The sequence below is a fragment of the Pseudomonas sp. K8 genome (genome assembly GCF_014889455.1).
Classification (GTDB): Bacteria; Pseudomonadota; Gammaproteobacteria; order Pseudomonadales; family Pseudomonadaceae; genus Aquipseudomonas; species Aquipseudomonas veronii.
Map to the genome: position 1 here is coordinate 1 of NZ_VJWO01000015.1, position 57,671 is coordinate 57,671.

At 61.2% G+C, this 57,671-nt stretch carries 47 protein-coding genes and 3 pseudogenes (1 of these 50 running past the window's edge); 35 read left to right on the forward strand and 15 right to left on the reverse strand.

Annotated elements, in window-relative coordinates; all coding sequences use genetic code 11:
- Positions 1–139: 139 nt before the first annotated feature.
- The gene (locus INT12_RS13195) at positions 140–634 is read left to right on the forward strand and encodes a RimK/LysX family protein (RefSeq protein ID WP_026139856.1); all 495 of its coding nucleotides are present in this window, start codon (positions 140–142) and stop codon (positions 632–634) included.
- A gap of 51 nt (positions 635–685) precedes the next feature.
- On the opposite strand, the gene INT12_RS13200 is transcribed toward INT12_RS13195, so the two are convergent.
- The 7 genes from INT12_RS13200 to INT12_RS13230 form a co-directional block, all read right to left on the reverse strand.
- The gene (locus INT12_RS13200) at positions 686–1,447 is read right to left on the reverse strand and encodes an aspartyl/asparaginyl beta-hydroxylase domain-containing protein (RefSeq protein ID WP_017845636.1); all 762 of its coding nucleotides are present in this window, start codon (positions 1,445–1,447) and stop codon (positions 686–688) included.
- A gap of 19 nt (positions 1,448–1,466) precedes the next feature.
- Positions 1,467–2,432 carry a hypothetical protein gene (locus INT12_RS13205; protein WP_079443726.1) on the reverse strand — a complete coding sequence of 322 codons (966 nt, stop codon included), beginning with the start codon at positions 2,430–2,432 and terminating at the stop codon, positions 1,467–1,469.
- A 9-nt stretch (positions 2,433–2,441) separates the two neighbouring features.
- The gene (locus INT12_RS13210; RefSeq protein WP_193058868.1) at positions 2,442–3,371 is read right to left on the reverse strand and encodes a diacylglycerol/lipid kinase family protein; all 930 of its coding nucleotides are present in this window, start codon (positions 3,369–3,371) and stop codon (positions 2,442–2,444) included.
- Positions 3,372–3,427: 56 nt separating this feature from the next.
- Positions 3,428–4,507, reverse strand: coding sequence for an LPS export ABC transporter permease LptG (gene lptG, locus INT12_RS13215; protein WP_046484133.1), 1,080 nt, complete (start codon positions 4,505–4,507; stop codon positions 3,428–3,430).
- Positions 4,504–5,577 carry an LPS export ABC transporter permease LptF gene (gene lptF, locus INT12_RS13220; protein ID WP_017845640.1) on the reverse strand — a complete coding sequence of 358 codons (1,074 nt, stop codon included), beginning with the start codon at positions 5,575–5,577 and terminating at the stop codon, positions 4,504–4,506. Before lptF ends, lptG begins: the two co-directional genes overlap by 4 nt.
- Positions 5,578–5,644: 67 nt before the next feature.
- Positions 5,645–6,475 carry a nucleotidyltransferase family protein gene (locus tag INT12_RS13225; protein ID WP_046383321.1) on the reverse strand — a complete coding sequence of 277 codons (831 nt, stop codon included), beginning with the start codon at positions 6,473–6,475 and terminating at the stop codon, positions 5,645–5,647.
- On the reverse strand, positions 6,459–7,583 hold the full coding sequence (locus INT12_RS13230; protein ID WP_169883513.1) for an N-acetyltransferase: 1,125 nt from the start codon (positions 7,581–7,583) through the stop codon (positions 6,459–6,461). Before INT12_RS13230 ends, INT12_RS13225 begins: the two co-directional genes overlap by 17 nt.
- Before the next feature lie 378 nt (positions 7,584–7,961).
- Here INT12_RS13230 and INT12_RS13235 point away from each other — a divergent pair, with 378 nt between their 5' ends.
- The 8 genes from INT12_RS13235 to cptA are packed head-to-tail and all read left to right on the forward strand — an operon-like array spanning position 7,962 to position 17,029.
- Positions 7,962–9,686: a fatty acyl-AMP ligase gene (locus tag INT12_RS13235; RefSeq protein ID WP_226926182.1), complete on the forward strand. Its 1,725-nt coding sequence runs from the start codon at positions 7,962–7,964 to the stop codon at positions 9,684–9,686.
- Positions 9,686–10,594, forward strand: a complete 909-nt coding sequence (locus INT12_RS13240) for an NAD-dependent epimerase/dehydratase family protein (protein ID WP_017845644.1) — start codon at positions 9,686–9,688, stop codon at positions 10,592–10,594. Before INT12_RS13235 ends, INT12_RS13240 begins: the two co-directional genes overlap by 1 nt.
- A gap of 32 nt (positions 10,595–10,626) precedes the next feature.
- Positions 10,627–10,890 (forward strand): acyl carrier protein, encoded by a 264-nt coding sequence (locus INT12_RS13245; protein ID WP_017845645.1) that lies wholly within the window; start codon positions 10,627–10,629, stop codon positions 10,888–10,890.
- A complete protein-coding gene (gene spt / locus INT12_RS13250) occupies positions 10,877–12,076 on the forward strand; it encodes a serine palmitoyltransferase (RefSeq protein ID WP_046383325.1) in 1,200 nt (399 codons plus the stop codon). Before INT12_RS13245 ends, spt begins: the two co-directional genes overlap by 14 nt.
- Positions 12,073–13,812 carry an ABC transporter ATP-binding protein gene (locus INT12_RS13255; protein WP_017845647.1) on the forward strand — a complete coding sequence of 580 codons (1,740 nt, stop codon included), beginning with the start codon at positions 12,073–12,075 and terminating at the stop codon, positions 13,810–13,812. Before spt ends, INT12_RS13255 begins: the two co-directional genes overlap by 4 nt.
- Before the next feature lies 1 nt (position 13,813).
- Positions 13,814–14,548 (forward strand): hypothetical protein, encoded by a 735-nt coding sequence (locus INT12_RS31260; protein ID WP_026139859.1) that lies wholly within the window; start codon positions 13,814–13,816, stop codon positions 14,546–14,548.
- A complete protein-coding gene (locus INT12_RS13265; RefSeq protein WP_017845649.1) occupies positions 14,548–15,291 on the forward strand; it encodes a hypothetical protein in 744 nt (247 codons plus the stop codon). The genes INT12_RS31260 and INT12_RS13265 overlap by 1 nt, the downstream gene beginning before the upstream one ends.
- Positions 15,292–15,295: 4 nt before the next feature.
- On the forward strand, positions 15,296–17,029 hold the full coding sequence (cptA, locus tag INT12_RS13270; RefSeq protein WP_017845650.1) for a phosphoethanolamine transferase CptA: 1,734 nt from the start codon (positions 15,296–15,298) through the stop codon (positions 17,027–17,029).
- Between the two features lie 8 nt (positions 17,030–17,037).
- Here the strand turns inward: cptA and INT12_RS13275 are convergent, their stop codons facing one another.
- Positions 17,038–17,958: a LysR substrate-binding domain-containing protein gene (locus tag INT12_RS13275; protein ID WP_017845651.1), complete on the reverse strand. Its 921-nt coding sequence runs from the start codon at positions 17,956–17,958 to the stop codon at positions 17,038–17,040.
- A gap of 511 nt (positions 17,959–18,469) precedes the next feature.
- Positions 18,470–19,051: a helix-turn-helix domain-containing protein gene (locus INT12_RS13280; RefSeq protein WP_102617481.1), complete on the reverse strand. Its 582-nt coding sequence runs from the start codon at positions 19,049–19,051 to the stop codon at positions 18,470–18,472.
- Positions 19,052–19,206: 155 nt separating this feature from the next.
- Here INT12_RS13280 and INT12_RS13285 point away from each other — a divergent pair, with 155 nt between their 5' ends.
- The 6 genes and pseudogenes from INT12_RS13285 to INT12_RS13300 all read left to right on the forward strand — a co-directional run bounded on the left by INT12_RS13285 (position 19,207) and on the right by INT12_RS13300 (position 25,871).
- Positions 19,207–20,100 carry a DMT family transporter gene (locus INT12_RS13285; RefSeq protein WP_193041128.1) on the forward strand — a complete coding sequence of 298 codons (894 nt, stop codon included), beginning with the start codon at positions 19,207–19,209 and terminating at the stop codon, positions 20,098–20,100.
- A gap of 705 nt (positions 20,101–20,805) precedes the next feature.
- Entirely contained in the window at positions 20,806–21,906 is a 1,101-nt protein-coding gene (locus INT12_RS13290; protein WP_193058869.1) for an ABC transporter substrate-binding protein, read from the forward strand.
- A gap of 1,287 nt (positions 21,907–23,193) precedes the next feature.
- Positions 23,194–24,237: pseudogene (locus INT12_RS31955) on the forward strand (sensor histidine kinase); the annotation flags it as partial.
- A gap of 207 nt (positions 24,238–24,444) precedes the next feature.
- Positions 24,445–24,780: pseudogene (locus INT12_RS31960) on the forward strand (response regulator transcription factor); the annotation flags it as partial.
- A gap of 519 nt (positions 24,781–25,299) precedes the next feature.
- Positions 25,300–25,641: pseudogene (locus tag INT12_RS31965) on the forward strand (ATP-binding protein); the annotation flags it as partial.
- A complete protein-coding gene (locus INT12_RS13300; protein ID WP_226926183.1) occupies positions 25,638–25,871 on the forward strand; it encodes a hypothetical protein in 234 nt (77 codons plus the stop codon). The pseudogene INT12_RS31965 and the gene INT12_RS13300, both read left to right, overlap by 4 nt.
- Before the next feature lie 15 nt (positions 25,872–25,886).
- On the opposite strand, the gene INT12_RS13305 is transcribed toward INT12_RS13300, so the two are convergent.
- Positions 25,887–26,195, reverse strand: coding sequence for a hypothetical protein (locus INT12_RS13305; RefSeq protein WP_193040650.1), 309 nt, complete (start codon positions 26,193–26,195; stop codon positions 25,887–25,889).
- A 33-nt stretch (positions 26,196–26,228) separates the two neighbouring features.
- Positions 26,229–27,143: a LysR substrate-binding domain-containing protein gene (locus tag INT12_RS13310; RefSeq protein WP_017845696.1), complete on the reverse strand. Its 915-nt coding sequence runs from the start codon at positions 27,141–27,143 to the stop codon at positions 26,229–26,231.
- Positions 27,144–27,412: 269 nt separating this feature from the next.
- Here INT12_RS13310 and INT12_RS13315 point away from each other — a divergent pair, with 269 nt between their 5' ends.
- The 4 genes from INT12_RS13315 to pgm all read left to right on the forward strand — a co-directional run bounded on the left by INT12_RS13315 (position 27,413) and on the right by pgm (position 33,771).
- Positions 27,413–28,435 carry a zinc-dependent alcohol dehydrogenase family protein gene (locus INT12_RS13315; RefSeq protein ID WP_193040651.1) on the forward strand — a complete coding sequence of 341 codons (1,023 nt, stop codon included), beginning with the start codon at positions 27,413–27,415 and terminating at the stop codon, positions 28,433–28,435.
- A gap of 705 nt (positions 28,436–29,140) precedes the next feature.
- Positions 29,141–30,577 carry a hypothetical protein gene (locus INT12_RS13320; RefSeq protein WP_193040652.1) on the forward strand — a complete coding sequence of 479 codons (1,437 nt, stop codon included), beginning with the start codon at positions 29,141–29,143 and terminating at the stop codon, positions 30,575–30,577.
- 36 nt (positions 30,578–30,613) lie between these two features.
- A complete protein-coding gene (locus INT12_RS13325; RefSeq protein WP_193040653.1) occupies positions 30,614–32,020 on the forward strand; it encodes a PLP-dependent aminotransferase family protein in 1,407 nt (468 codons plus the stop codon).
- Positions 32,021–32,124: 104 nt separating this feature from the next.
- Entirely contained in the window at positions 32,125–33,771 is a 1,647-nt protein-coding gene (pgm, locus tag INT12_RS13330) for a phosphoglucomutase (alpha-D-glucose-1,6-bisphosphate-dependent) (protein WP_104903134.1), read from the forward strand.
- Between the two features lie 55 nt (positions 33,772–33,826).
- Here pgm and INT12_RS13335 read toward each other — a convergent pair whose 3' ends face one another.
- Positions 33,827–34,522, reverse strand: coding sequence for a pirin family protein (locus INT12_RS13335; protein ID WP_193040654.1), 696 nt, complete (start codon positions 34,520–34,522; stop codon positions 33,827–33,829).
- A 218-nt stretch (positions 34,523–34,740) separates the two neighbouring features.
- On the opposite strand from INT12_RS13335, the gene INT12_RS13340 reads away from it, so the two are divergent.
- Positions 34,741–37,185: a UvrD-helicase domain-containing protein gene (locus INT12_RS13340; protein WP_193040655.1), complete on the forward strand. Its 2,445-nt coding sequence runs from the start codon at positions 34,741–34,743 to the stop codon at positions 37,183–37,185.
- A gap of 92 nt (positions 37,186–37,277) precedes the next feature.
- Here INT12_RS13340 and INT12_RS13345 read toward each other — a convergent pair whose 3' ends face one another.
- Positions 37,278–37,550 (reverse strand): DUF1652 domain-containing protein, encoded by a 273-nt coding sequence (locus INT12_RS13345; protein WP_017845703.1) that lies wholly within the window; start codon positions 37,548–37,550, stop codon positions 37,278–37,280.
- A 257-nt stretch (positions 37,551–37,807) separates the two neighbouring features.
- Between INT12_RS13345 and INT12_RS13350 the strand changes: the two genes are divergently transcribed.
- The 5 genes from INT12_RS13350 (at position 37,808) to INT12_RS13370 (ending at position 42,229) form a co-directional block, all read left to right on the forward strand.
- Entirely contained in the window at positions 37,808–38,635 is an 828-nt protein-coding gene (locus INT12_RS13350; protein WP_102617472.1) for a helix-turn-helix transcriptional regulator, read from the forward strand.
- 82 nt (positions 38,636–38,717) lie between these two features.
- Positions 38,718–39,146: a hypothetical protein gene (locus INT12_RS13355; protein WP_046484159.1), complete on the forward strand. Its 429-nt coding sequence runs from the start codon at positions 38,718–38,720 to the stop codon at positions 39,144–39,146.
- Between the two features lie 168 nt (positions 39,147–39,314).
- The gene (locus INT12_RS13360; RefSeq protein ID WP_193058870.1) at positions 39,315–40,721 is read left to right on the forward strand and encodes an NAD(P)/FAD-dependent oxidoreductase; all 1,407 of its coding nucleotides are present in this window, start codon (positions 39,315–39,317) and stop codon (positions 40,719–40,721) included.
- Positions 40,722–40,747: 26 nt separating this feature from the next.
- Positions 40,748–41,089, forward strand: coding sequence for a cupin domain-containing protein (locus tag INT12_RS13365; protein ID WP_017845707.1), 342 nt, complete (start codon positions 40,748–40,750; stop codon positions 41,087–41,089).
- A gap of 60 nt (positions 41,090–41,149) precedes the next feature.
- On the forward strand, positions 41,150–42,229 hold the full coding sequence (locus tag INT12_RS13370) for a polyamine ABC transporter substrate-binding protein (RefSeq protein WP_057004055.1): 1,080 nt from the start codon (positions 41,150–41,152) through the stop codon (positions 42,227–42,229).
- 44 nt (positions 42,230–42,273) lie between these two features.
- Here the strand turns inward: INT12_RS13370 and INT12_RS13375 are convergent, their stop codons facing one another.
- Complete coding sequence (locus tag INT12_RS13375; protein WP_017845709.1) at positions 42,274–43,068, reverse strand: helix-turn-helix transcriptional regulator; 795 nt, start codon at positions 43,066–43,068, stop codon at positions 42,274–42,276.
- Between the two features lie 199 nt (positions 43,069–43,267).
- Here INT12_RS13375 and INT12_RS13380 point away from each other — a divergent pair, with 199 nt between their 5' ends.
- The 8 genes from INT12_RS13380 (at position 43,268) to INT12_RS13415 (ending at position 53,931) form a co-directional block, all read left to right on the forward strand.
- Positions 43,268–44,632, forward strand: coding sequence for an APC family permease (locus INT12_RS13380; protein ID WP_193058871.1), 1,365 nt, complete (start codon positions 43,268–43,270; stop codon positions 44,630–44,632).
- 9 nt (positions 44,633–44,641) lie between these two features.
- The gene (locus INT12_RS13385; RefSeq protein WP_017845711.1) at positions 44,642–45,745 is read left to right on the forward strand and encodes a P1 family peptidase; all 1,104 of its coding nucleotides are present in this window, start codon (positions 44,642–44,644) and stop codon (positions 45,743–45,745) included.
- Positions 45,746–46,103: 358 nt separating this feature from the next.
- The gene (locus INT12_RS13390) at positions 46,104–47,537 is read left to right on the forward strand and encodes a serralysin family metalloprotease (RefSeq protein ID WP_193040485.1); all 1,434 of its coding nucleotides are present in this window, start codon (positions 46,104–46,106) and stop codon (positions 47,535–47,537) included.
- A 48-nt stretch (positions 47,538–47,585) separates the two neighbouring features.
- On the forward strand, positions 47,586–47,954 hold the full coding sequence (locus INT12_RS13395) for an AprI/Inh family metalloprotease inhibitor (RefSeq protein WP_017845713.1): 369 nt from the start codon (positions 47,586–47,588) through the stop codon (positions 47,952–47,954).
- A gap of 97 nt (positions 47,955–48,051) precedes the next feature.
- The gene (locus INT12_RS13400; RefSeq protein WP_193058872.1) at positions 48,052–49,803 is read left to right on the forward strand and encodes a type I secretion system permease/ATPase; all 1,752 of its coding nucleotides are present in this window, start codon (positions 48,052–48,054) and stop codon (positions 49,801–49,803) included.
- A complete protein-coding gene (locus INT12_RS13405) occupies positions 49,800–51,101 on the forward strand; it encodes an HlyD family type I secretion periplasmic adaptor subunit (RefSeq protein WP_017845715.1) in 1,302 nt (433 codons plus the stop codon). The genes INT12_RS13400 and INT12_RS13405 overlap by 4 nt, the downstream gene beginning before the upstream one ends.
- Positions 51,102–51,103: 2 nt before the next feature.
- Positions 51,104–52,447: a TolC family outer membrane protein gene (locus tag INT12_RS13410; RefSeq protein WP_193040487.1), complete on the forward strand. Its 1,344-nt coding sequence runs from the start codon at positions 51,104–51,106 to the stop codon at positions 52,445–52,447.
- A gap of 59 nt (positions 52,448–52,506) precedes the next feature.
- Positions 52,507–53,931 carry a lipase gene (locus INT12_RS13415; protein ID WP_193040488.1) on the forward strand — a complete coding sequence of 475 codons (1,425 nt, stop codon included), beginning with the start codon at positions 52,507–52,509 and terminating at the stop codon, positions 53,929–53,931.
- A 75-nt stretch (positions 53,932–54,006) separates the two neighbouring features.
- Here the strand turns inward: INT12_RS13415 and INT12_RS13420 are convergent, their stop codons facing one another.
- Positions 54,007–54,231 carry a YgdI/YgdR family lipoprotein gene (locus INT12_RS13420; protein ID WP_017845718.1) on the reverse strand — a complete coding sequence of 75 codons (225 nt, stop codon included), beginning with the start codon at positions 54,229–54,231 and terminating at the stop codon, positions 54,007–54,009.
- Positions 54,232–54,418: 187 nt separating this feature from the next.
- On the opposite strand from INT12_RS13420, the gene INT12_RS13425 reads away from it, so the two are divergent.
- Positions 54,419–56,065 (forward strand): VRR-NUC domain-containing protein, encoded by a 1,647-nt coding sequence (locus INT12_RS13425; protein ID WP_193040489.1) that lies wholly within the window; start codon positions 54,419–54,421, stop codon positions 56,063–56,065.
- On the forward strand, positions 56,062–57,671 hold the 5' portion of the coding sequence (locus tag INT12_RS13430; protein WP_193040490.1) for an ATP-dependent DNA helicase. The gene runs 676 nt beyond the window's last position; 1,610 of the gene's 2,286 nt are visible here — the first part of the coding sequence; the start codon lies at positions 56,062–56,064; the stop codon falls past the right edge of the window. Before INT12_RS13425 ends, INT12_RS13430 begins: the two co-directional genes overlap by 4 nt.

The window sequence follows — 57,671 nt, forward strand, 5'->3', positions numbered from 1 at the left end:
GTGCGTGTATATTTTAGCGCTAGGTATAATTTAATTTTGTAAAATAAGAGCGGATGATAAAGTGCGCTGAACACAGGGCGCCTGTTATTGGGCTTTATTGTTGCATTATCTGAAATTACTATTTGCGTCGGGTGAAATAATGCGTCGCTATACCACAGTTTTAAGCAGCTTTATGTTGGCATTGATTATTCCGCAATTGACCCAGGCCGCCGTTTTCGGTTGGCAGGAAAAGGCACTGATTCAACCTGAGCAAGGGAGTGTGGAGGTCGAACTTAGTCCCACTTCGCCGAAGTCTTCCATTGAAGTTCATGACCTCGTTCTATTCCAGAAAAATGGTGAGAATTGGGCGCGTTTCAGTGTACCGGTGATGCACGCATTGACGGGCACGACCGATTTGACGCTGGAGAGGAAAGTACTGCGCACCGAAAAAACCAAAAGCGCCTTTGGCAGCACTCAGCATCAGTTGGTGCGGATGTCGCTGTGCCTGGGTGACAAGGTATACGCCGAGGACCTTATGCTGAAAACCCACAGCAAAGGTGGTTCGCCGGTCAAGCTGGGGCGTGATGTGCTTGCGCACCTGGGCTTGGTTGATGCGTCGCGATTCGACACCCTCAAGCCTGATTGCAAGCCGTGATACCGCGCCAATCAGGCGTCGGGGGAGCCCCGGAGCCTGATTGGCGATGATTTACTGGTTGAGGATCCCGCGATCCCAGTTCTGCTGATTCCTGCGCGCGTCCTGTATGAACGGCGACCACTGGATCAGCTTGAGCACCACCCGGTTCAGTAAGCGGCCTGGTAATGTCAGGGGCCGCTGCACATCCAGGAACAGCACCACGCGCCGCTCGTCAGTGTCGTTCCAGACCTGATGCTTGTAAGTGTCGTCGAATACCAGGCAACTGTCCTGCTGCCAATGGTGGACCTCATCACCCACCTCTATACGACACTGTTCGGCCTGTTGCGGGATGATTAACCCCAGATGCACCCGCAGCAATCCGTTGTAAGGCCCGCGGTGGGGGGGAATGTGCTTGCCGGGGCTGAGAATCGAGAAAAACGCGGTGTACATGCCCGGGATGGCCTCGATGGCCTGGGTCGTTTGTGGGCACTGGGCGCAATTGCCGTCGATCTTGTAGCCATAGCCGTAGAGGAAGAATGTCTTCCAGCGGTCGTCCTGGGTCAGTCTGGCCTGGTCTTTGGATATCTGCTGAAAACTGGGAATGGCATCGCTGTTGCGCAGCACGGCATCGAGCTCGGCGCGAATCACCGCCGACCGGGATTCCAGCTCCCGGGTCCAGGCGAAGATGGCCGGGTCAAAGAACGGCGTGTTACCCACCGTAGAGCTGCGCCGTATCAGATTTTCAAGGCGTTTGATGATCCACAGGCCGATGGCGACGCTGGGACGATGTTTGCGTTTTTTCTTGGGGGTCAAAGCCGTCTTCCTGGTGCTCATGGGAAATATCCTGTCGGTTTCATGTATGAGGTCGTTGTTTCAACAGCTTCCACAGCAGCGGCCAGCAGAACACCAGCGGATAGCGGCGCAACCGTTCCGGCTGTTTGATCGGCTCGCCCCAATGGCGCTCCAGTTTCCAGATGGCGTAATCCACTGCGCCCTTGACGGTAAACAGCGATTTGATCAGGCGCACCAGGTTCAATGCCCGGCCCTGAATGCGCCGGGTCCGCCAGTGCCGCGCCTGCCGTCGCTGCTGTTCAGCGGTGCTGTGGTTGATATACAGCTCGTCGGTCATCGACCCGGCAAAGCCAACGCCATCGACCTGGGCGGCCGCGACCAGGAGGGCGGCGAGGTAGCCTTGATTCTGCTGGGTAATCAGTGCCGGGCGGTTGCTGCTTTCGGGCCGCAGTTCGCTGCCGTAGGTAAAGCTCAAAGCGCGGGTCCAGAACGTGTCGCTGTTGAACAAGGGAGCTTGCAGGGAGACCGTTTCGCTGATCATGCGCAAGGCCGCGCGGCACACCGCTCGCTCCACGCGCCGTTGGATGGCGGGCGTGCGGCTGAACACCAGGCGGCTAGGCTGGGCAAAACGCGCCCACAGGTAGCTTTGAAACCAGCTATGGGTGCCTTGTTCAAAGTCGCTCACCGAAAGAATGGCGCACTTGGCGCGCAGGGTTTTGCCGGCGGTATCAGTGGCCGTGAACAGAAACACCGTGGGCGGCAGCAGGGCGTTGGCCCATTGACTGAGCCGGGAGGTGTGGATGTCCTGGTAGTGATCCACCAGGACGTACAGGTCGATCAACCCCTCATCGGTGGTGCGTGTGCGCAGGCAAGAACCGTAGAACAGGATCGCTGAGATGCCTGCGCCGAACCGCGCCATCAGCGCTTCAGTCAGTGCGTGCAGGTCTTGGTCCACCGGGCGCGCCAGTTCACGGCTCACCAACTCGAACAGGGGGAGTGTCGCCGGGTCCCGTTCAATCTCAATCATGGAATGTCCTTACAAGGTGATGAAGCGCACGGGCGGGCTGGCCTTGATTTCCAGTGTTCCGGTCACCGGGAATATCTCGCCGTCCAGTAGGTATTCGTGCAGGTGGTCAATGCTGGCGTGCTGGGCGTTGTGGCTCAGGTAGCCCGGATCCTGGCGCATGGCCGCGTTGGGTCGCCCGCGCAGTACGGCGGGCAAGGCCCGGCACAGGCGGGCAGGGGCCTGGGCAATGGCGGTCAGGCGCATGGGCGGGTGCTCGGCGCCCCAAAATGGCGTGCTGCCCAGCAGCAATTTGTCGAGGGTGGTGGCCAATACCAGCAGCCATGGCGCCTCGCGTGTCGTGCCGTTCACCGTGATAGGGGCGTTGACGGTCGGCAGCAGATGGCTGGCCGTGCGGGAAAACAACGCCAGCAGCATGCGCACGAAGGCGGTCAATGGCCCTGCCAGCCCCTTGAGGCCGGTGGGGCGAACCCGTTCATGAAAATAGCGAACGCCGGTGACGATTGAACCCGCGCCAAAGAACAGGCCGCATTGTGCTCGCCGGGTGTGCGAGTCAGACACTTGCAGTACAGCCGTGGGTTTCTCCCGCGCGGTGTGGTCGTCATGGGTCAGCCAGCGCGTCAGTGCCTTGATTGCCCTGAGTGGGCTGCCACGCAACCCGATGGCATTGGCACTCATGTTGGTGGTGCCTGCGGGGACGATGAACACCTTGGGGACTTTCGCCCCCGGGGTTTGCAGCAGGCTGGTGAGCGCCGCCTGCAGCGTGCCATCCCCGCCCACTACGACCAACAAGTCGTTTTCCATCAGCGCCCAGCTGGCGATGGCAGTCTCGACCTCGGCCGGGGTGCGCACCTGCGCGACGCGGGCGCGGGGCAATCTATGGATCAGGCGGCACATGCGTGCCTGCTGGCGACGGACGCGGCCGCTGAGGGGGTTGATCAAAACGCCGATGCATCGTGGCTTAGCAATTGAAGGTGGGTTGATGTTCATGACGTTGCCTAGGCGTTTCGGTCGAAGCGATAGACCAGCATCAATGCCGCGCCCAGAATAAACAGCGGTGGCAACAAGGTGGTCAACAGCGGATTCAGGGCAAACAGCAGCCCCAGGTTGACGATGATCTGATTACCTACATAGGTCAGCAGACCGACGACAGCGCCCACCGCCAGGCGGCTGCCCATCCCGGGGTCGCGCTGTTGCACGAAGGTGAAGGGTACCGCCAGCAGGATCATCGCCAGCGTCAGGATCGGCCGGCCGAACTTCTGCCACAGGGCGATGCTGTACTGATCGACCGGTTGATCGGTGGCCTTGAGAAAGTGGATGTAGCGGCTCAACTGCTTGATGGAAAAACTGTCGCTGGGCAGGGTCAGCTCCTTGAGATGAATACTGGAAAAGATCGACGTCCATTGCAGGCTATCCAACTCGCGGACCGTTTCTTCGCCGTTGCTCCATTGCTTGAAGTTGACTTGGTTGAGCGTCCAGCTGCCGTCCTGGGATACGCTGGCATTGTCGGCGTGAATGTAACTGACCAGGGTGTTGTCCGGGTTGTAGTGGAATATCTCGATGCCCATGGGCCGGTTGTGCGCGGCCACGCTGTCGATCCTGGCGATTTCATTGCCGCGCCTGGCCCACAGCGTCCCCTTGGCATTGACTGCCTCATCGGAACTGGTGATGGCGGCGTTGCGCATCTGCAGGCCGCGCTGCTGCAACGGTGAGGCTACCCATTCATCCAGTGCTGCCAGGCTGGCGGTCAGCAGCACGCCTGCGGTAACGGCCGCCAGGGCAATACGCACGATGGACACACCAGCGGCGCGCAGGGCCGTGAGCTCCTGGCTGACCGCCAGTTGGCCCAGGCCGACGATGCCGCCCAACAGGGCGATGAAGGGCCCCAGGTCGATCAGGCGACGGGGCAGCGTCATCAGCACCACCGCCACCGCCTGGGTCCAGCGGTAGCCGCCAGCGCTGACATTGTCGAGTTCGCTGATCAGATCAAAAGTCGTGAACAACGGAATCAGCAGCGCAGCGGCAGCACCGAAACCCACGAACACGTTCCTGACCAGGTAGCGACCCCAAAGGCTCATCGCGAAAACCTCGGCAGCAGCCGCAGGTCACGAGCCATCAAGGCCCCCAGACCAACCAGCATCAGCAGGGGGACCAGCCACAGGCCCGGGATCAGGGGCAGGGCGGTATTGGCTACCAGGGTGCGGCACAGGTTGCCGGCATAGAAGATCACCGTAAACAGGATCGCGATCGGCAGCAGGGTTGAGAACCGGCCTTTGCGTGGTGCGGTCCGGCTCAGCGGCACGGCCAGCAGGGCCATGAGAATGGCATTCAGGCCGCGGCTTTCACGCCATTGCAGTTCGGCTTTGTCCTGGGGCATGGCCGACATGGCCAGCGTCGCGCTGGGGGTGGATTTGCGCTTTGACTCATCGGTCGGTTCCACCGGCTTGAGGTGTAGCAGCAACGCTTTGTAATTCAGTGTGCTGTCCTTGCTGCCGCGATGCTCCAGCGTATAACTGGTGCCCTGTTGCAGGGTCAGCGCCGGCGTCGTGGGGTCGGGATCGGTGATGGTCGCCACGTTGGCGCGCAGCACGCGGCTTTTGCCTTCGGTCGGGTCGTAGATCAGCGCGTCGGTGAGCTGGTTGGTGTCCGGGTCGATGTGCTGGGCCAGGATCATCCGGCCGTTGTCATCGTTGAGGTTGAAGCGTTGGGCCTGCAGGTGACTGACGTCGAGGTCGGAGCGCGATTGCTGTTCCAGTTGATAGGTTTGCGTATAGGCCCAGGGCCGGCCGTAGAACGACAGCGCAGCCACCGCCAGGGCCAGCGGTGTGGCGATGATCAGAATGGCCCGGTAGATACGCAACGGGCTGGCGCCGGACGCCAGGATGGCGGTGATTTCCGAGTCGTTGTATAGCCGACCCAGCGCGATGGCCACCGAGGCATACAGCCCGACGGGCAGCAGCATCTCCAGCGCGATCAGCACTTTGTAGAAAACGATGTCGAGGACCACCCCCAGCGCCAGGGTGCCATTGGCGGCCTCCGTCAGGTAGCGTTCGGCCGAGTAACTGGCGAAAACAAAGGTCAGGAAGCCAACCATCATCGTCACAGGACGGCGTACTTCGGAAATGATGTAGCGCTCGATCGTAAGCATGTACCGCAAGCCTTCAACGCGGCATCAGCCGTGCACAGTAAAAAGGGGAATGAAGCGGGTGAGTCGGTCAGGCCGCAGGGCGCCCGTGGTCCTTGGCCATCTCGCGCAGGGTGCGTTCCACCAGCGCGAAGTCGTTGGCTGAATCCACATCCACCGCCGCTTCCGGGAAGGGCATGACCACAGCGCCCACGCGTGCGCCGAGCACCCGGGAAAGCTGGTTCAGCGCATGCTTGAGGGACAGTTCGCCCAGCAGGTAGCGCACGGTAGCCAGCGGGCCAAGCGCACGGGCCACAACTTGTCGGGGACGCTTGCGCGCTTCTTCCATGCCACGCCAGTACTGCGCCACCTTGGCACCCTGTGGGGTGAGGAAGGCGAACAGGTTGCTGCCGCAATACGGGCCACCCTTGAGCCGGATGGCCGTTCTGGCTGTGCCGGGGAATCGTTGCAGCACTGTCTCCAGGGGCGTCACGGCAACCGCCACGTCACAATCCAGGGCGGCTGCCTGGGTGAGGAAGTAGTCGACCATGTCGCCGCGCAGCAAGGCATGGTCGGCGGTCGTCACCAACAATGGCCAGTGTTGTCGCCTGGCCAGGCCATGGGCGACGCTTGCAGCCGGGGTTGCCTGGGGTTGCAGAAAGCTCAACTGCTCGCTGAGGATCATCGACCGTACATGGAGGTCCTTCTCCAGCAGCGCCAGCGAAGGCCCGATCAACGTTACCCGGCCAACCTGGGCGCTGTCGTGCAAAGCGCCCAGCACACGGTGCAGCATCGGCACCCCTGCGATTGGCGTCAGCGCCTTGCAACCCGCCGAGCCCAGCGCAGCCACCGGGTCATGGCCATGGCGATCCGCACCCAGCACCAGCGCGTCGAAACGCGGTGGTTCAAATTGCTTTTTCATACAGGCGATACCGTTTGTAGGGGGCGGCACCGATGCGATCCAGAATCGCCCGCATACCGGTGTTGGTTTCCAGGATCCAGGACATTTCCAGTGCTTCGATGTCACGTTTCTCGAACGGCGCCTTCAAGGCTTCGATCAGCAACAGTGCGATGATCGGCCCCATTCGGCTGAACTGGTACTGCTGTCGCACACCCATCAGCGGTACCCGCGCGGTGCGTACGCCACTGACTTTCAGACGCCACAATAATTTGGCCCAGCCCAATGGCAGCAGGCGCCCATCCAGGTCGGCGATGGCTTCGTTGATGTTGGGCAGGGCAACGATGAAGGCACAGGGCTCACCGTCGACCTCGGCGATATAGATCATGTCTTCGGGCACCAGGAATTTCAGTTGCGCGCCCATCTCGTCGAACTCACGTTCGGTGAACGGTACAAACCCCCAGTTTTTCTGCCAGGCATCGTTGAACACGGCGCGTAGTACCTGCATTTCCCGTGCGAAATGCTTGCGGTCAAGCTGCCGGATGGTGACTCTACCGCGCATGCAGTCCATCAGTGATGTCAGCGCCGGGGTGAAGGACAGGTCGGTGCGTCGCATCCAGTAAGCCAGCAGGTCCATGCCCTTGGCGTAGCCCTGCTGCTCCAGGCGCGCGGCGTAGTAGGGCTTGCCATGCTCCATCAGCGCCGACGGCGGTGTATCGAACCCGTCGACCAGCAGGCCGCTTTCCTGATTGATGTTCAAGCCAAACGGGCCGGTGATTCGGTGGGCGCCCTGTTTGCGCAGCCAGGTCTCCGCCGTATGAGTCAACAGGCTGAACACTGCCTCGTCATCGATGGCGTCGAGCATGCCGAAATGGCCGGTGTCCATGCCGTGCAGATCACGATGCAGTGAATCCACCTGAGCGGTAATGCGGCCCACCACTTCACCGCCGCGTCGCGCAATCCAGGCCTGCCAGTGAATATGGTCCGATGCCGGGTTCTTCGCCGACAGATGCTCGATACGTTCCACATGCAGGGGTTGGACCCAGTGGGGATCGTCTGCGTACAAGTGGGAGGGCAGGGAGATGAAGGCTTTTAAACCAGCCTTGTCGCTGACCTGTTCTATGGAAATCATGGCTGACCTAAATCCAACTAACTTCGAGGGGGTGTTAACTTAATTAACGTAACGCACGGTTGATCACCGCAAATGCGGCGTAAATGAAACCGCTATTAACTAAGTTTGTATATAAAATCTTCATCGCTGTTTCAGATGGCGGGTATCTGATAAATGAATAGTCGTTCAGAAAACAACTCCTGTTAATCTTCGCGCCGAATTTGATTCAATCAGAACTTGAACACTGCGCAGGTAACAATCGCTTGCTGGCTGCGGCGCAGATGCGCTGTTTCCTATCTTATTGTCGCCTGATAAATGCATCGGCCAAATGAAATGTTGCGGGTGGATTTGCCGTCATGCGATCAGGCCGAAGGTTCTCATCTAATGGCTGTGCTGTATATGTCAGAAACAAGCTCAAATCATTCCATACCCATGCGTCACGCAGACTTTGAAAGTCTGGTAGAAGCATTGGATTATGCCGCCACCGGTCAAACCGGCATGAACTTTTATGACCGACGCAGTCAGTTGGTCAGTTCGTTCGAGTACCGCATGCTGAAACGGCGCGCCCTGATGGGCGCACGTCGCCTGCTCGGCTTGGGGCTGGTGCGGGGCGACCGGGTGGCACTGATCGCCGACACCAATGCCACGTTCGTCGAAGTGTTCTTCGCCTGCCAATACGCGGGGCTGATCCCCGTGCCGTTGCCCATTCCCATGGGGGTTGGCCAGCATTCATCCTACGTGGACAAGCTGCGTGGGTTGCTGAACAGTTGCAGCCCGGCTGCGGTGTGCGGTGGCGAGGAATGGCTGCCGCTGGTGCGAGAGGCCGCTGCCGATATGCCGCCGATGCCCTTGCTCAGTGGTGTCGACATCGACGCGCTGCCAGAGGCCGAGGTCGAATTGCAGGCACCTGGCGCGGACGATGTGGCGTACCTTCAGTACACCTCGGGCAGCACCCGCTTTCCTCGAGGCGTGGTGATTACCCAGCGCGCGGTCATGGCCAACTTGCAGGTTATCAGTCGTGACGGCATCAAGCTGCGCGAAGGCGACCGCTGCGTTTCATGGCTGCCTTTCTATCACGACATGGGCCTGGTGGGGTTCGTCCTCACACCCGTCGCCACTCAACTGTCGGTCGACTACCTGCGCACGCAGGACTTCGCCATGCGCCCCTTGCAATGGTTGAAGCTGATCAGCCGCAATCGTGGCACGGTGTCCGTGGCGCCACCGTTCGGTTACAACCTGTGCCTGCGGCGTTGCAGTGACAAGGACCTGGCCGAGCTTGACCTGAGAAGTTGGCGGGTTGCTGGTGTGGGCGCAGAGCCGGTCCCGTTCGAGGCACTGACGCAATTTGCCGAACGTTTTGCGGCAACAGGTTTCGCGACAGAGGCGTTCATGCCGTGCTTCGGTCTGGCGGAAAGCACCCTGGCGGTCAGCTTTGCCGACACCCCCAAAGGCCTGCGGGCCGATGTGATCGATCGCGATGTACTGGAGCACAGCGGCAAGGCCGTACCGCCCACGTCACGCACACGTGCCGTCAGCACGTTCGTGAACTGCGGGGCGGTCCTGCCCGGGCACCGGCTGGAAATTCGCAACGCCCAGGGTGAGGTGCTCGGCGAGCGCGAGGTGGGGCAGATATTCATTGCCGGCCCCAGCCTGATGAGTGGCTATTTCCGCGACCCTGACTCGCAACTGCAGGCCTCCCAATGGCTGGGCACCGGCGACCTGGGTTATTTGTTCGAGGGCAATCTACATGTCACCGGCCGCAAGAAAGACCTCATTATCATTCGCGGGCGCAACATCTGGCCTCAGGATATCGAGCACGTGGCCGAGGGCGAGCCTGGCGTGCGGCCGGGCGATGCGATCGCCTTCGTGACGTCGCGCGGTGATGAGTCGGTGGTGGTGATGCAGATCCAGTGCCGGGTGACCTCGCCCGCATCGCGCGAGCAAATGGTCCGCTCGCTGTCGGGGCGCATCCAGAGTGAGTTCGGCGTCAGCGTCGACATTCAGTTGGTACCGCCGCAAAGCATTCCGCGTACCTCATCCGGCAAACCGGCACGTGCTGAGGCCAAACGTCGCTACCTGAGCATGCTCGACGCTCTTGCGTTGCCTGCCGCGGCCATCGCCTGATGAGCCTGACCGTGGCAATCACGGGGGCCACCGGCTTTATCGGCCGGCGCATTCTGCAGGCCCTGTTGGCGCGCGGTATCGCCGTGCGTGCGTTGACCCGCCGATCGGTGGCGAGCCTGGACGCCGTGACGTGGGTGCGCGGGTCGCTGGAAGATGAGGCATCGCTGGCCAGGCTGGTCAGCGGCGCCAGTGCAGTCATCCATTGTGCTGGCCAGGTGCGTGGTCGCAGCCGCGTAGTGTTTCAGCGCTGTAACGTCGAGGGCACCCGGCGCCTGGTGCAGGCAGCCAAGGCTGCCGGTTGCGAGCGTTTCCTGTTGTTTTCTTCGCTGGCTGCCAGGTACCCGCACCTGTCGTGGTACGCCGAGTCCAAGTTCGATGCCGAAGTCGCTGCCCTCCAGGCGGCCGCCGACATGCCCATCAGCATTTTCCGGCCTACGGCCGTCTATGGGCCAGGCGACAGCGAATTGCAGCCGGTACTGTCGGCACTGCTGCGTGGCTGGCTGCCCCGGCTTGGCCATGCCGATGCACGGCTGTCTTTTCTGCATGTGGAAGACCTGGTCCAGGCCACCCTGCGCTGGCTGGACGTGGAGGCCATTCATGCCGTGCGCTACGAAATCAATGACGGTGCCAAGGATGGCTACGGTTGGAAGCAACTGGCCGCCATGGGGGCGCTGATACGCGGCGGGCCGGTGCGTCTGATCGGTGTTCCCACAGCCTTACTCTTGCAGCTGTCACGCCTGAACCTGGCCTGGCATCGCCTGGCAGGTGGCGAGCCCATGCTGACGCCGAGCAAGGTCAACGAGCTTATCCATCCCGACTGGTCATCCAGCAACCGCCTTATCTCGAAGGACCTGGGCTGGTACCCGGCCATCGAGCTTGAACACGCGTTGCGTGAACGGTTGTTTTGATCCCACTTTCATACAGATATCAGACTCTTTTTATGTTGAAGCGCGAAGTCGTCACCGACTACATCCTGGAATGCCTGAGCGGCTTGACCGCCGACAAGCAACGGCCAGTAGGCCTGCACAGCAACCTGATCGAAGACCTGGGCCTTGAGTCCATCAAGATCATGGACTTGCTGATGATGCTGGAAGACCAGTTCGACCTGTCTATCCCAATCAATATCCTGATCGATGTCAGCACACCCGCCGATCTCACCGACGCACTGATGATCTACCTGGAGGAGCATCATGGGGTTGTATGACAGTTTTTCCCGCCTGGCACAGGAGCGCGAAGCGTTCCAGGACGACGGCCTCAACCCTTTTGGCACCTGCATCGATGAGGTCCATTGCGCCACCCAGGGACGCATCGGCAATCGTCGCGTCATTTTGGCCGGTACCAACAACTACCTGGGCCTGACGTTTGACCCTCAGGCCATTGCCGCCGCCCAGGCTGCCCTGGTCGAGCAGGGCACTGGCACCACCGGTTCGCGCATGGCCAACGGCAGTTACGGCGGGCACGTGGCACTGGAGCAGGAGTTGGCGGCGTTCTTCGAGCGGCCATCCGCCATTGTCTTCTCCACCGGTTATGTCGCCAACCTGGGCATCATCAGCGCCCTGGCGACGCCCAAGGCCGTGGTGCTGCTCGATGCCGATTGCCACGCCAGTATCTACGATGCATGCGCCCTGGGAGGGGCGCAGATCATCCGCTTTCGTCACAACGACGCCGCGGACCTTGAGCGACGCATGGTGCGCCTCGGCGAACAGGCCAAGCATGCGCTGATCATCGTCGAAGGCATCTACAGCATGCTCGGTGACGTGGCTCCGCTGCAGGAAATCGTCGAGATCAAGCGCCGCCTGGGTGGTTACCTGCTGCTGGACGAGGCGCACTCCTTCGGCGTGATGGGCGCGACTGGCCGTGGCCTGGCCCAGGCGCTGGATGTGGAGCAGGACGTCGATATCATCCTCGGGACGTTCAGCAAGAGCCTCGCGGCCATTGGCGGCTTTGCGGTGGGTAATGACCGCGGCATGGAAGTGCTGCGCTATGCCAGTCGTCCTTATATTTTCACCGCCTCGCCGTCGCCATCGGCCATTGCCTCCGTGCGTTCGGCGCTGCAGACCATTGCACAAGCCCCTGAGTTGCGCGAAAAGCTGTGGCAAAACGCCCATCGCCTGTATGACGGCCTGGCAGCATTGGGTTACCAGGTGGGCCCGCACGCCAGCCCGGTGGTGCCGGTGATGATCGGTACCAAGGAGCAGGGCGTGCGCTTCTGGCGAGCGTTGATCGAGCACGGGGTGTACGTGAACCTGGTGCTGCCGCCGGCCGCGCCTGCGGGCATCACGCTGGTGCGGTGCAGTGTCAGCGCGGCCCATTCGGAACAGGAAATCGACGTCATGGTGGAGGCCTTCGCCGCCCTGCGTGACAGCGATATCCTGGAGTCGGTGGCATGAGAATCATCCTGGCATTCGGCAAATCCTACCCCCTTCGCACTATCTTGATGCTGCTCAGCCTGGTGGTCGCCGGTGTGGTGGAGGGCGCGAGCCTGACCACCATGCTGCCCCTGGTGTCGGTCATGCTGGGTGACAGCGGCCACTCAAGCATGGTGGCCGGCCATGTTGCCAGCGTGCTGCACAGTGTAGGGCTGGAGCCCTCCATCACCGTATTGTTGATTATCATCGTGGTCGGCATGTCCTTGACCAGCCTGCTGATTCTGCTGGCCAACCGTCAGGTGGGCTACACCGTGGCACACGTAGCCACGGACCTGCGTGTCGACCTGATCAATGCCACGCTGGGCAGCCGATGGGAGCATTACCTGCGTCAGCCGGGCGGGGCCCTGGCCAACGCCGTGGCCACCGAGGCGTTCCGTGCCTCGACGGCCTACGAGCACGCCGCCAACATGGTGGCCCTGACGATTCAGGCCATTGCCTACGCCATCATTGCCTTCGTGGTGTCCTGGCAGGCCGCCCTGGTGTGTATTGCCCTGGGCCTGACCATTTTACTGGCCTTGCGAGGCCTGGTGAAAACCTCGCGCAAGGCCGGCAAAAGCCAGACCGGGCTGATGCGCGAACTGCTGATCAACCTGAGCGACACCCTGGGTTCGGTCAAACCGCTGAAGGCGATGGCCCGCGAGGACATCGCCGATTCGCTGCTGCGCAGCCAGGCGACCGAGCTCAACATTGCCATGGAAAAGGAAGTCACCAGTCGCGAGACCCTGCGCGCCCTGCAGGAGCCGCTGCTGGCGCTGCTGGCCGCAGGCGGTCTGTACGCCGGCCTGGTGATCTGGAAGCTGCCGATGTCCTCGGTGATGGTGCTGATATTCATGGTCGTGCGCGTGCTTGGGCTGATGCACAAGGCGCAGCAGCGCTATCACCGCATGGTCGGGCAGGAGAGCGCGTTCTGGGCCCTGCGCGAGGCGGTGGAAGAAGCCGAGGCCCAGCGCGAACCCGCCGGCGGCAGCCTCCAGCCAACGTTGGCCCGGAACATTGTGTTCGATCAGGTTTCGTTTACCTACGGCGGTCGACGCGTCCTCGACGAGGCCAGCGTGAGTTTCGAGGTGGGCACCATGACAACGCTGGTTGGCCCGTCGGGCACCGGCAAAACCACGGTTCTTGACCTGCTGTGCGCTTTGCTGGTGGCTCAAGACGGCAGCATCCGCGTGGATGGCCGGGCGTTGGGCGATCTGCAACGGCGCAGTTGGCGCCGGATGATTGGCTACGTGACCCAGGAAACCCTGCTGCTACACGACAGTGTGCTGGCCAACGTCACCCTCGGTGAGCCGTCATTGACCGAAGCCGATGCCGAGCATGCGTTGCGTCAGGCCGGCGCCTGGGAATTCGTGCAGGGCCTGGATTACGGCCTGCACACGCGGGTTGGGGAGCGGGGCGGCCAACTGTCCGGTGGTCAGCGCCAGCGAATCATTATCGCCCGCGCGCTCGCGCACCGGCCCCGCCTGCTGATCCTGGACGAGGCCACCAGTGCGCTGGACGCCGAATCCGAAGCTGACATCTGCGCCACGCTCAAGGCGTTGACGCCGAACATCACCATTATCGCCGTGTCGCACCGTCCGCGCCTGATCGAGGTGGCGGACAAGGTTGTCGAGTTGGTCGAGGGTAAATTCAAGGTCGTGACAGGTGGGCATGCGCCGCTGCCGCGTCCCGCTCTGAGCCATGGCACGGGAGGCCGCTGAGATGTCGATGAACCATGAGAACGAACTAGCACCGGTGATCGCCTTTGTAGGCTGCGATGGTGCGGGCAAGACCACTGTTTCCGACGCTATCCTGGCGTGGATGCGTGAGTCCGGACAGGTTGAAAGCTGCCATCTGGGCATCCAATCCAAGGCCTTGGGCGAGAAACTGGTGGGCTTGCCGATGGTGGGGGGCGTACTCAAGCGTCTGATTGCCAAAAACTCGCCGAAAACAGTGTCGCCAGGCGAAGCGTCGCGAACCTCCATCGAGGCGCCGAGTACCCTGGCGGCGGCCGCGATTTTTCTGCTGTCTGTACGGCGTTGGCGGCGCTATCAGAAGATGATGTCGCTGCGACGCCAGGGTGTTGCGGTGATCGCTGATCGCTTTCCGCAAATTGCCGTGGCCAAAATGAAGATCGATGGCCCGGGCCTCAGTGGCGTACCGCATCGCAATGCGCTGGTGCGCTGCCTGGCACGTTGCGAGCGCTTGCTGTACTGCTACATGGTGAGCTATCGCCCTGACGTGGTGATTCGGCTCAATGTCGATCTGGAAACGGCCTACAAGCGCAAACCGGACCACCGCTACGCGTCGTTGGCCACCAAAATCGCGTTGGTGCCGCAGCTGGAATACCAGGGCAGTCCGATCATTGATCTGGACAGTACCCAGCCCCTGGATACCGTCATCGACCAGGCCAAGCATGCCATCAACGCATGCCTGGCCCGCCAGCGCGCCGTGTAATGGCCAGCCGTAGCGCCTTCCGGCGCCTGGCGCCGTTGGTCGCCATCATCGGCCCGGACGGTGCCGGGAAGACCACCACGGCGCACTACCTATGCTCAGTCATTGCCAATAGCCAATATGCCTACCTGGGGCTGGGCTCCGGGGCGCTGGGGCTGAAGATTCGGCAGTTGCCGTGGATAGGCGCGATGCTGGAGCGGCATCTGTCCGCCAAGGCCAGTCGGGCTCGAACGCCCGGCGAGCGTATTCCCGGGCCTGTCACGGCTGCGGTCATCTACCTGTTCGGCAGGCTGCGCTGGCGTCGTTTCCTGCACATGCTGCACGTGCGCGAGAGCGGGCGGCTGGTGATCTGTGACCGCTACCCGCAGGCGCAGATCGCCGGGCTCAACGATGGCCCTGGCTTGTCGGCCGCCCATGCCACTGGTTGGTTAACCGCGTTGCTGGCCCGGCGTGAGCGCGACCTCTACATCGAGATGGCCCAGATACCGCCCACGCTGGTCATCCGGCTCAATGTGGACGCCCACACGGCCTGGGCGCGCAAGCCCGACCATGACCTAGCCCTGATCGAGCGCAAGGTGGCCGCCACCGCGGCCTTGACGTTCCCCGGGGCGCGGGTGGTCGAGGTCGATGCGGGCTTGCCGCAGGCCCAGGTGCATGCCATTTGCCGTCAGCTCATCGAAACACTGGTCAGTGAGACCCCGGGCTTTTCCTCATCTCTTGAACCGCAGGTTACACGCGTTGAATAAATCTATGCCCCATCTCGGCGCCCAGCCCTTTGCGAATGCCTCTGGCACGCCGCTCCTGCGCCGTTCCAGTGCCCGCTCGCTGGCCGTCATGTACCTGTTTTTCTGGTATTTTTCCGGCCCCCTGCAATGGTTGATCTACCATGCCGATGTCGCCGGCCTTGACGGCTTCTGGCAAGCCAGCGCGGCAAGCCTGCTGTGGCTGATCCCGCCATTGCTGTTTCCGCGCTGGACGCGGCCCATCGTCGGGTTGATAGGGCTGGTGTTGTGGATGTGCTCGCTGACTGCGCTGGCTTACTTCCTGATCTATGGCCAGGAGTTTTCGCAAAGCGCGATCTTTATCATGTTCGAGTCCAACATGAGTGAGTCCAGTGAGTATATTTCCCAGTATTTCTCCTGGTCTAAATTGGCCGTGCTGGTGGCCTATACCGTCATCGCGCTGGGGTTATGGTTCAGGGTTCGCCCCGTTGCGTTCTCGGGGCGTGCCAAGGTGGTGTTGTGCCTGCTGATTGCCTTTGCATCGGTGGGCTACTCAGCCCTCCATGAGTACCGCAAGCGTGGCGACCTGGACATGCGCATCGGTAAGTTTCAGCAGAATCTACAGTCGGCATCGCCTTGGCAGATGGTCATTGGCTACACGCAGTACCGTCAGCAATTGGCCGATATGGCGAATATGTTCGAGGGCTGGAAAGCCATTGCGCCCTTGCAGCATCAAGTGGATGCCCATGCCGGGCAGCCAGCGACAATGGTGTTGGTTATCGGCGAGTCGACTGATCGCCAGCGCATGAGTCTGTACGGCTACACTCGCCAGACCACACCACAGCTGGATGCCTTGCGGCCCGAACTCGACGTGTTTGATCAGGTAGTGGCGCCGCGGCCGTATACCATCGAAGTGCTGCAGCAGGTGTTGACTTTTGCCGACCAGGAGCACCCGGACCTGTACCTGACGACACCTTCGTTGATCAGCATGATGAAGCAGGTTGGTTACAAAACGTTCTGGATCACCAATCAGCAGACCATGACCCAGCGCAATACCATGCTCACCACCTTTTCCAAGCAGGCGGACGAGCAGGTCTACCTGAACAACAACCGGAATCAGAATTCCACCAGCCAATACGACGAAGACGTGCTGGAGCCGTTTAGCCAGGTTCTCAAGGACAAGGCGCCGCGAAAGCTGATTGTCGTGCATCTGCTGGGCACCCACATGAACTACCGCTACCGGTTTCCCAGCGGCTACGCGCGGTTCCAGGACAGCGCCGAGGTACCGCGCTATATCACGGACAAGACGCTGCGCAAATACAACGACTATGACAATGCCGTGTTCTACAACGATTACGTGGTCAGCTCGTTGATTGATCGCTTCAAGCGCTCCAACCCGCATGGCTTCCTGGTGTATCTGTCAGATCATGGTGAGTCGGTGTACGACCCGGTGGCCCCGCACATGCTGGGGCGCAATGAAGAGGCGCCGACACGGCCAATGTACACCGTGCCTTTCCTGGTATGGCGCTCGCCGAGCTGGAAAGAGGACAACCCACTCGATCTGCGCGATGCATTACATCGCGAGTGGACCACGTCGCACTTCATCCACACGTGGGCGGATCTGGCAGGGCTGCGCTTCGACACGTTCGAGCCGTGGAAAAGCATCGTCAACCCGGCCTATCAGCGAGGTCAGCTACTGATTGGTGATCCGCGCCAGCCGGCCAAATTGCGTGACTTCAACACGCTGGGCAGCGCACCTTGAATTGCCGGCTAAGCAGCAGTGGCGGCCAGGTTGCCCATGTGCTGCTCTAGCCGGGTGCGCAACCAGCGCTCGGCCGGGTCGTTGTCAGTCAGGCTCAGCCAGACCATGGACAACTCCTGTGCCGGCACCTCGAACGGGCAGGGTTCGTCGCGCAAATTGCCCCACCCCAGCAACGCCTTCGCCGCGTAGTCGGGGCAGCTCGCCAGCAGATTGGTCGCGTTGAGGGCCGCCGGCAGCGAGCTGAACTGCGGAATCGACAGTACCACCTTGCGGTCGCGGCCGATTTTAGCCAGGCATTCATCGACGATACCGTGGATATTGGCCGTGTAAGAGACTTGAACATGGGGGCGGGTACAGAACTCGTCCAGGGTCAAAGGTGCGTCAGCGTTATCGGCGCGCAGGATGCGTGGTTCGACGCGTCTGAGCAGTTTGCGCTTGGCATTCGCGGGCAGTTCACGGGTCTCGGTGATGCCGACGGTGATGTCGCCAGACGCCAATAGGTCGGGAATGCGCCAATAGTCGGCATGCTGGATGATCACGACCACGTTGGGGGCTTCATCGCGCAGCGCCGCCAGAAAGGGCGGCAGCAGGGCGAATTCGACGTCGTCGGAAAGGCCGATCTTGAAGGTCAGGCAGCTTTCCAGCGGATCGAACTGGTGTGCGAGGCTGAGCGCCGTGGCCATGGCATCAAGCGCTGGCGACAGATGCCGGATGATTTCTTCGGCGCGGCGAGTGGGCTCCATGCGGTGGCCTACTCGAACAAACAGGGGGTCATTGAACAGCGTTCGCAGCCGTCCCAGTGCTGTGCTGACGGTTGGCTGGCCTAAATACATTTTTTCGGCGACGCGGGTGACGTTTTGTTCCTGCATGAGCGCTTCGAAAATGACCATCAGGTTGATGTCGGATTTTCGCAGTTCATTTCGATTCATGGGCGCCTTTCAACTGCCGTGCAAGTTGGCGCATGGCAGTGCCGGGAAAGTTGAGCTAAGAGTGTCTGATGGTCGAGCTAGACGCACTCAGGCCATAGAAAATATTTCAAATTGTTACGCGGCGCGAAACTTAGCATGTGCTTTTCAGTGGCACCATCGCGCTTTCTGGAATGCCTAGTTACCGTTTTCGCAACAATGGTGAGCGATCGCTGTTACGGAAGCTCTGAAAAAGACTTACTACGTCAACTTTTTGCGGGCAACGCAGATGTGTACCAACGGCGTGCGAGAGATGGGCGGGGCAGGCAGAAAAATTTCAAATATGCCCCCAATCTTGCCCCTAGGTCGCTCGTGATACACGAGCGAACGAAAATGGCGGGAGCTGGAAGAATTCCATCAGGGTTCTAATGGTTATTGTTAACTCCCCATTGGAGTCAGGGGTATCGTGAGTCGCTGTCAGGGCGTCCAGAAAATTCAGGGCGATTCATCCTTTGGCGTGTCCATGGCGCCTACCTCAGGAATGCTCTATCACCATCACTGCAGTAGTGTCCGCCTCAAGTGCTTCGAACACGTGAGGCACATTCGCCAGGTAGCTGATGTAGTCGCCGGCATTCAGCAATACAGGCCCAGTCGCCGGGCCAATATGGGCGCTGCCGCTGCACAGCACTACGTGCTCTACGGTTCCCGGTGGGTGAGGCTGAGACAGCCGAACTTCGCCGGGCTGCACCTTGAGCCGGTAGATGTCGCGCTGTACTCCCGCCTGGCAATCGGCAAGCAGTGTCGCTGCGTAATTGGCAGTCTCGGCATAGGTGGTCATGCCCTCGTTGGCGCGAATCACCCGCAACGGCTGTTGGGGTTGCTCGAAGAACCGGGTGACTTGCAAACCCATTGCCATCGCCAGCGACCACAAGGTTTCGATGCTGGGGTTACCGATTCCTGACTCCAATTGAGACAAGGTCGACTTCGCCACCCCGGCGCGTTTCGCCAGCTCGGTCAAGGAAAGTCCTGCGGCCAAGCGTTCGCGTTTGATTGAAAGCGCCAGCAGGTCGATTCGGCTCGGGTTATTTCTCGACAGGTTGTTCGTTATATTGGTCATTCGTTTTATAAATCATCCTTAATTGGGTTGACGCGCTTTGGTGCTTTGTTCATTATAATGGTTAATAGTTCATTATAAAGTTTATTTTGCCGAGGCAGCGTCCGCGAATGGCGGCTTAGGTTACGGCAATGTCGACAGCAAGGAAGCAGTGAGTGATGAAGTCGCAATCCCGTGGGACGCTCGAAATGATTTCGGCCATGGTCATCTCCGGCACGGTGGGCTGGTTCGTCATCATGTCGGGGCAGAGCCCGGAGGCCGTGGTGTTCTGGCGTTGTTTGTTCGGTGCCCTGGCGATGCTGGTCACGTGCCTGGTGCTTGGGGTGCTGCGTCGGTCCCTGATCAGCGCCCGGCAGTTCATTCTGGTATGCCTGGGCGGGGTGGCGCTGATTTTGAACTGGGTGCTGCTGTTCAGTGCCTACAAACATTCCTCTATCGCCATTGCCACGGTGGTCTACCACGTTCAGCCGTTCATGCTGGTCGGTTTGGGTGTGCTGTTTTTCGCTGAACGCCTCAGCGCCGCCAAGGTTGGCTGGCTGCTGTTGGCCTTCGCCGGGCTGATGCTGATCGTGTCCGCCAAGGGCAATGGGCAGGCCACCGGCGCCGACTACGTGCTCGGCGTTTGCCTCGCCCTGGCTTCGGCCTTCTTCTATGCCGTGGCGGCGGCGATCACCAAGCGTCTCAAGGACTTGCCCGCGCACCTGATCGTGCTGATCCAGATGGTGGTAGGCGTGGTGGTCCTGGCCCCGTTCGTGGATTTCGGCAGGGTCGATACGGTCGAGGGGGCCTGGACATATCTGATCATTATCGGCGTGGTCCATACCGGGCTCATGTCGACCCTGCTGTACAGCGCCATCCAGAAAATCCCCACGGCGCTGGTTGGCGCACTGTCGTTCATCTATCCGGTCGTTGCCATCCTGGTCGACTGGGTTGCCTTTGCCCATCCGCTCAGCGCACTGCAAGTGCTTGGCGCGAGCGCGATCCTGCTGGCGGCGGCGGGCATGAATTTTGGTTGGTCGCTGGGCCGTGCCCCGCGTCAGGAAGCGAACTAGGGCCGCGCGTGACACCACTCGCCTCAGATAATTGACAATCAGCAAATTTCCAGCGGCCTGGATACCACGCCCGAATGGATAGAATCGCGCACGGGCATTCGTGAGCGTCGAATGGTCAATGATGGGTTGAGCATGCTCGACCTGGCAATCAAGGCTGGCGCGCGCTTGCAAGGTGTCTAGAGAATCCGGGGCGATTCAGTCGCTCAATTGGCTGAAATCCTCCAAGACCCCGCGCGAAGCGGGCACTTTGATACTATGATCATTGCCAATGCAGGGGGTCCAATTGCCGGCCGCCAAGGAGAGGAATCTGTATGTGTCTGCTTCTTCATGCCTGGTCCTGCTATTGGAACGACCGAATGAGTAGCCTGGTAACGCGTGTCCATCGGCCCTTCGTAGGGCGACACAACCGAAGAGCTTGGGCAACTGGCCAAGGGCACTAACCCCATCAAAGCCAGTGTCGTTGGCCAGCAGTCCGATGCCGGCAAGACACTAGGTGGGTGGGCTTCAGGTTTTTTTAAAAGGCAATACGGAACAACCCCGCACGCGCCATACAGGGAAACGTTCAATGCCTGCGTCAAACTTCACAGTGTCGAAGATCTCCTATCTGCGGGCCAACTGCTCCAACCAGATCGAGCCGTCGATCCAGGCTGCCGGCAGGTGCGGGTGGATTACTGCTGGTCAATCCCAGGCACGTCGGAGAACAGCATGAACACTAAACCAATCCACACACTCTTGTGGCGCTTCGCCGGCTGCGTGGCGGGGCTGGCGATAGTTGCTGCCAATCCAGCCCAAGCGGCTGACGATGGCAGCGCTGGCGGCCCGACCGCAGGCTATAGCATTGCCTTCAGCAATTCCTACGCGGGCAGCGATTTTCGCAAGGTGATGGTGCGCAACTGGCAGGAAATTGCGCTCCAAGCGCAAAAGGATGGCTTGATCCGGGAGGCCCCGGTGGTCAGTGCCAATAACTCGGCATCGGAACAGGCGGCCCATATCCAGGACATGATCGTCAAGGGCGTCAATGCCATTGTCATCCTGGCCGCTTCCGACACGGCCCTCAACGGGGTGATCCGCGACGCCTGCAACGCCGGCATTGTGGTGGTCGTCATGGCCAGCCTGGTCACCGAACGTTGCGTCTATACCGTGGATTACGACTGGTCCGCCATGGGCCGTGTGGAAATGGATTACATCGCCGAGCGTCTTAAGGGCAACGGAACGTTGCTAGAGATCCGCGGCATTGCCGGCGATGCCACCGATAAAAACATCAGCGACGGCATTCGCAAGGCCGCCAGCGACTACCCGGGACTGAAATTCGCCAAGACCGTGTACGGGAACTGGACGGCTTCCGTCGCCCGCAAGGCGGTGGCGCTGGCGCTGCTGTCGTTGCCCAAGATTGATGCCGTGGCGACTCAGGGGGGCGATGGTTACGGGGCGGCCATGGCGTTCAAGGCGGCAGGACGCCCTTTGCCGATCATCGTGATGGGGAACCGCCAGGACGAACTCGCCTTGTGGAAACAGGAGCGCGATGCCAATGGCTACGAGACCGTCTCTGTCTCTGCCTCGCCGAGTGTCTCCCAAGTGGGGTTCTGGGTGGCCCAGCAGATCCTGGCGGGCAAGCCGGTGCCGAAGTTCGTCGAGGTGCCGCTGGTGCGTATCGATGCGAAAGACCTGGACACCTGGCTCGCCACTATGCCGGTGGGCGGCGCCGCCAATCCTTTCTACAGCCAGGCTTCCGTTGCGGCGATGATCGACGCGGCCATCAACAATACGGCGGCGCCGGGGCCTTTGCCGGAGGTCAAGAAACAGTAGCGGCGGGCTAGGAGGCGAGGCCCCCTGTTGACCTTCAAATCAGCCACGGCCAGGCCCATTGCCGTCAGGATCGGCCTGGCGGTTGCCGCACTGGTGTTCTTGATGCTGGCGGTATCGCTGGTGAACCTCTACGGCCTGCGAGGCATGGTACGTGCGGTGGATTCCGCCAGTCATTCCGCAGAGATCCTGGCCTCGGTCAACGGGGCCACCGGGCGGGTGGAAAACTTCATTGCCACCCGCGACCAGGAAAGCTTGTCCCAGGCAGAAGGCATGGTGGCGACGGCTATCGCCGGCCTTGACGACATTCCGGTGGTAGAGGCGCAATCGCTCAAGGGCAGTCTGGAAAGACTCTCTGCGGCGATCGCCGCTTTACGGGCGGCGACCCTGACCATGGATGGCGAAACGGAGAGCATGACAGCCCACTACAGCCGAATGCGAGAGGCGACGATCCTCGTCGAACAGGGCATCGCCGATGGGCTGAAGGGGCTTGATTCCCGCGCCGCTGACCACAAGGCGCAGGTGAGCAATATTGAGAGCGCCCATCGCATCCTGGATATCCTGCGCAACGGAGAGCGGATCATCACCGCCAATGTGGCCAAGGTGCTGGTGACCGGTGATGGGGCGGCCGCCACTGCGGCGAGGAACGCCTGCGCGGCACTGCCGCCCGTGGTCGAGCAATTGCGCGAGTTGATGGAGGCGCCACAGGAGGTGGAGGCCCTGGGGCAGTTGGCGACGGCGATCACTGCTGCCAGCCTGGCGGTCGAGCAGCTTGGCAAGGCGCCCAGGCTCCTGGGAGGCGAGGCTTTGCGTGATCTCGGCGCGGTTGGGGATGTGGCCGAGCGCCTCGAAGCAATGTTGGGTGAGGTGGACGAGCACGTTGCCCGTGACGCCAGCGACATTCAGGCAGCCACCGGTTTACTGCAAAATGCAGCCGCATTGTCCAAGCGTTTCGCCGAGCGGGTGGCCACCCTGGAAGCGCAGACGTTGTCGTTTCGCCTGTCACCGTCGGCCGAGGTCGCCGACTCTGTCGGCGCCATCCTGGATGAGCTCTCCCGTCTCTCTCGCGTTCTCCCTTCGTCTGTGGGGCCGCAGACCAACGCTACACCCCTGACGGTCAGCGATCAGATTGCTGGCTACCGGGCCGCATTCGCCAGGTTCCATCAGGCGAGCAACGCCTTGAGCGACGCGCGTGACCAAGTTCGCAACGAGGCCCGGAGCGCGGGCCTGTTGGTTGCGCGCTTCGCTGGCGAGGCGCGCTCAGACGCCTTGGCCCACAAGGATCGCGGCATGCTTGCGGCAATCATCGCGGGCACCGTCGCCATCCTGCTGGCCGGCGCCATCGCCTGGAGCACCTCGCGGTTTGTCGCGCAGCCCATCGTCGCCCTGGCCTCGGTCATGCGCCGGCTTGCTGCCGGTGACCTGACCGCCGAGATCGCCAGCGTTGGACGCGGCGATGAGATTGGGATCATGACGCGGGCCGTGCGGGTGTTCCAAGAAAATGCGTTGCGCATCCGGGTGCTGGAGGCCGAAGCCGACGCCGAACGACAGCAGGTCCAGGCCTCGTTGGAGAGAATGGTCGCCGAACGAACCGACACGCTGCACCGGCAGACTGAGGTGCTGGAGGCGCAGGCCGTCGAGCTCATTCAGGCGCGCAACCAGGCCGATACGGCTAACCAGGCCAAGAGCGATTTCGTGGCCACGGTCAGCCACGAATTGCGCACCCCTCTGACGCTCATTCTGGCCCCGCTGGAGCAGCTCTCGGCGGCGACTACCCCGCCGGCAGACTGGCGCGTGCAGATCGAGCGCGCCCAACGCAACGCACTGCGCTTGATGAACCGGGTGAACGACATCCTCGATTTTTCCAAGGCTGAAGCCGGCAAGTTTGAGTTGTGCCCAGCGCCGATTGACTTGAACCAGGCGGTGGGTGTGCTGGCCGAGGATGCGGCCATGGTGGCCAAGGGCAAAGGTTGCACCTTGACCTGCAGCATCGATCCCGCCCTTGGCACGGTGTTCCTGGACCCCCGGCACTTCGAGAAGATTCTGCTCAACCTGGTGAGTAACGCCATCAAGTTCACCCCCGCTGGCGGTACCGTGCATCTGGCCGTCACTGCGCTCGATGACGAGCGATTTGAGCTGTCGGTGCAAGACTCGGGCATTGGCATTGCGGCTGACAAACTGCCGCTGTTGTTCCAGCGTTTTTCCCAGATCGATAACTCCGCCACGCGCCAATACAGCGGTACAGGCATAGGTCTCGCCCTGGTCAAGGATCTGGTCGAACTGATGGGGGGCGAAGTCGGCGTCAACAGTGAGCCTGGACGGGGGGCGTGCTTCTTTGTTCGATTTGCGCGGGGGGCTGAGCAAAACACAGTGCCGACCGAAGTCAGCGATATACATGAGCAATCGTCACCCACCACAATCATCACAGCCGAGCAGCGCCACCTGCTTTTCGACGACGGTCGCCATGGCAGTAGCAACGACCAAGCCTCGACTGGAGAGGGCACCCCGGAGCACGCCTTGCAGTCCAGGGTGCTGGTGGTAGATGACAGCCCGGAAATGCTTAGCTACCTCAGCGAGCTTTTGCGCGACGACTACATCGTCGTCACCGCCGCTGACGGAGAACAGGCCTGGGCAACACTGCAGCGTCGAGCAATCGATGTCGTTCTCTCGGATGTGATGATGCCGGAGCTCGACGGCTTTGGCCTGACCGCCAGAATCAAAGCCAGCGCGGGTTTCGCCCATATACCCGTCATCCTGTTGACCGCCCGCGGCGGCAGCGAGGCCTGCGTCTCCGGGCTGGAGAGTGGCGCCGATGACTATATTGCCAAACCCTTCTCGCCGCTGGAGCTCAAGGCTCGCGTACGCGCGGCCCTACGCATGAGCCAGGTGCAAGCCGAACTGAATGCAAAATCCCGTCAGGCGGGCATGGCCGAAATCGCCACGACGGTGCTGCACAACGTCGGTAATATCCTCAACAGCGTGAATGTATCGGCAGAACTGGTCAGCAGTCAGGTGCGCACTTCCAAGGCCCAGGGCCTGGGCAAGGTGGCTCAGATGCTGAACGAGCATATCAATGACCTGAGCGAATTCCTCACCCGCGACAACAAAGGGAAGATGCTGCCCGACTACCTGCTCAAGCTGGCGGAGGTGGTGACGGCAGAGCAACAGGGCATCATCGAAGAGCTCGGGCAACTCACCAAGGGCATTGACCACATCAAAACCATTGTTGCGGCCCAGCAGTCCTATGCCGTTGCCGTCAGTGTCGTCGAGACAATACCGGTCTCAGAGCTGATTGATGATGCCTTGCGCATGAGTGCCGGGGCACGGGTGCGCCAGGAGGTGATAGTGGTCAAGAACATTGCCGACTTGCCCCTGCTGTCGCTGGACCGTCACCGAGTGCTGCTGATTCTGATGAACCTGATCAGAAACGCCAATCAGGCGTTGGACGGCGTGGTCGATCGCAGCCCGTGCATAACGTTCAACGCCGCCCTCGCGGACGGGCCAGTACTGCGTATCACGGTAACTGACAACGGCAACGGGATTACGCCCGAGCACCTGACGCGTATCTTTTTCCATGGCTTCACGACGCGCAAAGAGGGACACGGTTTCGGCCTGCACAGCTGCGCGCTCGCCGCGCAGGAAATGGGTGGCAGCTTGACCGTGCACAGCGACGGAGCGGGACAGGGCGCAACCTTCATCCTCGAAATCCCTCTTGATGCTCAGCAGAGCAGGGGATGAGCACCGAACCTAAACCCATTAATTTGAATCATCTGCATCTGTTTGATGTTTTTGAAGGCTGCAGAGATAGGGTGGATGATGCTGTTTATGAGCAGCTTTGCAGGATTGTTGCTCAGTCGTGGAGGATGGTGTTACTGAGTAAATTTCCAGAAAAGAAATTTTGCGTGCAAGCGATAGTGTCTGATCAGGAATATGGTCCAGTGGTTACTTTCTCCCAGGTCAGAGAGTAGCTTCATGGATGTCATCTAATCGATGGCATTGCACTGCAGACCCGTTGGAATCCGTGGCGTGCCGTTGGCTTCACAGGTACGCCGCAGTGGGGCGCAGGCAGCCCACCAAGCCACTGCTGGGCAGTTCGCCGTAGCGGACACCATATCGAAGCCGTCTTCCACCAAGTCCACCACACGGTCGTTGGCCTGCAATTCGATATCCACTTCCGGGCAGGTCTTGAGATGCGCGGCGAGCGCCGGGATCAGTCGGTCCGAGGCCCAGGGTCGCCGAGGCGTAGCAATCCACTGGAAGTGGATGGAGTTCCATGGTTTGTGGAAAGGCAAAAATGATCAGATGAACAGCCTGCCCGACGACGCCTAGAGACTCTCAGGGTCCCCAAAAAACATCTGAATCCGCGATCGCAACCAACGCTCACCCGGATCATTGTCCTGCGAGCCCCGCCATGCCATGTGCAACTCGAACGAGCGCACCGGCAGTGGCGGATCCTCGGCTCGCAAGCCGCCCGCCGCGGTCAGGGCCTCGGCGGCGTAGTCCGGCACGATGGCGACGATGTCGGTCCCGGCAAGCAGGGTGCCCAGGCCGTTGAATTGCGGCACGGCCAACACCACATGGCGTTTGCGGTCGAGCTTTTCGAGTTCTTCGTCGATAAACCCACTCAAATCCCCGGCAAATGACACCAGCGCATGAGGGCGGGCGCAGAAGTCGTCCAGGCTGAGGGCGCCGGGCACGCTGTCGGCGCGTAGCAGTTTCGGCAGGCTGCGGCGCAGTACCTTGCGCTTGGCGTTGGCCGGTAGCTCGGCGGTGTAGCTGACGCCGATGGAGATTTCGCCGGAGGCGAGCAGGCCGGGCATCAGGATGTAATTGACACGGCGCACGACGAGCACGATGCCGGGGGCTTCGGCGCGCAGGCGTTTGAGCAGTTGGGGGAGCAGGGCGAACTCGACGTCGTCCGACAGGCCGATGCGGAACACGGCAGTGCTGGTGGCCGGGTCGAATTCGGCGGCGCGGCTGACGGCGGTGGAAATCGAGTCCAGGGCCGGGGACAGCAGGGCGAAAATTTCCACGGCGCGGGCTGACGGCTCCATGCTGCGCCCGGTACGCACAAACAGCGGGTCATCGAAAAGACCGCGCAGGCGCGACAACGCCGCGCTGATGGCCGGCTGGCCGAGGAACAATTTCTCGGCGGCACGGGTCACACTGCGCTCATGCATCAAGGTTTCGAATACGATCAAGAGGTTAAGGTCGACACGACGCAGGTCGTTACGGTTCATCTTGTGTCCTGGATGAGTCTGTAAACTTGACGAGAGCGGCCATACATGATCCCTATGATCTCCATGCTCGGAGCATGACCGGCATGAATCTTACGGGGAAAGGCTGGTACTCTGCACCGGCTAATTGAGTTTTCCTACGATAGTTGAGGTCTATTCCTCAGTCGCGGAATCAATGACAGACATGTCGACTATTAACGGCGACCGGTGGTCTTACCCGGAAAGCCCAGATAGAGTTCAGGGCAATAGAGGTTACTTTGACGAGGTTTGCGATGTCCCGCACGATCCGTTTTCACAAGTTTGGTCCGGCTGAGGTGCTCAAGTGCGAAGAGCATGCAGCCGCGCAGCCTGCACCGGGCGAAGTGCAGGTACGTGTCGAGGCAATTGGCATCAGTTGGTATGACATTTTGTGGCGCCAGAACCTGGCGTCTTCCCACGCACGTTTGCCGTCCGGCCTTGGCCACGAGATGGCCGGGGTGGTCGTAGCCCTGGGCGACGGCGTGGATGACTTGGCCGTGGGCGATAAAGTCGCCAGTTTTCCCGCCGAGAGCCCCAATGATTACCCGGTGTATGGCGAACAAATCGTCCTGCCCCGTTCGGCGTTGACCCGTTATCCGGATGTCTTGAGCCCGATCGAAGCCAGCGTGCATTACACGCCGCTGTTGATTGCATATTTTGCATATGTGGACTTGGCGCGGGTCAAACCCGGCCAGTTTGCCTTGGTGACCGACGCGAGCCACTGCGCCGGCCCGTCCTTTGTGCAACTGGGCAAGGCCTTGGGTGTGCGTGTGATTGCCGCGACCAAGGACAGCGCGGAGCGCGAGTACCTGCTGTCCCTCGGGGCGGAAAAGGTCATCGTCACCGAAGAGCAGGACCTGCTCATGCAAATCAACAAGTTCACTGATAATCGCGGCGTTGACGTGGTGTTCGATGGCTTGGGCGGCCCGCAGATGTCGTTACTCGGTGATGTCTTGGCGCCGCGTGGCAGCCTGGTGCTGTATGGCCTGCAAGGTGGCAACCAGACGCCATTCCCGGCCTGTGCGGCGTTCCAGAAGAATATTCAGTTCTTTGTGCATTGCATCGGCAACTTCACCGGCAAACCGGAGCTGGGCATCATCCAGGACCAAGTGGCATTGCAGCGCGCGTTGCGCGACATCAACCAGATGACCTCCGACCGCGTGCTGGTCCCGCTGAAAACCACTGTGTTTCCATTCAGCCAGTTCGTCGAAGCACACCGCTACATGGACGAATGCCCGTGCCGTGAGCGCGTCGCATTGCAGGTTGAAGCTGTTTGAGCTGTAGGAGTATTCGCAAATGAATACTCCGGCGTCTGAACGGATGGGGCAAATGCGCCATTTGTCAGGGCTTAACCCTCGCGGCGTTTAAGCCGCCATCAGGGCGCCAGGCCCCGCAAAACACGAGCTTTCCCCCCGATGCCGCGCTGTATTCCAGCGCGGCATCTGTGTGTGCGCGTAATCAACGGCTTGCCCAATTGCCATCTGAACTGGTTTCTTGCGGCGTTCTGTATCTGTTAATCATTATGCCAGTGCCGATAATCGTGACTTCACTCTCATCTCAAGGATTGAGCAATGATTGAATGTCTGACGTTCCGGCCTGATACATATGAAATTAAATTATCGCGATGCTTGCCTGCGAGACAGGGTGCGGCTGTTGGGATAGGTAACTCCAATTTATTGAAGTTTGATTGGTTGAACTGGATCTTTTCTTTATGTCGGATGCATCCTTAGTTTCCTGCTTAAGCCGGTGTAGGGCATTGTCGGAACGGTCCTAGGGTAGCCAGGACGCCCTGGCGCAAGGGTCTCAAGGAGAGGCGGCGCGAAGGGCACACAATTGGCACTCCCTGTCGAATTGTTACGGCGTGCTAAGGTTTATTTATCGTTACGCCACGCGGTGTGACGACATTCCTACGCATCTAATGGGTCGAGCAAATAACCTCGGCAGTTACTTGGAACTGATATTTCAACTCAGGTAGTAGAACTATGAGCGCAATTCACGAACAAGCCATGAACTATGTTTATCAGCAAGTTCTGCAACGTTTGGTCGGGCACTTCACGCGCGTCGAACGTACCGCACTTCAATTATTGATTCAGCGAATTGTCGTGGCTGCCGGCGGCATGGAACAAGTGGGCGATTACAGAGTGTTGGTTGCCCATGGGGGCGGCGAAGTCAGCAGCTATACCCTGGCACTGCTGCGTGCGGCGCAACTGACTATCGCGGGCCGCGCGCCCAGGACTTTCAATTTGCGTGTGGCGACGCTCCGACATGCCGGCATGACCCAGGCCACGCTGGATAGCCTGCAGCATGGCTACAGCACACTGTTTTTCCACGACGACCCACGGGTTGAGCTGCTGATGGTGGAAAACCAGGTAGTGCAGCCGTTCAACCACCAGCGCCCGGCCTCAGGCGCGGGCAGGGAAGTCAGCCAGCGCAATATGCTGATGGTGGGGCACCTGACCTCCGGGGATATTCGCGCGACGTTGTGTAACGATACTTACCTGTCCCTGGGGGATTTTTACCAGCGTGTCACCACCTGGAACGGAGGGGTGCATGCGCTGGTCAGCGGTGATTCACCGCGCAAGCAAAGCCAGTACCTGGCGTGGTTGAAAAAGGCGGCCCAAGCGGCCGGCGTCAGCACTGCGCCGGGCAAGCCGGCCTCGCTCACCGGGTTGTTCGCGCGCATGGAGGAGTGGAGCAACGGCTGTTATCAAGACCTCTATGGCGAGCAATACGTTGCCCATGAGAGCCCCGGCCGGGGTGGGCACCGCCATTTGGCCTACATTGGTATCGCCGACCTGCTTAACAACGTCGACATTGCTTCAACCCCTCTGCTCAGCGACTTCCTGGGCTACGTCCCCGATCCGTTTGGTTTTCACTTCAGTCATCCGGCCTACCCCAACCCGCTGCTGATGGCTCACCTGCGCGGGGTGCAGGCCCAGTGCCTGCGCGAGCTGTCCTACGAGGACGGCGTGGCGGGTTTTCTGCGCCAGGCGATGGACTACCTGTGTCGCCGGCAAATTCCTGAACATTTGATCGCAGAGGCCTGCGGTGGGGAAGGGCGTGTGCAGTCGACGGCCTACGCCCAAGAGTTCTTTGGCCTGGAGGAGGCCCAGTTGACCTGTTTGCTGTTCTCGCCCTTCATCCATCATGGTGAGCGGTTGGAGGGTTACCTGCGTCAATGCCACCCCGGCATGCTGGTGGCACTCCCCGAGTTGCACAAGGTGCTCCAGGGCAAGCCGGCTGCCGACATGCTGCAGCAATGGGCGATCGACACCAGCGGCTTGCCGCTGCCTCTGCTCCAGCACCTTTACCGCAAGCGCCCGTTGGCGGTTGAACAGGGCGCCGATGCGCGCAAGCGCCGCGCCGCACGTCTGCAGACCAACGCCGAGGCGCGGGCGTTTCAGTTGTTCGGGCGCTAGGCGGGTGCGCCGGTGTGTGCGTCCAGGTAGACAGTCATGAACCTGCGAGGTGAGCGGCAGGCGGATTTCGCCTACCAGGCGGTGTACCGCTACATGATCAACCTGATCAACGAAGTCAGCCTGGACATGCCCGTCAAACTGCCTTCTTTGCGGCAGTTGGCGACGCGCCTGAATGTGTCGATCTCGACGATTCAATACGCGTACTCCCTGCTGGAAAAGGAAGGGCGGGTGTATTCGGTGGCCAAATCGGGTTATTTCGCCTGGCCCGTGACAGCCAATCCGCTGATGGCGGCGGGAGCCGATCTGTTGGAGCGCCTGTATGCGGCGGCGCGGCGGCCCGGAATGGTGGTACTCAGCGGCGATGAACCGGCGCTGCTGGGAGCGCTGGACGGCGCATTGCTGATGCTCGAACGCCAACTGGTGCGCCGCCACCCACGCCAGTTGCAACCCTGGTCGCAGCCTTGCGGCGTCTGGGAGCTACGCGCGGCGTTGGCGGCGCGTTACACCTCATCGCCGACCCGCTGCTGGCAGGCCGATGACGTCTACATCGGTGCCGATCTGCGCGGTGTATTGGAAATACTCATTGATGTACTGGGTCTCAAGGGCGCCGCGGTATTGGTCGAGTCCCCCTGCGACTGGTTAATACTGCGCCTGCTGCAGGCTGCCGGCGTGCGCGTCATTGAGTTGCCCTGGCAGGTCGACGGTCGCCTGGACCTGGCGCGGCTCGAACACCTGTTGCGCCATGAACCCGTCCACTTGGTGCTGCTATCGTCGGTGGTGGGCATGCCGTCGGGCAACGTCATGCTCAACTATGAGCGCTTGCGGGTGGCTCAGTTGCTCGAAGAATATGGCTGCTGGCTGCTGGAGAATGACACCTTTGGCGAGTTGGGTTTTGCGCAGAACCACACGGCGCTGCGCAACCAGGTCAACCCCGAACGGCTGATCGTATTCTCGTCGTTCGAAAAAGTACTCGGTCCGGAAGCACCGTTCGGCTATGTACTGTCACGCCACCTGAGCAGTGAGCTGCAGCGCCAGTTCCTGCTGCGTTCGTTTCGCCTGTCGTCGATCCGCCAACGCGCGATTGCCCACCTGTATCAAAGCGGGCGGCTGGACCAGCACCTGCAGACATTGCGCCAGCGCCTGCGTGAGCAGGCCGACGCCATGAGCCAGCGCCTGGATCAGCGCCTGGCAGGGCGGGTGACTTACCGCATGCCGCTGGCCGGGGCGAGTTTCTGGCTGCACGCGTCGGCGCCGGTGGACATGCGCCAGGTGTTCCAGCGCCTGCTGGCGCAACAGGTGGTGATTGCCCCGGGGGAATTGTTCAGCCTCAGTGGCTTGCATCATCAGCAACTACGGCTGAGCCATGCGTTCAACGGGCACCCGAACCTGGACGCGGCATTGGATGCGCTGGCGCTGGCCTTGCTGCAGGCGCAGAGCGTCTAGCGTGTGAAAAATCTCTTGCTGGTGTGGGATCTATAACATCGCGCGGCAGTCCAACTCTCAGTAAACTGTCATTTTTTCCGAATCCTTCTTTCCGAGGTTTATGCATGACAATCAGTCCTTTTGCGGGCAAACCGGCGCCAGCCCAGTTGCTGGTAGATATCCCGCGACTGGTTACGGCCTATTACACCGGTCAGCCTGATGCAGCGATCTCCACCCAGCGCGTCGCGTTCGGGACTTCCGGGCACCGGGGCAGCTCGTTCGAACTGAGCTTCAACGAATGGCATGTGCTCGCCATCAGCCAGGCCATCTGCCTGTACCGCGAAGCCCAAGGCATCGACGGGCCGTTGTTCGTCGGCCTCGACACCCATGCATTGTCGACGCCTGCGGGGGCCAGCGCGCTGGAAGTCCTGGCGGCCAACGGTGTGCATGTGATGCTCGCCGAGGGCGATGAATACACGCCGACCCCGGCCATTTCCCACGCCATCATCTGCTATAACCGCGGTCGCACCAGCGGCCTGGCCGACGGCATTGTCATCACGCCGTCCCACAACCCGCCGCAAAGCGGCGGCTACAAGTACAACCCGCCCAACGGCGGCCCGGCCGATACCCACGTCACCAAATGGATCGAGGCCAAGGCCAACGAGCTGCTGGCCAATCGGCTGGCCGGGGTCAAACGCATCACCCACGCCCAGGCGCTCAAAGCCGACACCACCCATCGCCATGACTACCTCAACAGCTACGTGGCCGACCTGATCAATGTGATCGACATGGACGCCATTCGCAGCGCCGATCTGCGTTTGGGCGTCGATCCGCTGGGCGGCGCCGGGGTGCGCTACTGGTCGGCGATTGCCGAGCACTACCGCTTGAACCTGGACGTGGTCAACACCGAAGTCGATCCGACCTTCCGCTTCATGAGCGTCGACTGGGATGGCCAGATCCGCATGGACCCGTCGTCCAGCTACGCCATGCAGGGCTTGATCGGACTCAAGGAACGTTTCGACGTGGCCTTCGCCTGCGACCCGGACCACGATCGCCACGGCATCGTCACCCCGTCCGGCGGCCTGTTGGCGCCGAACAATTACCTGGCCGTGTCCATCGACTACCTGTTCCAGAACCGTCCCGGCTGGCGCGCCGATGCGGCCGTGGGCAAGACCGTGGTCAGCAGCGGCTTGATCGATCGCGTCGCGGCGCGTATTGGACGGCGCCTGTACGAAGTGCCGGTCGGCTTCAAGTGGTTTGCCGACGGTCTGTTCGACGGTTCGCTGGGTTTTGGCGGTGAGGAAAGCGCCGGCGCTTCGTTCCTGCGCAAGGACGGCACCGTGTGGAGCACCGACAAGGACGGTTTGATCCCGGCGTTGCTCGCGGCAGAAATGACCTCGCGCAAAGGCCAGGACCCCAGCCAGATCTACCGTGGCCTGACCGACGCTCTGGGCGAACCGTTCGCGATTCGCGTCGACGCCAAGGCCACCCCGGCGCAGAAGGCGTTGCTGGGCAAACTGTCGCCGGAGCAGGTGACGTCCACCGAGCTGGCCGGGGAGCGCATCCAGCAGATCCTCAGCCATGCGCCGGGCAACAACCAGGCGATCGGCGGTTTGAAAGTCATGACCGAAAACGGCTGGTTCGCCGCACGGCCATCGGGCACCGAGGACATCTACAAGATCTACGCCGAGAGCTTCATCGGTGAAGATCACCTCAAGCAACTGGTGCAAGAGGCGCAGGTACTGGTTGACGCTGCAATCAGCGCTGGCTGACACGCCTCAGTCAATGTAGGCGCGGGTCAGCCCGCGCCTACATTTCGCCTCGAGATCAGGCCAGGTCGACCAGCACGATCTCGCTGTCTTCTATCGCGGTCACGCGCAACAGCTGTTCATCTTTCACCGCGACACCGTCTCGCGCGCGTGCGCGCAAGCCATTGACCTCAATCACCCCCGTCGCCGGCACCAGGTAGGCGCGACGCCCGCTGTCCAGGCGGTATTCGGCAGTTTCCCCGGCTTTCAGGTTGGCCGCCACCAGGCGCGCATCCGCACGAATGCGCAGGCTCTCGCTGTCACCGGCCTTGCCGCTGGCCAGGGTCACAAACCCTTCGCGGTCACCTTTCGGAAACGGCTTGGCGCCCCATGACGGCGGCAGGCCGGCTTCGTTGGGGATGATCCAGATCTGGAAAATCTTGGTGGGGGTGGCTTCCAGGTTGTATTCGCTGTGAGCAATTCCGGTGCCGGCGCTCATGACCTGCACGTCACCCGCCTCGGTGCGGCCCTTGTTGCCAAGGTTGTCGGCATGGCTGATGGCGCCTTCGCGTACATAGGTGATGATTTCCATGTCGCGATGCGGGTGCTGGGGAAACCCGGTGCCGGGCGCGATGATGTCGTCGTTCCAGACCCGCAGGTTGCCCCAGTGCATGCGCTGGGGATCGTGGTACTCAGCGAATGAAAAGTGATGATGGGCGTCAAGCCAGCCATGATGGGCGCCGCCCAGGGCGGTGAAAGGTCGTAATTCGAGCATGATCGTCTCCAGTTGATGGGGTCATCATCCAACAGTGCATGATCGATAAAAAGCGTAAAAAATGCCTTATTCCTATCGATCAATTGGATTGGTTTCGGATGCTTTGACTTTCACTTCATCGCCTAACTGCATGACAGCAAAGCAATTGGCTGGAACTGCGCGGCGATTCCGGCGACCATGGCGCACTCGTCAACACCCAGCTCATCGCAGGAGTCCGCGTGCCGCAACAACAGCCTGATCTGCCCCCTGAATTGCGCCCCCTGGCCGAAATGCCATGGTTGAAACGGCTCGCCGCCCGCTTGTTCGGGCATGGCTTGACCCGCTTGCGCGCGCAACACCGGTTCTCCTGGCTGCATGGGCAGGCCGACGGTTTTCGCAGTGGGCACGAGGCGGGTGTGGAGTACGGCTATCGCGAGGGCAAGGCCGACGGCATCGAAGAAGGCCGGCAGGTCCTGCTGATTCGCGACTTCCGCCCGGAAGAACACCGTGCGCCGGGGGTGGATGACAACCTGTTCGATGATTGGCGGCTGCCCCTCACGGCCGATCTGAAAAAACGCATCAAGGCCGATGTGGCACGCTTGCTGCCGGCTCACGCGCAGCCCAGCGCCGCCCAATGGAAGATGATCTTCAGCGACACGCCGTCCACCTCGGTGATCGCCGGTGCCGGTGCGGGCAAGTCCACCTCGCTGGTGTTGCGTATCCTGCTGCTCACCCATTACCTGGGTTTCGAGCTGAGCTCGATGACCGTGGTGACGTTCACCCGTGAGTCGCGCAAGGACTTCATCAACAAGCTCATGGAAGTGCTCAGCTTGTGGGGGCAACCCATTGATATCAAAGAAGCTCAGGCCGTGGTGCGGACCTTTCACTCGCGCATCCTGCCGATGGTGCGCAGCCTGCCGGGCTTCGAGCGGCTGCAGGCGTTCGAGAACCTCAGTGCGGGCTTCGAGGACGCAGACAGCAACCCGTTCGACCTGCGCCTCAACGAGGCGCAACGCCAGCAGATGAACGCCTGCTACCACCGGCTGTACGGCCAGCACGCGCGCTTTCGCGAACTGATTGCACCGCTGGCGCGCCATGGTTTGCAGCTTAAGGAGCTGGAGCGTGATCACCCGGACGTGCAGAAGCGCATGGCCGTGACAGAACTGGCCGCCAAGCGCGATGAAGAGCTGTGTGACGTGATTGAAGACCTGTGGTTTCGCGCGGGCGCCTGGCCGATCAAAGGGATCGAGCCGAGTCGCCAGACCGTGGAGATCAATGGCGCGCAATTCCATTGCCATGGCTATATTCCAGAGCTGGATGCCTGGGTCGTGCTGGGCTTCGATTCGCGGGAAAACGCCCAGCTCAGCCGCCCCAATGCCAAGCTGTCGGTGCGTGCGGAATGGGCAGTCAAGCGCACCCTGTTTCAAGCATTCTGCCGTAAGCCTTTGATATGGCTTGATAGTTACGAGTCGTCCAAGCGTCTTTTAAGCAGCCTGGCCGGTGATGCCAGTGCGGGGCCGGGGTTCGATTACAAGGTCAAAGGCGAGCTGGCGTCGGCGCCGTTGCTGGACTGTTTTGTCATGGCCGCAGGTTTCATCGAGAACCTCGGTCTAGACGTGCCCAGTGCCGTGGGCCAGATGAGCTTCGCCAAAGACGATCCGGACCGCTGCTTCTTCGAGGCCTTGAGCATTTTCTGGAAAGCCCTGGAAGATCATCTGCTCGACCAGTCGCCGCCGATCATGACCTACAACCGCATGTTCTCGCTGTTTGGCGAAAACACCCCGGAAAACCTCAAGTTGCTCAGCGACCCTCTGTTGCGGCCGCTGTCACACCTGATGATCGACGAGTTCCAGGACGTCTCGCCGCAGATCGTCTCCTGGCTGCGCGCCAGCCTGCGTGAAATCCGCAGCCGTGGGCCAGCCATGCATGTAGGACGTGGCGCCCAGCATTCGTCACTGCTGTGCGTAGGGGATGACTGGCAGTCGATCTATGGCTGGCGCGGCAGTTCGCCGAAGTACTTCATGCAGTTCAACCAGGAATTCCCGGCACCGAGTACCACCCGCGTCATGCTCGGCGAGAACTATCGCAGCCATCAGCACATCATCGATGCCGCCGAACACATTGTGCGCGCCGCGCCGGCGATCCCCGGCAAGAAGGCCAAGGCCAGCGGCACACCCAAGGCGTTGGTGCCCGTCACGGTACTGGAACGCGACGATGCGGCCTTGGGCCGGCGCCTGCAGGAGCACTATCAAAAGGGCGATTCGGTGTTAATGCTGTATCGAAAAAGTAGCGATAAGTTGTTGATTAATGAATATATTCAGTCTGTAGTTAATGTGGATTCTAGCTTGCCGCCTGCGGCGCGCAGGCTTAAACAATTGACCTATCACAGCGCCAAAGGCCTGCAGGCGGATGCGGTGTTCCTGCTTGGGGATTGCCAGCATGTCACCCGTTCGCCGTACAAGAACCAGGTGTACCGCATGGCGGGCCTGGGCAAGGCCGGCGACACTGAACCCTACGACAACGCGCAAAAAGACGAAGTGCTGCGCCTGGCGTATGTCGGCATTACCCGCGCGGTCAGCCATTGCTACTGGTATGTGGAAAAACCCGAGGGTCAGGCCGTGAATGTGCCGAAGGCCTCGGAGCGGGTCGACGCCAGGAAAGCGTTCTTTGACGATCAGCGCTAAGCACTGTCTGGCACAGGCCCTATGTAGGGGCTTGCCCGCAATAGCGGTGCATCAGTCGATAGACCGCTCGACTGGCGCACCGCTGGTCGTGTTCAAGCCCTTAACAAATGCGGCGGCACAAAACACTCCAGCTCCGCTTCCACCGCTTCGATGATGCGCTCTACATCGGTAGCATTCATCACGGTGGCGCAGGGGATGCCGGCGATGGCAATCAGCGTCTCGCCGCTGGCGCGGTCAAACAGACGCGCGACCATACTGCCGGGAGCGTCCATGCTCCCTTCGAAGCCCATGGGATGGAAATGCCAGCGCATCAGCTGGCAGGCGTTGGGGAATGTCACTTTGTTCATGTTGCCCACCTTGTTCATTGAGCGCTTCCTTTAGCTCGCGGCAGGGGGCCATGACCGTCACTGGTCACAGCGAGTGAGAGTGTAAAAATAGCATTCGTTCATAAATGCAAGGGCAGTTTTTTCGCCCCGTTCGGCGGTTCTTTTCCTATAGCTTGACGTGTGTCATGTCTTGCTAAAGGCTGGGCAAAAGGCCATTAGTCAGAAGTTGCCGTCGGCCATTGATGGCAGCGCTGAAATTCGGCAACCTCCACCTTTTACCCGTCTTAGAGCCATGCATGCCCCACACCGCCGCGGACGATGATTGCCAGCACACCCACGCCACGCGCGAGCTAGTGACGCGCCACCACCTATGCTGGCGTCATCGCGACCTGGATGGCGTGATGTCTTACTACCATCCGCACATCCAGTACCACGACTTCTTCCAGAACCGCGTCGTCGGCTACGCCGAGCTGCGCGAGTACCTGCAAGCCAGCATGCCGCGCGGGCCCGACGAGGCCATCGAGCACATGGACCGCATTCGCGCCGATGGCGACACCGCGTTCATCCAGTACCGCATCACCCTGCGCGGCGGGCAGGGCCTGGTGTCGTTCCGTACCAGTGAGGCCATCACCGTGCGTGATGGACTGATCTGGCGGGTCAATGAATATGCGTCACTGGTGCATGAACACAGCCCCCCAACTACGCGCCCGAGCGTCAGCCGCCTGGGCCTGTCGCCCCAGCAACTAGGGCATATGGCCAACGACCTGCAGCACTACTTCCAGCAGCAACAACCCTACCTGGACCCAGAGTTGGACCTGCAACGGGTTGCCAAGGAGTGCGGTTACAGTCGCAATCAGATTTCCTACTTGCTCAATCAAGTCCTCGGGCAAACCTTCTATCGCTATGTCAATCAGGCTCGGCTCGTGCATTTGCTGGCTGCGCTGGATAAAGCCAGGCCGCCCATACGCGTGGACGACTTGGCCTATGCGGCGGGGTTCAATTCGTTATCGGCGTTTTATAGCGCTTTTCGCCAGCACACCGGCCTGACGCCGAAGGCTTACATTAAAGGGCGCTTTGAGGGCGAGTCGGCTAGATCAACTGGCAATAAAAAAGATGTGGGTTAAACCTGTCATGTTCGACAGGTTTTTCATTCGCGGATTCGTAGTGTAATGCCCAGGCATCTTTTCTTTCAGTTGGAGTGTCGCTATGTCTAAGCACAATAAATCCGCCCACCCGAACCGTCCAGAGAGTGAAGGCCGCATGGACGGAATCATTAACATCGACGGAACGGGTCACACCTTTCAAGCGGACCGTGTGTATATGGATGAGCAAGACGGTGCGCTGAGGTTTTTCGGTGCCCGAACCGTTGACGAGAACCCGGATAAATTCGAAGCGGTTCAAGTGCAACTCACACCGCCCACCATTTCGACGGGTAAATACCAGGTGGGCGGGGAGAGTGTTAAAGATGTTATTTACGTCGACCATCAAACCGGTAACAGCTATACAGCTGACAAAGGCGAGGTGTCGCTCACCAGGAGCATCCCCCTTAAACAGTTATTCGGGGTAGTGAGTTGTGAGTTCAGTGTTGGCGGTCGAACGACTATCGTAAACGTCCAGTACGCCTTCAAGGGATAGAATAAATAGTCGGCCCCGCAGCCTCTGCCCGCGTCGGTTAGCGCCAATCATTCGGCGTTGACGGGGCAGCAGGTCGCGCCAACATTTCCCTGCGTGCACGCGCGCAAGACAGCCTCTGACATCCCGCTCTAGGATCCAGCCTATCGAAACGAGGTAGGGGAACCTGGCATGCCGGCATGGCGCACTATCAGTTTATGGATGGATCAGTTGGACGACCCGCTGCTGGCGCGGCCGTCTCTGGAGCACGACCTGGACGTCAACGTGGCCATCATCGGCGCCGGTTACACCGGTCTGTGGACCGCGTATTACCTCAAACGCCAGGCGCCCGAGCTGAACATTGCGATCATCGAGGCGCAAACCGCCGGTTTCGGCGCGTCCGGGCGCAATGGCGGCTGGTTGATGGGCAACCTGTTGGGGGAAGACCGTTTACTCGCCGGCCTCACGCCCGAGCAGCGGCGTGCTTCGTTTGACCTGCTGCACGGCATTCCCGACGAAGTGGCGCAGGTGCTGGCCCGCGAAGGCATCGACTGCGACTACCGCAAGGGCGGCGCCCTGTACTGCGCCGCGCGTTACCCCGAGCAGGAAAGCAGCCTGCGCCTTTATCTGGACAAGCTCTACGCCCAAGGCCTCACCGAGGCCGACTACCGCTGGCTGAACCCGCAACAACTGGCTGAGCAACTGCGAATCGCCAAGCCCTTTGGCGCGGTTTATGCGCCCCATGTGGCGACGATCAACCCGGCCAAGTTGGTCCGCGGCCTGGCGCGGGTGGTGGAACGCATGGGCGTCAAGATCTACGAAAACTCCCCCGTCACCCATTGGCAGTCCGGCCGCCTGCGCACTGCAAAGGCCGGCGTGCGTGCCGCCTGGGTAGTGCCGGCCGTCGAGGGTTACGCGACCACCTTGGCGCCGTTGGGTCGCTACCAACTGCCGGTGCAAAGCCTGATCGTCGCCACCGAGCCATTACCCGCCAGCACCTGGGACGAAATCGGCCTGAGGCATGGCCAGGCCTTCGGCGAAAGCAGCCGCCAGGTCACCTATGGCCAGCGCTCGGCGGACAACCGTCTGGTGTTCGGTGCCCGTGGCGGTTATCAGTTTGCTGGCAAATTGCGCCACGACTTCGATTTGACCGACAGCGAAGTGGCGCTGCGTCGCTACCTGTTCGGCGAGTTGTTCCCACAGTTGAAAAACGTGCGGATTACCCACTCCTGGGGCGGCAACCTCGGCATGTCGCGCCAGTTCCGGCCGCACATGCTCTGCCATCACGCCACCGGCATCGCGCTGTCCGGCGGCTACGGCGGGGAGGGCGGCGGTGCCACCAACCTGGGCGGTCGCACCCTGGCCGACCTGATCCTGGGCCAGGAGACGCCGTTGACCCATCAACCCTGGGTGATCCGCGAGCGTGGCCTGGAGGCGCTCAAGGCCTGGGAGCCGGAGCCGTGCCGCTGGCTGGGCTACAACGCGATCATTCGCAGTTTTGTCCATGAAGACCAGGTATTGGCCAATCCCAATACCGCGCCCTGGCGCCGCAAGTTGGCGATCGGCGTGGCTGGGTTCATGGAAAGTTTCATGCACTGAGCCGTTCCACTCACACAGGTAGCCCCATGAGCATCACTCAATTCAAAGACGCGCTGAATGCCCATCTGCCGGATTCGTCACCGGTCGCCGTGCCCCTGGGCGAGCCGATCGCCGTGGCGTCAAGCTTGAGCGTCGAGCGCAGCGACGGCGTCGAAACCGGTATCTGGGCCTGTACCCCCGGCCGCTGGCGCCGGCAGATCAAAGCCCAGGAGTTTTGCCACTTTATCCAGGGCCGCTGCACCTTCACCCCTGACGACGGTGAAATCGTCCACCTACAAGCCGGCGATGCACTGATGTTGCCGGCCAACAGCAGCGGAACCTGGGATATCCAGGAAACCGTGCGCAAGACCTATGTATTGATCCTGTAACGCTTTGATCCTTGATCGCCTGCCATAAAAACAGCCCTAAAACCGCCAGGAAATCGAACCATGAAAGCCATTGCCCTGTTGCCCTTGATGTTGGTGGCCGCTATCAGTCAGGCCGCCGAGACGGTGAAGATCTACAACTGGTCGAGCTACATTGCGCCGGACACCACGAAGAACTTCCAGAAACAAACCGGCATCGGTTTCAGCTATGACGTGTACGACAGCAACGAAACCCTCGATGGCAAGTTGATGACCGGTAACTCCGGCTATGACGTGGTGTTTCCCTCCAACCACTTCATGGCGCGGCAGATCCAGGGCGGCGCCCTGAAGAAGCTCGACAAGAGCCAATTGCCCAATTGGAAGAACCTCAACCCGGTGCTGCTCAAGGCCCTGGAAAACAACGACCCGGGCAACGCCCACGGCTTCCCGTACCTGTGGGGCAGCACCGGCATCGGCTACAACATCGACAAGGTCAAGGCAGTGCTGGGCGATAACGCGCCTGTGAATTCCTGGGACCTGATCTTCAAGCCCGAATACATGCAAAAGCTCAGCAAATGCGGGGTGGCCATCCTCGACAATGGCCCGGAATTGTTGCCGATCGCTCTGAATTACCTGGGGCTGCCACCCCACAGCAAGAAGCCTGAGGACTACAAGAAAGCCGAGGCGCTGCTGATGAAAGTACGGCCTTACGTGGCGTACTTCCATTCCTCGAAATACACCGGTGACCTGGCCAATGGCGACATCTGCGTGGCCGTCGGTTTCTCCGGCGACGTGCTGCAAGCCGAAAGCCGCGCCAAGGAAGCCAAGAATGGCGTGAACATCGGCTATCAGATCCCCAAGGAAGGCGCCGCGATCTGGTTCGACATGGTGGCCATGCCCGCCGACGCCCCGGATGAAAAGGCCGGGTATGCCTTCATGAACTACTTGCTGGAGCCCCAAGTGATGGCCGACATCACCAACTCCGTTCATTACGCCAACGGCAACAGTGCGGCGGACAGCCTGGTGGACCCGGCAATCAAGGCCGATACCAAGATCTACCCAAGCGCGGAAATGATGGGCAAGCTGTTCGCGCTGGAAGCGATGCCACTGAATATCGACCGGGTTCGCACGCGGGTGTGGAACACCATTCGTACCGGGCGCTGAAGAACTGATGTGGGAGAGGGCTAGCCCCCTCCCACATTTGGATTTCAGGGGTTTTCCAGGTCATGCCCCAACGACTGGATAAACAACGAAAACAGCTCCGGCTGCGAAGAAATATCCAGCTTGGCGTACAGATGCCGGCGATGCACTTTGACCGTGTCCGGCGAGATATTCAGGCGCTCGGCCATGGCTTTGGAGGAGAACCCGCGCAGTACCAGGCGGGCGACTTCCAGCTCGCGGTCCGAGAGCACGCCGCAGCCGAAATGGCTCAGCGCATCGCGAATCTGGCTGGCCATCGCCTGCGCTGCCGGTACACGCTGGGTGCTTTGCTGCCAATGCTGCTGCATCAACGGCAGCACCCACGCCGCCAAGGTGGTCAGCAGCCCGGTTTCTTCAGCACTGAAGCGCCGCTGCATGCCCAGTGACAGCGACAACGTGCCCGCGCCAGGTAGTTGCAGGATGAATTGCACCTCGTCTTCCAGCACGTTGTCGTGGAAGTAATTGAGGAAGTATTCGCTCTGGCGGAAATGGTCCGGCGCCACTTCCTCCAGGCGGTACACGCCGCTGGCATACCCTTCGCGACAGGCCTGGAAAAACGGGTCGAGCACGTACAGGCCGTTGAGGTACACCAGCATCGACGCCGGTTTGCTGCTGGGCTGGGCGTCGTATTCCTCCAGGGCCTGGGGCAGGCCGTCGAGCGGGTAGAAAATCGCCAGGGCGTTATCGAACGGCAGGCATTGGTGCAACAACAGCACCAGCTGTTTCCAGAATCGCTCGCTGCCGATCTGTGACAGGGTGCGCCCCAGCCCCGCATGCATGCCGACTTCCCTGAACAGGCTCATGTCACAGGTTCCCCTCATCAAAAGATCGGCCAAGGGTTCGGCTTTTGCCGGGTGTCGTCAAGGGGAGTACGCCAATAGGGGAATTGGCTGACAACAGCTCTGGCTTTAACTTCGCGATCATTGAGTGGGAAACATATCCCACGACTTTCAGACTTTTCGTTTCTGCCTCACACAAAAAACAACGACAGAGGATAACGATATGGGTGCTTCCCCCGCGCCTGCCGGCGTGCTCAAGCCCACCCTGAGCGTCTTCGATGTGGTGGCCATTACCGTTTCGGCGGTGACGCCCGCCAGTTCGGTGTTCGTGATCGCCCCGTTCGCCATTCAACAGGACGGCAGCGGCGTGTTCCTGGCCTTTGTCATGGCCGCCTTGCTCGCGCTGATGTTCGCCTTTTGCTACGCCGAACTGGGCCGCGCCCACAACAGCGCTGGCGGTGAATATGTGTATGCCAAGCGGGTATTCGGCGGCATGGCGGGCTATGCGACGTTCCTGACGGTACTGGTGATGTTGCTGTTTATCCCACCGGTACTGGCCACGGGCGCGGCGACCTACTTGAATAACGCCCTGGGCACCCGGTTCGATGCCCAGACCGTTGCGCTGGTCATTGTGGTGTGCAGTTACGCCCTGGGCATCCTCAATATCAAGCTCAATGCCTGGATCACCGGCACTTGCCTGCTGCTGGAAGTGGCGGCCTTGCTGGTGATCGTGTTCCTCGGCTTCGGCCATCCGGTGCAGCCGGTCAGCGTGTTGTTTCAGCCGCAGATCGTCGAAAACGGCATGTTGCACCTGGCGCCCTGGGCCCTGGTGATCGGCGCGGTCGGCATCGGCCTGTTCTCCTTCAATGGCTACGGGCCGGCGGTGCTGCTGGCCGAAGACATGAAATGCGGCGGCAAGGGCGTACACAAAGCGGTGTTGTGGTCTCTGGGGCTGGTGGTGGTGATCGAACTGGTGCCGATCACCGCACTGCTGATCGGTGCGCCGTCGCTGAGTGCGATGATCAGCAGCCCCGACCCCATCGGCTACCTGCTGACCAGCCATGGCAACGAAACCTTGTCGCGCCTGGTCAGTGCCGGGATCTTCCTCTCGGTATTCAACGCCATCGTCGCCATCGTGATCCAGATCGGCCGCGTGGTATTCAGCAGCGGCCGCGACGCCCTGTGGACGCCGACCATCAACAAACTGTTCACGCGCATTCACCCGCGCTGGGATTCGCCCTGGCTGGCGACGCTGTTCCTGGCGATCCCTTCGGCGCTGCTGAGTTTCAGCTCCAACCTGGCGGACCTCACCTCGTTCAGTGTGCTGCTGATCATGCTGGTGTACCTGATCGTGGCCTTGAGTGCGCTGATGAGCCGGGTGCTGCTGCGTGAGCGCGCACATCCGTATCGCATGCCCTTGTGGCCGCTGCCGGCATTGCTGGCGGTGCTGGGCGCCGGGTATCTGTTGATGACCTTGATCGCGGAGGCTTCGGTGCGCGACATCATGGTCATCATCGGCTTGCTGGCGCTGTCGGTGATTCTGTATTGCATCAGTGGCCGGTTGAGTCCGGCGTATCAGAAACTGTAAGGAGTGGTTATGCGCGCACGTCAATTGGGCATCACGTTGGGGCTGGGCACGCCCGGCGCGTTGAATGCCATCACCGATGTTCCCGGCGTCCGGGTCGGCCACAGCACGCTCAAGACCCGCGTCGACGGTAAACAGGTGTGTACCGGCGTCACAGTTGTCCAGCCGCGTGCCGGCGAGGCGCGGCAGCAGCCGTGCTTTGCCGGGTATCACGTGCTCAACGGCAATGGCGACGCCACGGGCCTGGAGTGGATCAGCGAAGCCGGGCTGTTGACCACGCCACTGGCGATCACCAACACCCATAGCCTCGGCATTGTGCGCGACACCCTGATTGCCCTGGAACGCGAGCGCCTGGCGGACCCGGCCGTGTACTGGTGCATGCCGGTGGTGATGGAAACCTACGACGGCCTGCTGAACGATATCTGGGGCCAGCACGTCAAGCCTGCGCATGTGCGCGAGGCGCTGGAGCACGCCGAAAGTGGTCCGGTACAGGAAGGTGCAGTGGGCGGCGGCACCGGGATGATCTGCCATGAATTCAAGGGCGGCATCGGCACCGCGTCGCGCCGGTTGCCGGCGGAGCAGGGCGGCTGGACGGTCGGCGTGCTGGTGCAGGCCAACCATGGCAAGCGCCAGGAACTGCGGGTCGACGGCTACCCGGTGGGCCGGCAGTTGATGGCGATCCCATCGCCGTTCGCCGAGCGGGGCACGCCGGGCATGGGCTCGATCGTGGTGATCCTGGCCACCGACGCGCCATTGCTGCCCCATCAATGCCGGCGCCTGGCGCAACGCGCGTCCATCGGCATTGCGCGCACCGGCGGCGGCACCGAGGATTCCAGCGGCGACCTGTTCCTGGCCTTCGCCACCGGCAATCAGGCGCTGCCCCCGGCGGACTATGGGCGCAAGGACCTGGCGTTCAGCAGCGCGGTGCAGATGGTCAATAACGATCATATGTCCCCGCTGTTCCTCGCCGCGGCGGAGGCGGTGGAGGAGGCGATCGTCAACGCCATGCTGGCCGGTGAGAGCATGACCACCGACGACGGGGTGCGGGTGCCGGGTCTGGACGGTGAAACACTGTTGCAGGCATTGCGCGAGACGGGCTGGAACAGCTGCCGATAATCCGGTGTATTTATAAAGATGCTGGCTCTTTAATGCGGCGAATGACACCGTGACAATATATTGGATCCATCTAAACAAGTGCGCCGCTCAAGTTGAGCGGCTTTACCGCTATTTAATATTTAAATAACAGCACGGCGCTTTTTGTCGGACAAAAGCAACTAACCCCCTACAAACATTGCACGCGACTTGCTTAAGTTGCTGGATTGTCGGTTTTCACTGCGTAAATAGATGTAGACGAAAGATTTCAAGTTGTGTCAGTTTCGTGACGCCTTCAAAAGAGGCGAGTGATAGGACGATCTCGCCAGCGGGGTTCCTATCGACCCAAGACTGATGCACTTGCACACAAGGAAGTACGTTTATGTCAAAAGTAAAAGACCAGGCTATTGTGTCTGCCGCGCAAGCCAGCACTGCGTATACGCAAATCGATAGTTTCAGCCATCTGTACGACCGTGGCGGCAACCTCACGATCAATGGCAAACCCTCCTATTCCGTTGACCAGGCCGCCACCCAGCTGCTGCGCGACGGCGCCGCGTACCGGGACGTCGACGGCAACGGCAAGATCGACCTGACCTACACCTTTCTGACCTCGGCCTCCTCGAGCACGCTGAACAAGCATGGCATTTCGGGCTTCAGCCAGTTCAACAGCCAGCAGAAAGCCCAGGCCGCGCTGGCCATGCAATCCTGGTCGGATGTCGCCAACGTTGCCTTCACCGAGAAGGCCCGCGGCGGCGATGGGCATATGACCTTCGGCAACTACAGCGGCGGCCAGGACGGCGCGGCGGCCTTCGCCTACCTGCCCGGCACCGGCGCTGGCTACGACGGCACCTCGTGGTACCTGACCAACAGCAGCTACACACCCAACAAGACCCCGGACCTGAACAACTACGGCCGGCAGACCCTGACCCACGAGATCGGTCATAGCCTGGGCCTGGCTCACCCCGGCGACTACAACGCCGGGAACGGCAATCCGACCTACAACGACGCGACCTATGGACAGGACACGCGCGGCTACAGCCTCATGAGTTACTGGAGTGAGAGCAACACCAACCAGAACTTCAGCAAGGGCGGGGTCGAGGCCTATGCCTCCGGGCCGTTGATCGACGATATCGCGGCGATCCAGAAGCTTTACGGCGCGAACTACGCCACCCGCGCTGGCGACACCACCTACGGCTTCAACTCCAACACCGGGCGTGATTTCCTCAGCGCCACCGCCAACGCCGACAAGCTGGTATTTTCGGTCTGGGACGGCGGCGGCAACGACACCCTGGATTTTTCCGGTTTCACCCAGAACCAGAAGATCAACCTCAATGAGACCTCGTTCTCCGACGTTGGCGGCCTGGTGGGCAACGTGTCCATCGCTAAGGGCGTCACCGTGGAAAACGCCTTCGGCGGCGCGGGCAACGATCTGATCATCGGCAACAATGCCGCCAACCTGATCAAGGGCGGGGCCGGCAACGACCTCATCTACGGCGCTGGCGGTGCCGACCAACTGTGGGGCGGCGCCGGCAACGACACCTTTGTGTTCGGTGCCAGTTCCGATTCCAAGCCAGGTGCGGCGGACAAGATCTTTGACTTCACCAGCGGCGCCGACAAGATCGACCTGAGCGGCATCACCAAAGGTGCGGGCCTGAGCTTCGTCAACGCGTTCACCGGGCATGCCGGCGACGCGGTATTGAGCTATGCCTCGGGCACCCACCTGGGTACCTTGGCCGTGGACTTCTCCGGGCACGGCGTGGCGGATTTCCTCGTCACCACCGTGGGCCAGGCAGCGGTCAGCGACATCGTGGCCTGATGCACCGGCGCGGCGTTGTGGCGCCGCGCTTCCAGGAGGGGCATACACATGCCGCGTTTTGTGCATTTGATCGCCTGTGTCCTACAGGTGTTGTTCGTGTCGGCAGGAGCCCACGCAATGGCTAGCAGTCTCGTTTTACCCACCACCGCGCAGTTGGCCGGACATTGGCAACTGCACCGACAGGATCAGGTCTGTGCCCTGGATTTGCTGGAGCAAGCCACCGCCGTGGGGGGCGATGTGGCCTGCGTCGAGCAATGGCTGGGAGACAAGCCCCTGACATGGTCGCCGACGCCGGACGGGATCTGGTTGATGAATGCCGAAGGTTCCGGGATTACCCACTTGAATCGTCAGCGCGACGGCGAATACCAGGCGCGCACGCCATCTGGCGATATCGTGACATTGCAACGAATACCTTAGTTATAACGCTATAACTCGAATTTAATAGTTGGCCGCCGCTTATTCAGGGGCTGGGGCAACTATTGCCGGTCATTGGGTTCAAGGAAGATCAAACACCATGGCGAAGCCCCCTGTTGTTGCGCCTTTATTCAAGGCGCTGGGTGAATATAAAAGTATTTTGATCAGCGTTGGCTGTTTCACTGCATTAATTAACCTGCTGATGCTGGTGCCGTCCATTTATATGCTGCAAGTGTATGACCGCGTGCTGTCCTCCCAGAATGAAACCACTCTGGTGATGTTGACGCTGATGGTCGTCGGTTTCTTCGCCTTTATCGGCAGCCTGGAAGTCATCCGCAGTTTTATCGTGATCCGCATCGGCAGCCAGTTGGAACGGCGCTTCAACTTGCGCGTGTATAAAGCCGCCTTCGAACGCAACCTGCAACGCGGCCAGGGGCATGCCGGGCAGTCCCTGGCAGATTTGACCCATCTCCGCCAGTTCATCACCGGGCCGGCGCTGTTCGCGTTTTTTGATGCCCCGTGGTTTCCGATCTATCTGTTGGTGATTTTCCTGTTCAGCGTGTGGCTGGGCGTGCTGGCCACGGCGGGGGCCTTGCTGCTGATCGGCCTGGCCTGCCTCAATGAATACCTGACCAACAAGCCCCTGGCTGAGGCTGGCGGTTACTCCCAGCAATCCAGCCAACTGGCCACCAGCCATTTGCACAACGCCGAAACCATCCAGGCCATGGGCATGCTCGGCGCATTGCGCCAGCGCTGGTTTGCCGTGCATTCGCAGTTCCTGGGCTTGCAGAACGCGGCCAGCGACACCGGCTCGGTGATCACCGCGCTGAGCAAATCCCTGCGCCTGTGCCTGCAATCGTTGGTGCTCGGCCTGGGCGCATTCTTAGTGATCAAGGGCGAGATGACCGCCGGGATGATGATCGCCGGTTCGATCCTGATGGGGCGGGTGCTCAGCCCGATCGATCAGTTGATTGCCGTGTGGAAGCAGTGGAGTTCGGCCAAGCTGGCTTATCAGCGGCTTGACCAACTGCTGCGCGAATTTGCGCCGGACGTCGAGCCGATGGCCTTGCCCGCCCCCAAGGGTCAGGTGAGTTTCGAGCAGGTCAGCGCCGGCCCGCCGGGTCGACGCTTGGCGACGCTGCATCAGGTCAGCTTCCACCTGGGCGCTGGCGAGGTGCTGGGGGTGCTGGGCGCGTCGGGGTCCGGCAAGTCCACGCTGGCGCGGGTGCTGGTGGGCGTTTGGCCAACCCTGGCCGGCACCGTGCGCCTGGATGGCGCGGATATCCATCGCTGGGACCGTGACGATCTTGGCCCGCACATCGGTTACCTGCCCCAGGACATCGAATTGTTCAGCGGCAGCATCGCCGACAACATTGCGCGCTTTCGCGATGCCGACCCGGCGCAGGTGGTCCAGGCGGCGCAACAGGCCGGGGTGCATGAATTGATTCTGCGCCTGCCGCAAGGCTACGACACCGTGTTGGGCGACAACGGCGGCGGCCTGTCCGGCGGCCAGAAGCAACGGGTGGCCCTGGCGCGTGCGCTGTATGGCGGGCCGCGGCTGGTTGTGCTGGACGAACCCAACTCCAACCTCGACACCGTCGGTGAAGCCGCGCTGGCCAGCGCCATCGGGCAGCTGAAGGCCCAGGGCAGCAGCGTGATTCTCGTCACCCACCGCTCTTCGGCCCTGGCCCAGGCCGACAAGTTGCTGGTGCTCAACGAAGGCCACCTGCAAGCGTTTGGGCCGAGCCAGGACGTGCTGCGCGCGTTGTCCGGCCAGCAGGCGGCGACGCAGGAAAAAACCGGCGTCAGTTTCAGTCGTCAGTATCAAACCGCAAGGAATCCAGGCGCATGAGCATGCTCACTGTGGAACAACGCGACGCCGCTTTTTTCGTGCGTCTGGGCTGGTGGCTGACGGTGGTCGGCGCCGGTGGGTTTTTCCTCTGGGCCAGCCTGGCGCCGCTGGACCAGGGCATTCCGGTGCAGGGCACCGTGGTGGTCTCGGGCAAGCGCAAGGCCGTGCAGACCTTCAGCCCCGGCGTGGTCAGCCGGATCCTGGTGCGCGAAGGTGAGACGGTCAAACAGGGGCAGCCGCTGTTTCGTCTCGACCAGACCCAGAACCAGGCCGATGTGCAATCGCTGCAAGCGCAGTACCGCCTGGCCTGGGCCAGTGTGGCGCGCTGGCAGAGCGAGCGCGACAATCGCGCGGCCATCGTGTTTCCCGCCGAACTCAGCACCGCCCCGGACCCCGCGCTGGCCTTGGTGCTCGAAGGCCAGCGCCAACTGTTCAGCAGCCGCCGCGAAGCCTTTGCCCGTGAACAGGCGGGGATTCGCGCGAATATCGACGGCGCCACGGCGCAGCTCAATGGCATGCGCCGCGCACGCAGCGACCTGAGCGCCCAGGCTCAATCCCTGCGCGATCAACTGAGCAATCTGCAGCCCCTGGCCGACAATGGCTACATCCCGCGCAACCGCTTGATGGAGTACCAGCGCCAGTTGTCCCAGGTGCAACAGGACCTGGCGCAGAACACCGGCGAAAGCGGCCGAGTGGAGCAGGGCATCCTCGAATCGCGGCTCAAACTGCAGCAGCACAGCGACGAATACCAGAAGGAAGTGCGCAGCCAACTGGCCGACGCGCAACTGCGCAGCCTGACCCTGGAGCAGCAACTCACGTCCGCCGGGTTCGACCTGCAACACAGCGAAATCAACGCGCCGGCCGATGGCATTGCGGTCAACCTCGGCGTCCACACCGAAGGCGCGGTGGTGCGTGCCGGGGAGACCTTGCTGGAGATCGTGCCGCAGGGCACGCGGCTGGAAGTCGAGGGGCATTTGCCGGTCCACCTGGTGGACAAGGTCGGCACCCACCTGCCGGTCGATATCCTGTTCACCGCGTTCAACCAGAGCCGTACCCCGCGTGTGCCGGGACAGGTCAGCCTGATTTCCGCCGACCAACTGCTCGACGAAAAGACCGGCGCGCCGTACTACGTGCTGCGCACCAGCGTCAGCGAGGCCGCGCTGGAAACACTCCACGGCCTGGTGATCAAGCCGGGCATGCCCGCCGAGATGTTCGTGCGTACCGGCGAGCGCTCGTTGCTCAATTACCTGTTCAAGCCGCTGCTCGACCGCGCCGGCTCTGCGTTGACCGAGGAATGAACATGAAACCGCTGTTCATTGCCGTGCTGTTGAGCTGTGCGCCTGCCCAGGCCGCCATGGGCCCGTTCGATGTGTACGAGCAGGCTCTGCGCAACGATCCGGTGTTCCTCGGCGCGCTCAAGGAACGCGACGCCGGCCTGGAAAACCGCACCATCGGCCGCGCCGGGTTGCTGCCGCGGCTGTCCTACAACTACAACAAGGGGCGCAACAATTCCGAAGCGCACCTGCCTGACGGGCGTGGCGGCAGCTATCGCGACGCGCGCAATTACAACAGCTACGGCTCGACCTTCAGCCTGCAGCAGCCGCTGTTCGACTACGAAGCCTATGCCAACTACCGCAAGGGTGTGGCCCAGGCGCTGTTTGCCGATGAAAGTTTTCGCGACAAGAGCCAGGCGCTGTTGGTGCGGGTGTTGAGCTATTACACCCAAGCGTTGTTCGCCCAAGACCAGATCGAGATCGCCCGCGCCAAGAAAAACGCCTTCGAGCAGCAGTTTCAGCAGAACCAGCACCTCTTCCAGCAGGGCGAGGGCACGCGCACCGACATCCTTGAAGCTGAATCGCGCTATGAGCTGGCCACCGCCGAAGAAATCCAGGCGCTGGATGAACAGGACGCCTCGTTAAGAGCGTTGGGCGCGTTGATCGGCGTGCAGAGCGTCAACATCCACGACCTCGCGCCGCTCAATCAGCGCTTCGCCGCCTTCAGCCTGACGCCGGCCAACTACGACACCTGGCACGCGCTGGCGATCAGCAACAACCCGACGCTGGCCTCGCAACGCCAGGCCCTGGAAGTGGCGCGTTATGAAGTGGAGCGCAACCGTGCCGGGCACCTGCCGAAGATCACCGCGTATGCCAGTTCGCGCCAGCAGGAATCCGACAGCGGCAACACCTACAACCAGCGCTACGACACCAACACCATCGGCGTCGAAGTCAGCCTGCCGTTGTATGCCGGTGGCGCTGTCTCCGCCTCCACGCGCCAGGCCAGCCGTGCCATGGAGCAGGCCGAATACGAGCTGGAAGGCAAGACCCGCGAAACCCTGATCGAACTGCGTCGCCAGTTCAGCGCCTGCCTGTCGGGCGTGAGCAAGCTGCGGGCCTACCAGAAAGCCCTGACCTCGGCCGAGGCGCTGGTGGTGTCGACCCGGCAAAGCGTCCTCGGCGGCGAGCGGGTCAACCTCGATGCGCTCAACGCCGAGCAGCAGCTCTACAGCACCCGGCGCGACCTGGCCCAGGCGCGTTATGACTACCTGATGGCCTGGACCAAATTGCACTACTACGCCGGCAACCTGCGCGATACCGACCTGGCGCAAGTCGATGAGGCCTTTGGGTCGGTGGGCAAGCAGCCGTAGCAGCACCTGGGACGTCATTGCGCTTTCTCGACAACTCCAACAACAGAGAGGCACTACCGATGGGAATCTTTGATTATAAAAACCTTGGCACCGAGGGTTCCAAGGCGCTGTTCGCCGATGCAATGGCGATCACGCTGTATACCTACCACAACCTGGATAACGGCTTTGCGGTGGGCTATCAGCACCACGGCTTGGGCGTTGGCCTGCCGGCGACGCTGGTCGGCGCATTGCTCGGCGGTGCCGACTCCCAAGGCGTGATCCCCGGTATCCCGTGGAATCCCGATTCGGAAAAGGCCGCCCTGGAAGCGCTGCAACACGCCGGATGGACGCCGCTCAGCGCGAGCACCCTGGGTTACGTCGGCAAGGTTGACGCCAGGGGCACGTTTTTCGGTGAAAAGGCTGGCTACACCACCGCGCAGGCCGAAGTGCTGGGCAAGTACGATGACGCCGGCCGCCTGCTCGAAATCGGCATCGGCTTTCGCGGCACGTCGGGGCCGCGGGAAAGCCTGATCAGCGATTCCATCGGTGATCTGCTCAGCGATCTGCTCGCCGCCCTGGGCCCCAGGGATTACGCGAAGAACTACGCCGGCGAAGCCTTCGGCGGTTTGCTCAAGGCGGTTGCCGAGTATGCCGGTGCCCATGGCCTGAGCGGTTCCGACGTGCTGGTCAGCGGCCACAGCCTCGGCGGGCTGGCGGTCAACAGCCTGGCGGAGTTGAGCGACCAGCGATGGTCGGGGTTCTACAAGGACGCCAACTATGTGGCCTACGCGTCGCCGACCCAGAGCGCTGGCGACAAGGTGTTGAACATCGGCTATGAAAACGACCCGGTATTCCGTGCGCTGGACGGTTCATCCTTCAACCTGTCGTCCCTGGGCGTGCATGACAAACCCCATGAATCGACCACCGACAACATCGTCAGCTTCAACGATCACTACGCCTCGACGCTGTGGAACGTGCTGCCGTTTTCCATCGCCAACCTGCCGACCTGGGTGTCGCATTTGCCCAGTGGCTATGGCGACGGCATGACCCGCGTGCTCGAATCCGGGTTCTACGACCAGATGAACCGGGACTCGACGGTGATCGTCGCCAACCTGTCCGACCCGGCGCGGGCTACCACCTGGGTGCAGGACCTCAACCGCAATGCCGAGCCGCACAAGGGCAACACCTTCATCATCGGCAGCGACGGTAATGACCTGATCCAGGGCGGCAAGGGCGCGGACTTCATCGAAGGCGGCAAGGGCAACGACACCCTTCGCGACAACAGTGGCCATAACACCTTTCTGTTCAGCGGGCCGTTTGGCCAGGATCGGGTGATCGGCTATCAATCGAGCGACAAACTGGTGTTCACGGATGTGCAGGGCAGCCTGGATTATCGCGAGCACGCCAAGGCGGTGGGCGGCGATACGGTGATCAGTTTTGGCGCGGATTCGGTGACGTTGGTGGGGGTGAGCAACTGGTCGGGGGAGGGCGTCGTGATCGGTTGAAACCGCGTTGGTACGCGGTTCAAACGGTGGGAGCAAGCGGGCTCCCACATGTTTGATGAGGGATGCCGGGAGGGATCAGTCTTCCTTGCGAACCGTGGCCACATCATCGGCCCTGACGCGGATGCGCTTGCCGGCGATGTCGGTGAATTCATAGAAGCCGTCGGCGGTCTTGGTCTTCGGCGTGTCTTTGGTTAAATACTGCGTGCCGTTCTGCAATGTCACTACGGTTTGCGTCGCGCAACCGGCCAATACCAGAAAAGTGAGTGCAACCAGTGGCAGACCCAAATTCTTCATGTTCATAACCCTTACCTTAACCCTGAAAAGTCCCGCGGCCTGAGGCTGCGGGCCATAAATGTTACGCCATCAATTCCCCTATCTGATCACTTTTACGCAAAAAGTTGCGTGCGCCATTTATCTATTACCGATTGCAACAACGCGTCAGCGACGGCACTCTGTATGCATAACCAGTATTTAATCGCTGCGGACCATGCCCGAACCCCTCGAAAATCCCCTGTATTACCTGCATAACTTCCGTCAGGTGCTGGATTGGCTGGCACAACGCTATGCCGATCTGCTCGATGCTGAAGAAGCGCATTTCATTCAGCAATTCGACAGGTTGCCGCAGGCGTCCCAGGCATTACTGGTACGTCTGGTGATGCGCAAGGGCGTGCATTTTCGAGCGGGCAAGCTCAATTACCCGGAGATCGGCTGCGCTCATGCGGCAGCGCGCCCGCTGAAGGCTTTGGGTTGGGTGGATGATCAGTGCCTGCTGGGCTTTGACGAACTGTTCGGGTTGCTGCAAAAGGGCGAGTTGCTGGGCGCGTTCCAGCCGTGGATCGAGCAGCCCAAGGGCAAAAAGGCCGATTGGCTCGAGCAACTGGCGCCGCAGTTCGATGAGCGCCGCTGCTTTGCCCACTGGTGCCCCGAGCTGGATGACGTGCTCTACAGCGTCACCGTGATGGACTTGTGTGATCGCTTGCGCTTGATGTTCTTCGGCAACCTGTATCAGGACTGGTCGGAGTTCGTGCTGGCGGACCTGGGCATCTACACCTACGAAAAAGTCGAGTTTTGCGCGCAGTCCCGCGGTTTGCGCAGCCGCGATGACGTGCTGGGGTTTCTGTTCCTGCATCAGTGCCAGCAAGCCTTTGAGTCCGCGCAGGCGCTGGACAGCGTGCTGGCGCAGATCGCCACGTTGCAGACCGACAACCCCTGGCTGGAAAAACGCCGGGCCAAGCTGTTGTTCCAGGTCGGCCAGTCTTGCGAGCGCAGTGCCGAGTTGGCGTTGGCCGAGCAGATCTACCGGGCCTGTGCTTATCCCGGCGCGCGCGCACGCTTGATTCGCGTGCTGGAGCGCCAGGAAGACTACGCCCAGGCGATGGCCCTGGCATGTGCCGCCCACGAGGCCCCGGAAAGCCCCGCCGAGCAGCAACACCTGCTGCGAGTGTTGCCGCGCCTGCGGCGCAAGCTGGGCGCGCCAGCCGTGCCCAAGGCCAAGCCTCGGGACGTCACGCGCCTGGACCTGGCGCTCCCGCCGCCGCCGCTCTCGATGGCGGTGGAGTATTGCGTGCAGGCCCATCTGAGCGAGCCCGATGCGCCGGTGTACTACGTCGAAAACGGCCTGATCAATTCGCTGTTCGGCCTGCTGTGCTGGGAGGCGATCTTCGCGCCGCTGCCGGGGGCATTTTTCCACCCGTTCCAGCGCGGGCCGGCGGATTTGCACAGCGAAGACTTCCATCAGCGTCGTGCGTCACTGTTTGCCGCCTGTCTCGAGCAACTGCGGGATGACCGCTACAAACACACCATCCGCCAACGGTACGTGGACAAGTGGGGCATCCAGTCACCCTTTGTCTTCTGGAATCTGCTCAGTGAAGAACTATTGGAGCAGGCCTTGGCATGCTTGCCCGCCGAACACTTGCGTTGCTGGTTCGAGCGGCTGCTGCTGGATATCCGCGCCAACCGCGCGGGTATGCCGGACCTGATCCAGTTCTGGCCCGCGCAGAAAACCTACCGCATGATCGAAGTCAAAGGCCCCGGCGATCGCCTGCAAGACAACCAACTGCGCTGGCTGGAGTTCTGTGGCGAGTACCAGATGCCGGTCACCGTCTGCTATGTGCGCTGGGCGCAGTCCGCTTGAGCTACACCGTGGCGGTGCGCGCACTGTGTGAGTTCACGGCCAAGGTCGGCGACCTCGACCTGCGTTTTACCCCGTCGCCCAGCGCCCAGGAAGGCATCGCCGGCCATCGCACGGTCGCCTCGCGGCGCAGCGCGCACTACCAGAACGAAGTGGCCCTGGAGGGCGAGTACGAGGAACTCAAGGTGCGGGGCAGGGCGGACGGCTACGACCCGGACAGCAACCGCCTCGAAGAGGTGAAGACCTATCGCGGCGACCTCGACGCGCAGCCCGCCAACCATCGGCAATTGCATTGGGCCCAGGTCAAGGTCTACGGCTGGTTGATGTGCCAGAAGCTCGGGCTTGCGCATATCGATTTGGCGCTGGTGTATTTCGATATCGTCGGCGAGGGCGAAACCTTGCTGAACCAGCGCTTTGCGGCCGCCGATCTGCAACGCTTCTTCAACCGGCAATGCGCGTTGTTTCTCGGCTGGGCCCGCCAGGAGATGCAGCACCGCGACGCCCGCAACCGCGCCGCACAGGCCCTGGCGTTCCCCCACAGCGCCTTTCGCCCCGGCCAGCGCAACCTCGCAGAGTCGGTGTACAAGGCCGTCAGCACCGGCCGCTGCCTGATGGCCCAGGCGCCCACCGGCATCGGCAAAACCGTCGGCACGATCTTTCCTATGCTCAAGGCCTTGGCGCCCCAGCAACTGGACAAGGTGTTGTTCCTCACCGCCAAGACCCCGGGCCGCAAGCTGGCCCTCGACGCCGCGCAAATGCTGTACGCCAGCAGTCCCGAGCTGCCGCTGCGCGTGCTGGAGCTGGTGGCGCGGGACAAGGCCTGCGAACACCTGGACAAGGCCTGCCACGGCGAATCCTGCCCGCTGGCCAAGGGTTTCTACGACCGTTTGCCCGCCGCGCGTATCGCGGCCGCCAAGGTGCGCCTGCTCGACCAACGCAACTTGCGCGAGGTCGCCCTGGAGCACGGCCTCTGTCCGTATTACCTGAGCCAGGAAATGGCGCGCTGGAGCGACCTGGTGGTCGCCGACTACAACTACTATTTCGACTTTGGCGCGCTGTTGTTCGGGCTGGCCCAACTCAACCAGTGGCGCGTCGCGGTGCTGGTGGACGAAGCCCATAACCTGGTGGAGCGCGCACGTTCGATGTACAGCGCCAGCCTTGATCAGTACACCCTCAAGACCGTGCGCGATACGGCGCCGGAGCCGTTGAAGAAACCCTTGCAGCGCTTGAATCGTGAGTGGAACGCGTTGCACAAGGACCAACTCGCGCCGTATCAGGCCTACGCGGCCAGACCCGACAAAATGCTCCAGGCCCTGAGCCTTTGCGCCAGCGCCATGGGCGACTATTTCAACGACCACCCCGAGGCACTCAACGGCGATCTGCAGGCGTTCTATTTTGAGGCACTGCAATTTGCCAAGGTCGCCGAGCTGTTCAACGAACATTTCATCTTTGATATCAGCCTGCGTCAGTTGCGCGGCAAGCGCAGCAGTTCCACCTTGTGCCTGCGCAATGTGGTGCCCGCCGAATTCATCCGCCCGCGATTGACGGCGGCGCGCAGCAGCGTGTTGTTTTCCGCCACACTCAGCCCGCGCCATTACTACGCCGACCT

Bases quoted from the DNA above. Each gene is read 5' to 3' on its own strand.
- INT12_RS13350 (WP_102617472.1), top strand. From the start codon at position 37,808: ATGCCCCACACCGCCGCGGACGATGATTGCCAGCACACCCACGCCACG.
- INT12_RS13230 (WP_169883513.1), bottom strand. From the start codon at position 7,583: ATGATTTCCATAGAACAGGTCAGCGACAAGGCTGGTTTAAAAGCCTTC.
- INT12_RS13405 (WP_017845715.1), top strand. From the start codon at position 49,800: ATGAGCATGCTCACTGTGGAACAACGCGACGCCGCTTTTTTCGTGCGT.
- INT12_RS13425 (WP_193040489.1), top strand. From the start codon at position 54,419: ATGCCCGAACCCCTCGAAAATCCCCTGTATTACCTGCATAACTTCCGT.
- INT12_RS13375 (WP_017845709.1), bottom strand. From the start codon at position 43,068: ATGAGCCTGTTCAGGGAAGTCGGCATGCATGCGGGGCTGGGGCGCACC.
- INT12_RS13395 (WP_017845713.1), top strand. From the start codon at position 47,586: ATGCCGCGTTTTGTGCATTTGATCGCCTGTGTCCTACAGGTGTTGTTC.
- INT12_RS13195 (WP_026139856.1), top strand. From the start codon at position 140: ATGCGTCGCTATACCACAGTTTTAAGCAGCTTTATGTTGGCATTGATT.
- INT12_RS13205 (WP_079443726.1), bottom strand. From the start codon at position 2,432: ATGATTGAGATTGAACGGGACCCGGCGACACTCCCCCTGTTCGAGTTG.
- INT12_RS13415 (WP_193040488.1), top strand. From the start codon at position 52,507: ATGGGAATCTTTGATTATAAAAACCTTGGCACCGAGGGTTCCAAGGCG.
- INT12_RS13380 (WP_193058871.1), top strand. From the start codon at position 43,268: ATGGGTGCTTCCCCCGCGCCTGCCGGCGTGCTCAAGCCCACCCTGAGC.
- INT12_RS13245 (WP_017845645.1), top strand. From the start codon at position 10,627: ATGTTGAAGCGCGAAGTCGTCACCGACTACATCCTGGAATGCCTGAGC.
- INT12_RS13200 (WP_017845636.1), bottom strand. From the start codon at position 1,447: ATGAGCACCAGGAAGACGGCTTTGACCCCCAAGAAAAAACGCAAACAT.
- INT12_RS13400 (WP_193058872.1), top strand. From the start codon at position 48,052: ATGGCGAAGCCCCCTGTTGTTGCGCCTTTATTCAAGGCGCTGGGTGAA.
- INT12_RS13225 (WP_046383321.1), bottom strand. From the start codon at position 6,475: ATGAAAAAGCAATTTGAACCACCGCGTTTCGACGCGCTGGTGCTGGGT.
- INT12_RS13290 (WP_193058869.1), top strand. From the start codon at position 20,806: ATGAACACTAAACCAATCCACACACTCTTGTGGCGCTTCGCCGGCTGC.
- INT12_RS13325 (WP_193040653.1), top strand. From the start codon at position 30,614: ATGAACCTGCGAGGTGAGCGGCAGGCGGATTTCGCCTACCAGGCGGTG.
- INT12_RS13285 (WP_193041128.1), top strand. From the start codon at position 19,207: ATGAAGTCGCAATCCCGTGGGACGCTCGAAATGATTTCGGCCATGGTC.
- INT12_RS13265 (WP_017845649.1), top strand. From the start codon at position 14,548: ATGGCCAGCCGTAGCGCCTTCCGGCGCCTGGCGCCGTTGGTCGCCATC.
- INT12_RS31260 (WP_026139859.1), top strand. From the start codon at position 13,814: ATGTCGATGAACCATGAGAACGAACTAGCACCGGTGATCGCCTTTGTA.
- lptG (WP_046484133.1), bottom strand. From the start codon at position 4,507: ATGAGCCTTTGGGGTCGCTACCTGGTCAGGAACGTGTTCGTGGGTTTC.
- INT12_RS13240 (WP_017845644.1), top strand. From the start codon at position 9,686: ATGAGCCTGACCGTGGCAATCACGGGGGCCACCGGCTTTATCGGCCGG.
- INT12_RS13345 (WP_017845703.1), bottom strand. From the start codon at position 37,550: ATGAACAAGGTGGGCAACATGAACAAAGTGACATTCCCCAACGCCTGC.
- INT12_RS13365 (WP_017845707.1), top strand. From the start codon at position 40,748: ATGAGCATCACTCAATTCAAAGACGCGCTGAATGCCCATCTGCCGGAT.
- INT12_RS13275 (WP_017845651.1), bottom strand. From the start codon at position 17,958: ATGAATCGAAATGAACTGCGAAAATCCGACATCAACCTGATGGTCATT.
- INT12_RS13390 (WP_193040485.1), top strand. From the start codon at position 46,104: ATGTCAAAAGTAAAAGACCAGGCTATTGTGTCTGCCGCGCAAGCCAGC.
- INT12_RS13310 (WP_017845696.1), bottom strand. From the start codon at position 27,143: ATGAACCGTAACGACCTGCGTCGTGTCGACCTTAACCTCTTGATCGTA.
- INT12_RS13280 (WP_102617481.1), bottom strand. From the start codon at position 19,051: ATGACCAATATAACGAACAACCTGTCGAGAAATAACCCGAGCCGAATC.
- cptA (WP_017845650.1), top strand. From the start codon at position 15,296: ATGCCCCATCTCGGCGCCCAGCCCTTTGCGAATGCCTCTGGCACGCCG.
- spt (WP_046383325.1), top strand. From the start codon at position 10,877: ATGGGGTTGTATGACAGTTTTTCCCGCCTGGCACAGGAGCGCGAAGCG.
- INT12_RS13370 (WP_057004055.1), top strand. From the start codon at position 41,150: ATGAAAGCCATTGCCCTGTTGCCCTTGATGTTGGTGGCCGCTATCAGT.
- pgm (WP_104903134.1), top strand. From the start codon at position 32,125: ATGACAATCAGTCCTTTTGCGGGCAAACCGGCGCCAGCCCAGTTGCTG.
- INT12_RS13355 (WP_046484159.1), top strand. From the start codon at position 38,718: ATGTCTAAGCACAATAAATCCGCCCACCCGAACCGTCCAGAGAGTGAA.
- INT12_RS13255 (WP_017845647.1), top strand. From the start codon at position 12,073: ATGAGAATCATCCTGGCATTCGGCAAATCCTACCCCCTTCGCACTATC.
- INT12_RS13335 (WP_193040654.1), bottom strand. From the start codon at position 34,522: ATGCTCGAATTACGACCTTTCACCGCCCTGGGCGGCGCCCATCATGGC.
- INT12_RS13300 (WP_226926183.1), top strand. From the start codon at position 25,638: ATGAGCACCGAACCTAAACCCATTAATTTGAATCATCTGCATCTGTTT.
- INT12_RS13410 (WP_193040487.1), top strand. From the start codon at position 51,104: ATGAAACCGCTGTTCATTGCCGTGCTGTTGAGCTGTGCGCCTGCCCAG.
- INT12_RS13385 (WP_017845711.1), top strand. From the start codon at position 44,642: ATGCGCGCACGTCAATTGGGCATCACGTTGGGGCTGGGCACGCCCGGC.
- INT12_RS13235 (WP_226926182.1), top strand. From the start codon at position 7,962: ATGTCAGAAACAAGCTCAAATCATTCCATACCCATGCGTCACGCAGAC.
- INT12_RS13320 (WP_193040652.1), top strand. From the start codon at position 29,141: ATGAGCGCAATTCACGAACAAGCCATGAACTATGTTTATCAGCAAGTT.
- INT12_RS13315 (WP_193040651.1), top strand. From the start codon at position 27,413: ATGTCCCGCACGATCCGTTTTCACAAGTTTGGTCCGGCTGAGGTGCTC.
- lptF (WP_017845640.1), bottom strand. From the start codon at position 5,577: ATGCTTACGATCGAGCGCTACATCATTTCCGAAGTACGCCGTCCTGTG.
- INT12_RS13420 (WP_017845718.1), bottom strand. From the start codon at position 54,231: ATGAACATGAAGAATTTGGGTCTGCCACTGGTTGCACTCACTTTTCTG.
- INT12_RS13360 (WP_193058870.1), top strand. From the start codon at position 39,315: ATGCCGGCATGGCGCACTATCAGTTTATGGATGGATCAGTTGGACGAC.